We start from the raw sequence: 41,404 nt of genomic DNA, 5'->3' as shown, positions 1-41,404 counted from the left end.
CCAACAACGACGACCCGACACCGTTCGTATGGACCGCAACCGCCGAATCGATCCTGGCCAAGGTCACCCGAGCCCGCCACAAGCTCAACGAAGTAGTTAATCAATGACGAGACGGACCACTAGGACAGTGCGCGGTGCGCCTCGATCATCGACGGGCCGTACCAGGTGATCAGTCGGCCGCTGACGAGCCGGGTCGGTGTCGTGAACGCTTCGGGGCCGTCGTCGGCGGTGAAGACGTACGGCTCGTCGGGCAGGAGTATGACGTCCGCCCCGCTCGCGTCGATCTCGGCCGCTGCGGTCTTCGGGTAGCGGCCGTCGGCATTGGCATACACATTCTCGAGACCCAGACGGCGCAACAGATCTCCGGTGAAGGTCCGTGACCCGACCACCATCCACGGGTCGCGCCAGATCGGCACCGCGACGCGCGCCCGGACCGGCGGAATCCCGCCCGACCAGAGCGCACGGGCGTCGGCCAGCCAGGCCGGTCGGTCCCACTGCAGGACCTGGTCGAAGAGTTCGTCATACGCCTCGAATGCCGCTGGCACGGTTTCGATCTCGCTGACCCACACGTTCACCCCGGAGTCACGCAGCCGCCGCACGTCGAGCTCGCGATTCTCCTCCTTGATGGCGACGACCACGTCGGGCTCCAGGGACCGGATGACCGCCAGGTTGGGGTTCTTGGTGCCGCGCACCCGCGTCACGGCCAGGTCGGCCGGGTGCGTGCACCAGTCGGTCGCGCCGACCAGCGAGTCCGGGCGCGTTGCGGCCAGGGCCTCGGTGATCGAGGGCACCAGCGAGACGACGCGACGAGCAGGCATCAGGTCGATTCTTTCATTCGCCGTCTCGCTGCCGCGCAGGTCTCCCGGTGCCATGATGACGAGCATGGACGCGACGGCAACCACGGCATACCGGGCGGCGCGGGACTTCCTGCTGCAGCACCACGACGACTACGACCGGGCGGTCGAGGGATTCCGCTGGCCGGACCTGGGTGAGCGGTTCTGTTGGGCGGTCGACTGGTTCGACGCCGTCGCGGCCGGCAACGACCGCCCGGCGCTCGTCATCGTGGAGCAGGACGGCTCGCGGACCAGCCGCACCTTCCAGGAGATGTCCCGCCGCTCCGACCAGGTGGCGGACTGGCTGCGCGGGCTCGGTGTGGGCAAGGGCGACTCGGTGATCATCATGCTCAACAACCAGGTCGAGCTGTGGGAGACGATGCTCGGCGTCATGAAGCTCGGGGCAGTGGTGGTGCCGACCACGACCGCCGCGGGCCCGAGCGACCTGATCGACCGCATCGAACGTACGGCCGCCAAGGCCGTCGTGTGCAATCCGGCCGACACCGGGAAGTTCGACGAAGTGCCCGGCGACTACCTGCGGATCAGCGTCGGACCGACCGACGGATGGCAGGACTTCGGCGGTGCCTTCGACACCGCGTGGCAGCCGATCCCGCACCCGGGGACGAGTCCACAGGACCGGTTGTTGCTCTACTTCACCTCCGGCACGACCTCCCGGCCGAAGCTCGTCGAGCACACGCAGGTCTCCTACCCGGTCGGTCACCTCTCGACCATGTACTGGATCGGCTTGCGCCCCGGGGATGTTCACCTCAACGTGTCGTCGCCCGGCTGGGCCAAGCATGCCTGGTCCAACTTCTTCGCGCCGTGGATCGGGGAGGCGACGATCTTCCTCTACAACTACACGCGCTTCGACGCGCCGGCGATGCTGCAGCAGTTGCGCACCGAGGGCGTGACCAGTTTCTGCGCGCCCCCGACCGTATGGCGCATGCTCATCAACGCCGATCTCGGCACCAAGCCGACCGCGCTCCGTGAAGTCGTCGGGGCCGGAGAACCGTTGAACCCAGAGGTGATTCGGCAGATCGAGAAGTCCTGGGGGCTCACCATCCGGGACGGCTACGGGCAGACGGAGACGAGCGTGCAGATCGCGAACACGCCCGGCTGTGCGGTGAAACCCGGCTCGATGGGTCGTCCGCTGCCCGGTGTGCCGTCGGGGCTCGCCGACCCCCTGACCGGCGAGCTGCTGCCGGCCGACGCGGACGAGGGGGAGATCTGCCTCGATCTCGGCCAGCACCCGGTCGGTCTGATGACCGGCTATGTCGCGGATCCGGAGCGCAACGAGGAGGTCATGGCACACGGCGTCTACCACACCGGAGACGTCGCCTCCCGGGACGCGGACGGCTATTACACCTACATCGGCCGAACCGACGACGTCTTCAAGGCTTCGGACTATAAGATCAGCCCGTTCGAACTCGAGTCGGTGCTGATCGAGCACCCGGCGGTTGCCGAGGCCGCGATCGTGCCTGCACCCGACCCCGTCCGGCTCGCCGTGCCGAAGGCCTACGTCGCGCTGGCCCCCGGCTACCAGCCGGGGGAGCAGGTCGCGTTCGAGATTCTCCAGTACGCCCGCGAGCACCTTGCGCCATACCAACGGGTGCGGCGCGTCGAGTTCTACGAGCTGCCCAAGACGATCTCCGGCAAGATCCGTCGCGTCGAGTTGCGTGGCCGCGAGCAGGACCTCGCCGACCGGGCCGATCGCGCGGTGCCCGAGTGGCGCGACGACGACTTCCCGGAGTTGAAGGGCTAGCCCAAACCCCATTTCGGACGTGCCACGCGGAACTACTCCTTGGTAGGGAGTTGACCGGGTCCTCGACCGCGCGGATGATGACGACCCTCGAGGCGGAGGACCTGGTCGAGCAGGATCCGCTGTCCAAGAAGTTCCGACTGGGGCTCGGCCTGCTCAGCGTCGCCGGCTCGCTGCTGGCAAACCCCGATGTACGACGTGCCGCGCTCCCCGTGCTCAGCGCGCTCACCGTCCGCACGGGGGAGACGACCTCGCTCGTGCTCTGGGACGAGGGCGCGGCAGTCATCGTGGAGCAGGTGCCGTCCGCGAACCCGATCAAACACGTCGCCGAGCTGGGCACGCGTTACAGCCGGCTCGAGGACGCCTCCGTGCGGGTGCGTATTGCGGAGCTGCCCGAGAAGGAACGGGAGGCGTTCCTGTCCGGCATACCTCACGGCCTGTCGGCATACCGGAGATTGGCAGATGCGGACCACGACGGTGTCGCCGTCAACGACGNGGGTGCGTATTGCGGAGCTGCCCGAGAAGGAACGGGAGGCGTTCCTGTCCGGCATACCTCACGGCCTGTCGGCATACCGGAGATTGGCAGATGCGGACCACGACGGTGTCGCCGTCAACGACGGCGACAGCACCCCGGACGAGGTCGGCATCGCGGCCGCGGTGCACGACCACCGCGGGCGGCTGATCGCGGCGATCCTGCTTGCGGCGCCTCGCTTTCGGATCGACGCGGACCGGCTGGCCGCGTTGTGCGAGGACTGCCGAGCGGCGGCGAACGACCTCACGCGCGCGCTCGGTGGGACACCGGGCGAGCGTTCGGCATGAGCCCGCGGAGCGAGCGACCAAGGGGTCAGGCGACGGCGGGATGCGGCGTGTCGGGCCGCGTCGTTCACCGGCTGAGATCCGTCATCTCCTGGACACCTTACGGTCATGGTTGCCGTGCTAACGTCGTGCCTCGACTGCTGTTGCAGTTCCTCGTGGTGCGGCGCCCGACCCAAAACGTTGGGCGCCGAGTTTGTGAGCGGACGGTTCACCCATTGGGGGAAGCCTCGGCAGTCGCGTGGCCACGTAAGGTGCGCGGTCACACGGCAATGAAGAACAATAGATTGAGAGTTACCCCCAATGGCACAGGGAACCGTCAAGTGGTTCAACGCTGAAAAGGGCTTTGGTTTCATCGCCCAGGATGGCGGCGGTCCGGACGTTTTCGTCCACTTCACCGCGATCCAGTCTCAGGGTTACCGCAGCCTCGACGAAGCACAGCGCGTCGAGTTCGAGATCACCCAGGGTGACAAGGGCCCCCAGGCGGCCAATGTCGTTCCGGTCTGATCGACCCCTTGGTTTAGCACTACCCATGGCCGGGCACTGAGCCCCGCCAGCACGACGCCCCGGCGGCCCAGCAGCGCTTGCCGGGGCGTTTTGTCACCCCGGTGAGCGTATGGCGCCGCCGCGCGCGTACCGGCTACTGACCGCCCGGCCGCCGCGTCAGCTGTTCGCCAGCGTGGTGAGGAACTTCGCGGCGAGTGGCGCCGCCGTGTCGCCGCCGCTCTTGCCGGTGGCGACGTCCTCGACGAGCACACAGAACGCGGTGTCGCCCTGCCACCCGGTCAGCCAGCCGTTGACGCCGGTCTTGCCGCTCTCGGCGAACTCCGAGGTGCCGGTCTTGGCGTAGACCGGGCCGCCCGGAACGTGCTGCACCGCCTTCGCGGTGCCGCTCGTGACGGTCAGTCGCATCAGCTTCCGCAACTCGGTGACCGCGCCCTGGTCCAGCGGCTTCGCGGCCCGGGAGCTCTGCGGCGCAGGGTCGGTGACCAGCGCCGGCGGGATGAACGAACCACGCGCGACCGAGCTCGTCATGACCGCGATCGACAGCGGCGACGCTTGCACGCGGCCCTGCCCGAAGACGGAGACGGCTTTGTCGGTCGCACCGTTGGCTGTCGGGACGTTGCCGGCGAAGGTGCCGGTCACACCGACCTGATCGGCCCAGTTCGCGCCCAGGCCAAGGGTGTTGGCCGCTTGCTGCAGCTCGGTGTCGCTGAAGTCCGAGCTCGCCTTGACGAACGCCGTGTTGCACGACTTGGCGAAGTCCTCGCTGAAGTTCGGGTGCCCCGCGGTCTCACCCTCGAAGTTGCCGATCTCGTAGCCGTCGACATAGATCGACCTGGGGCACGGCACCACCGTGTCGGGGTTGAAGCCGTGGGTCAGCAACGCGTAGGTCGTGGCGATCTTCATCTGCGAGCCCGGGGCGTAGCGGCCGGTCAGTGCCCGGTCGATGCCGTAGGTCGGTGAGTTGGCGACCGCCGTGACGTTCCCGGTCTTGACGTCGATCGCGACGATGGCCGCCGGCTTGTCCTTCATCGTCTCCAGCGCCTTCTCGGCGGCGTTCTGCACGGCCGGGTCCAGCGTGGTGCGCAGGTCCTTGCCGTTGGTGGCCTTGCTGCCGAACAGCACGTCCGAGGAGTCGGACCGCGGTGTGATGCTGAAGCCGGGTGTCGGTCGCAGCGTCGCGTCATACTGCGCCTGCAAGCCGGACAGGCCGGCGTACTGGCCGGCCCGGTAGGTGCCCGGGTGCTGCTTGATCATCTCGGCGGTGACCTGGCCGACGCTGCCGAGCAGCGGCTGCCCGAAGGTGCGGGTTGCCGCGAGCGGTTGCTGGCGGGTGTTGACGATCACGCCCTGGAGGTTCTCGAGGTTGTTCTGGTAGATGATGTAGTCGTCCTGGCGGTAGGTGATCACCGGGATCAAGGCCTGCGAGTGAGCCTTCTTGGCCTTGTCGAGCTGGCGCACCAGTCCGGGGATGTTGAGAACATTCTGCAGCTGTCCGATCGACGTGTCGGTCGCCTTGGTCGGGTCGATGGAGATGTCGTAGACCTTCTGGTTGACCATGATCCCGCTGTCGTCGGCTCCGCGGATCTCGCCGCGCAGCCCCGGGGTCTGGTGCACCACGAACGCGTCGGATGCCTGGAGCTTGGGGTGCCACAGCGACTTGGTGGCGTCGACCCGGACCCCCCAGCTGTCGTTCGCGGCCTTGGCCAGCGAGATCGGGTCGTCCCAGCGGAACACCCGCTTGCCGGACAGTGTCCACGCCACGTGCAGGGTCGTGGTCGCCGTGCTGCCGTCACGGTTGAAGTCGCCGACCTGGACCGTGATCGGCCCTTTGCCGAGGGCTGCGGTCGCGGTGGCGAAGTTGTCCGCGGCCGCCGTCGGTGTCGTGCCGACATACGTCGCGTCGGCGAGGGTGCGCGCGGACCAGTCCCGGGCGAACGCGGTCGCGGCCGCCTTGGCGGCCGAGTCCTGCTTGCCGACCGCGGAGGCCTGCTGCCAGTACATGTAGCCGCCGACCCCACCGGCGATGACCAGGGCTCCCGCGGTGACTCCCAGCACGGTGCGTGAACTCATGACAGCATCCAACCCCATCGCGCCGACCAGGCTGTATGGCGGGAGCGCCGCGCGCGGCTCAGCAGGCGTCCGCCGTGTCGCTGATCGCGCTGGTGGTCGTGCTCGACGAGGACGAAGAGCTGCTGGACGAACCGCTCGGGGTGGTGCGCTTCTTCGGGGTCGGCGCCTTCGTGTTGTGCTTCTCGCTGATTGCCTGCTGGATCAGAGCGTGAATCTTGGCGAAGTCCGGGTTGCTGTTGCTCTGCGGGTTGGAGATGTCGACCGTGCGCATGTTGCCGTTCTTCATCCGGTTGGCCAACGTCGCGAACGCGGGCAAGTCGTCCTGGCTGATGTCGATCCGGATGTTCTGCGCAGCGACCTGCATGATCGACGGGAACTTCTGGACCATCTGGAACGGGTTCACCTGGGAGATGAGGTCGTTGATCATGCACCGCTGACGGCGCATCCGCTGGTCGTCGCCGCTGGCGACCCGGCTGCGGGAGTACCACAGCGCCTTGCGACCGTCGAGCTTTTGGTAACCGGGCTTGATGTAACCGGTGATCGAGCCCGGCTGGATCTGCCCGTTGCTCATGATCCGGCCGCCGATCGGGATGCCCAGTTTGGGGTCGGTGAGCGAATTGGGATCCGGCTTCACGTTGACCCACACACCGCCCATCGCGTCGACGAGTTGCTGGAAACCGGCCAGGTCGACGGTCGCGGTGTAGTCGATCTTCAGTCCGGTGATGCCACTGACGGCATCCCGGGTCGCGGTGAGCCCCGGGTTGGGGTCGTCCTTCGGGAACAGGTCCTTGTGCTCGTTGCCCGCCAGCCAGACACCCTCCATCAGGCCGGCCGCATTGTCGGTCTGGCCCGGAAGCCGGGTGAAGCCGTCGGGGTAGAGCTTGTGCATCGGGTCGCTCTTGGGGAACGGCGCGTGCCCCATGTTGCGCGGGACGCTCACCAGCACGCTGTCACCGGTCTTGGTGTTGACGCTGACGACGATCAGCGAGTCCGGACGTTGCAGGATGCGGTCGGCGCCGGCGTCGCTGCCGAAGAGCAGGATGTTGACCCGGGGCACATCCGCCCAGGGGTTGCTGCCCGAACCGGGGGTCGCGACGTTGGCGTTCGGCGTGTAGCGCTGGGTGAAGATGTGATTGAACGCGTTGCGGGTGATGACGACGTCGCGCGCGGCATAGGCGGCGGGCGCGGCGACGATCAGGCACATCAGGGTGGCGAAGATCCGGTGCAGCCAGCGCGTCTGCCCCGGCCAGCGGCCGCTGCTCGTGGTGAGCGCGGTGAGGACGATGCCGGCGATCCACAGCAGGCCGCCACCGATGGTGAAGACGAGCAACAGGACGAGGCCCTTGTGTGTCAGCAGCTGCGCGGCGCCATGGATGAGGCCGCCGCTGGAGACGATGATGCCGAGGCTGATCGCGCCGAGCAGAGCCAGGCCGATCATCGCCAGCCCGATCGTCCGTCGCTTGGTCCAGAGCAGGCCGAGACCCGGCAGCAGCACCGACAACGCGGTCAGGCCGAGGGCTCGGCGGACGTCGCGGGCCCTCGCAACGCGCCGGTCACGCCGGGTGCGCGACGTGGAACGCGCCTCGCCGTGCCGCCGGACCAGCTCGCGCCGGCTGGCGATGATGGTCTCGTCCGGGTCGTGCTCGGGCACGTTGCGGCCGCGCTCGGGCATGCGGCGGCCGCCGCTGGCACCCCGGACATTGCCCGTCATACGCTTATCCTTCGCTCAAGCCTGTTATCGCATCGTGACCTTCACGGACAGTCAATCGTGACGACTCGTCGGTGGGATCACAAATCGGCCCCGTCACCGTAGACGCCGAACCTTGATGTCCGGTTGCCGGGCGCCGGGGACCCGCTTTGAACTTCGGGCCGTCCCTTGGGTAGCCTTGCCACGCTTACCGCGAGGTGAGCACTGGAGGCGTCGCCTAGTCTGGTCTATGGCGCCCGCCTGCTAAGCGGGTTTGGGGATAAAACCCCATCGAGGGTTCAAATCCCTCCGCCTCCGCAAATTGGAACCCCCGGGAGCCCCGCGACCGGGGGTTCCTTCCGTCATGCGGCCGGAGTTGGCGAACACGTCGGTGCGAGGATGCGGTGGTGAGCGCAGCGAAGGCGACCGAGCCGGAGTCGGCGCGGGTCGTGCGCCGGATCCGGGACGAGATCCTCGACGGCGTGCGGACGCCGGGCAGCAAGCTGGTCGAGCGCGACATCGCCAACGAACTCGGGGTGAGCAGGGTGCCGGTGCGTGACGCGCTGAAGGTGCTCGAGACCGAAGGGCTGGTGACACTCCGGCCGCGCACCTGGGCCGTGGTGCGGGAGTTCACCGCGGACGACATCACCGATCTCATCGAACTCCGTTCTGCCGTCGAGCCGTTGACCTTCGAGCTGGTCGCCCGACGGCATACCGGCGATGGCCTCGCGCGGTTGCGTGCGGTCGTCGACGCGGAGCTGGACGCCGCAGGCGCGGGAGACGCGACCGCGGCGCGCCGGGCAGCGGCCGACTTCCACGAGGTCGCCACCGAGCTGAGCGGCAACCTGCTGCTCGTCGAGTGGATGCAGACGATGCGAAGCAGGATGCGCTGGCTGATGTCGCAGCACGACGACGTCCTCGGCGTCGCTCTCGAGCACCAGGAGTTGTATGACGCGGTCGCCGACCGGGACATCCCACGGGTGAGCCGCCTGGTCGCGCGGCACCTCGTGAACAACCGCCTTCCGGGTGCAGCGGACGTCGAGCCGACGGCAGCGGACCAGCCGTGACCGGCTACTCCGTGGGTCCGGCGTTCTGGGCATCGGCACGGGCCCGCCACTCGCGGTAGACCTCGACGGCGTCGGGGCGCTCGTCATACCGCATCGGGAGGCGGCGCTCCTGCCACGGCTTGGCGATCTCTTCGTAGAAGGTGCCCAGCTCGAAGTACTTGCGGTCGTCGACGTAGAACGGCGCATAGTCGTCGCGGGTGGTGAGGAAGACGACCTCGGCGGGCGAGCAGTAGTACAGCGATCCGAGGCACATGGGGCAGGGGTGCGCGAGCACGTAGATCGTCGCGTCGGTCAGCTGCTCAGTGCCGAGCGTGGTGCACGCCTTGCGGATGGCGAGGATCTCGGCGTGCGCGGTCGGGTCATGGGTTTGAGCCACCAGGTTGGGACTCTCGGCCAGCACCTCGCCGTCCTGGACGATCACCGTCGCGAACGGCCGGCCGCCCTCCGCCACGTTGCGGCGGGCGATGTCGATCGTGTGTTGTGCGAAATCCATTGAGGTTCCTTCCATTTGGTATGACGCGCCGTACACGGCGAGCGGTCACGGGATCAGCAGAACGGCAGCCTCGGCGGTCAGATCAGCACCTCGCCGTCCCGGGCGACGACCCGGCCGCCGGCGATCACGAGGGCTCGACGCGGCCCACGGACCAGCGCGTCGGGGACGTTCTCGGCGTCGACGAGCACCACATCGGCGCGTGAGCCGACTACCAGGTCATGGGCGGCGTGGTGCACGAACGGCGCGGCCGTGCGGCTCGCCAGTTCGACGGCGAGCGTCAGCTCCTGGTCGGTGTGCAAGCCGTGCAAGCGGGCGAATCCGAGGGCGACCTCGAGCAGGTCTCCGACGCCGAAGGGTGACCACAGGTCGCGGATGCCGTCGGTCCCCAGACCGATGCGCATGCCCCGCTCGAGCATGCGCTGCCAGGGCAGCGGCGCGGTCCCGGGTGGCGCGACCGTCGCCCAGGAGATGCCGGCCTCGCCCATGGCGTCGACCAGTTCGTCCTGCCGCGTGGCGGGAAGCTGGCCGAGCGCAAACCCATGGGACACAGTGACTTTGCCCTGCAGGCCGGCACGCACCGTGCGGTCGATGATCAGTTCGTACTGGAACGCACCGAGGTCGCCGCGGTCGTGCAGATGGATGTCGAGCTCCACGTCGCGACGCTCGGCGATCGCGAAGAGGCCGTCGAGCTGCCCGACCGGGTCGCGGTCGATGCCGGCCGGATCCAGCCCGCCGATGCAGGTGGCGCCGGCGGTGGCCGCCCGGTCCAGCAGCTCCAACACGCCGGGACGCCGCACGACGCCGTCCTGGGGGAAGGCCACAATCTCGACCTCGATCGCCCCGCCGAGCTGTTCGGCCGCCTCTCGTACGTGTTGGATGCCGCTGAGACCGACGCCGAGGTCGACGTCGACATGGCTGCGTGTGGCGGTCGTGCCGTGGCGCAGGAATTCCCGCAGCACGGCGAGCACGCCCTCGGTGCTCGGTATGCCGAGCCGGTCGCGCTCCGCCCGCTCGTGCGCGATGCGTCCGGCCGTCGTCGGGCTTCCGCCATACGACACCCAGGGCTTGCCCCACCAGCTCTTGTCGACGTGTGCGTGGGCGTTGATCAGACCGGGCAGCGCGAGCAGGCCGCGACCGTCCACCTCGAGCGCGGCGGGGCCGCCGTCTCCGGCGGCGACGATCTCGCTGATCCGGCCGTCGGTGACGAGCAGGTCGACCGACGCCCCTCCCCAGGGACGGACGTTGCGGAGTTTCAGATCAGCCACGACACAAATGGTATACCAAAATGGTGACGCGCCGAAGTCGCGCCCGCCGTTTCGAACGTCAGTCAGCGGCCGTGGGCGCCACCGGCGTCATACGCTCACCCGCGGATCGGACGGCTGCGGCGCCGAAGCGGGCCCGCGCGCACTCTGTCGGCGAGGCAGCCGGATCGAGAAGACCGTCTTGCCGGGACGGGACGTCACCTCGACCGTGCCGTGATGCGCGGCGACCACGGCCGAGACGATCGACAGACCGAGGCCGGTCGAGCCCTCGGTGCGGGTGCGTGCCACGTCGCCGCGCATGAAGCGCTCGAAGATGTGTGGCACGAGCGCAGGGGGTATGCCGGGACCGTCGTCCCGCACCTGCAGCAGCACCGTGTCGTCCTGCGGCTGCACGGACAGCACGACGTGCGTTCCGGCAGGGGTGTGCTTGCGCGCGTTGCCGAGCAGATTGATCAGGATCTGCCGGATGCGCGCCTCGTCGGCCTCGATCTCGACACCGTCCTCGGGCAGGTCGAGCGCCCAGTGGTGCTCCGGTCCGGCGGCGCGCGCGTCGCTGACCGTCTCGATCGCGATGATCGGCAGCTCGACCGGCCGGAAGTCCAGCTTGCGCCCCGCATCCAGCCGGGCGAGCAGCAGCAGGTCCTCGACCAGTGCTGTCATGCGGTCGGACTCGGACTCGATGCGGCCGAGAGCATGCCTCACGTCTCGTGGTACCGGCTGGGTCTCGCGACGGGAGAGCTCGGCATACCCGCGGATGGAGGCGAGCGGAGTGCGCAGCTCGTGGGAGGCGTCGGCGACGAACTGCCGCACCTGCATCTCGCTGGCCTGGCGCGCGGACAAGGCGTTGTCGACGTGGTCGAGCATGTCGTTGAGTGCGGCGCCGACCTGGCCGACTTCGGTGCGTTCGTCGGTGTCGCGCGGTTCGACCCGCTCGTGCATCACGACTTCCCCGGACGACAGCGGCAGTTTCGAGACGCGCGTGGCCGTCGCCGCCACGCGGCGTAGCGGCGCCAGATTGCGGCGGATGATGTATGCCGCTGCCACCCCCACCAGGACCACGCCGGCACCGCTGAGGAGAGCCACTGCGATCGCCGTCTTTGCGACGGTCGTCTGGTTGGGGCCGACGGGAAGGCCGATGATGGTGGTGACCGGAGTGTTTCCGACCAGCGTCGAGTCGCGTACCACTGTCGCGGTGTTCTGTACCGCGATCACTCGATAGGCACCGAGGGCACCGCCCAGATCGACCGGCTGAGGATGAGCACCGAGACCTGCATGATCGAGCTTGGCGACCTGCGCACCGGTCAGCTTCGTGGTGGATCGGTAGCCGGACACGGAGTTGTCGTACTGAACCGTGAGGCCGAGACCTCGTTCAGTGACGAGGAACGGCGCGAGCTGACCATTCGAGGACAGCACGGTCACTCGGAAGGACGCGCCCGCAACGGGTGGCGGTCCTCCGCCGAAGTCTCCGTCCACGCGAGCCGCGGACTGATAGAGCTGGTTGTCCACCTGTCCTTGCAGCGTGCGGTTGAGCTGCCACACCGTGAGCGCACCGACCGCGACGGTCACGGTGATGAAGAGCAGCAGCATCGAGGCGACCAGCTTGGTACGCAGCGTCCACCGGCTCGGTCGCCAGAGTGCATTCGCGGACATGAGATGCGCCGAAACCGCCGAGCCCCGCTCAGCTCGCCGGTTTGAGGACGTAGCCCGCACCCCGCATGGTGTGGATCATCGGCGCGCGACCCGCGTCGATCTTCTTGCGCAGGTAGGAGATGTAGAGCTCGACGACGTTGGCCTGACCACCGAAGTCGTAGTGCCACACCCGATCCAGGATCTGCGCCTTGGACAGCACCCGCTTGGGATTGCGCATCAGATAGCGCAGCAGCTCGAATTCCGTTGCAGTCAGGTTGATCTCGTCGTCGCCACGGAACACCTCGTGGCTGTCCTCGTCGAGCCGGAGGTCGCCGACGACCAGCATTGAGGAGTTGTCCTCACTCATCGCGACCGAGCGCCGCAGCAGTGCACGCACCCGTGCCACGACCTCCTCGAGCGAGAACGGTTTGGTGACGTAGTCGTCGCCGCCCGCCGTCAGGCCGGCGACCCGGTCCTCGACGGCGTCCCGCGCCGTGAGGAACAGCACCGGCAGCGTCGGGTCCTCGTCGCGCAGCCGGCGCAGCACCTCGAGGCCGTCGAAGTCGGGCAACATCATGTCGAGTACGACGGCGTCGGGCCGGAACTCCTTCGCGGTGCGAACCGCACCGGAGCCGGTGCCCGCGCTCTTGATCTCCCAGCCCTCGTAGCGCAGCGCCATCGCGAGCAGCTCGGTCAGATTGCTCTCGTCGTCCACGACGAGGACGCGGACGGGGGACCCGTCGGGCCGCCTCAGGCCAGATACAGAGCTCATGCAATCCACCTTGTCGCCGCTGACTGTGCGCGCACCCGGCCAAGTCTATGACCATCCTGTGCGGCATCTGTATGCCGAAACGGGTGGCTGCCGGCCGCACCGCCGGCTACTTCGTCGCGGTGACGCTGGGCGGATCACGCCGCTTCTCGGGGGCGCGGAGCCGGGCCGCGTCGCTCTCGGGAGAAGTGCTTCGTCAGTGCGGCCGGCGTCAGAGTCCCCAGCACTGCCGGGGACTCTGACCGCCATGGTCCCGTCCTGAGACATGGTTGGCCATCATGCCGCTGCCGCTGAGGTAGATATCGGCTTCACCATCGCCGATTTTGATCCGGAAGAACCTGGCATCGTCGGACTTGAGGTGTGGTTCCAGGAAGGCACGTATCTGCATCTCGGCTCGGCCACCATCGGTGACATCCTCCGACGAAACCTTGGAGATAGACGTCGAAAGACATGGACACATGATGGCGCCCGTGACAGCTGACCGAGGCCCATTCCAAGCGGCTGCCCCGTTGACGGATCGTCACGCGGAGCGGGATGGCGACCCGAACGCCAACGGAGAGGATGTGCCTATGAGACAGCCGACCCTCTTCCTAACCGTGGGGCTTCCCGCCACCGGCAAGACCACCGCTGCCCGGAGAATCGAAGTCGACCACTGTGCGCTTCGCCTGACGAAGGACGAGTGGATGAAGGCGCTATACGGAGACCAGAACCCGTCGGCAGCTTCCGATGTCATCGAGGGACGGCTCATCGATATCGGTTTGCGTGCGCTGGAACTAGACAGCAACGTGGTGCTCGACTTTGGCCTGTGGAGTCGCGACGAACGTTCCGCCCTGCGCCAGGCTGCAGCCGACCGCCGAGCACTGGTACACATGCAATTCTTCGATGTGCCCCTGCGGGAACAGCGGAGCCGCCTGGATCAACGACAGGCCGACGAGCCGCACACCACCTGGCCCATGACCGACCACGAGCTGGCCGAGTGGGCCCGCATCTTCGAGATCCCAACTCCGGGAGAAGTTGACGGCACCGAACCCATCGACGACCCACCCGCCGGGTACGACTCGTGGGACCAGTGGCGCATGGAACGCTGGCCCCCATCGATCGCCTGACCGCCACGGACTCACCATCTTGGTCTTCACGTTCCGATTCAGCATCGTGTTGTGGCACGCTTCGCGCGAGCATCGGCTATCGGCGAGGTGGACCAGCCCGGAGCGGCCAGCGGCGGGTCGTTCGGTCAGACGTCCGCCCTCGTCCGCCTAGTTCGCCGACCTCGATTCGATCGGCGCGGATGGGGTTGTCGCGCAGACGGTGCTTACGGCGCTGTCCTGGGGCTGGGTGTGTCTGAGGGTATAGCGGCACATCAGGGCGAGGGCCGCGACGGCGATCGGAATGAGCGCGTGGCTGGCGGCGGTGGGGGCAACGACCAGGGTGAGCGCGACCGTGGTGATCGCGCACCACCGTGCTGCTCCTCGCAGGAGTCGTACCCCGGCGGCGGCGGCGAGCAGGTAGACCGCGACGACCAGGGTGGAGGGCACGACAACGATCGTTTCGGTGTCCAACCCGAACGCGACCGCCACGGCGAGACCGGCGTAGGCGACGAGCGCGACGGCGAGCACACCGCCGACGGGGACCGAGGTGGTCGTGGTGATGCGCGCGGCCGGCCTGGGCAACCAGCCGGTGTCGGCAAGGATGTAGGCCAAGCGGGACACGCCGGCGATGAACGCGTTGGTGGTGCCCAGGCTGATAACCAGGGCGACGACCGCGGCAACAAGGCCGGCGTAGCCGCCGAAGGCATGTTGCAACACCAAGCTGATGGCGACGTGGTCCACGCGGTCCCTGCCGTAGGTCCCGGTGAGCACCACGGTCAGCGCGATGCCGAGGTAGAGCACGGTGACGATGGCAATGGTGGCGGCGACCGCGCGGGGCACGTCTCGGTCGGGATCGGTGAACTCGCCGACCAGGTGGGCGACGGCCTCCCAGCCGGCGAAGGCATAGAACAGCACTATGACGCCCGCCCCGATCGGGGCGAGTCCATGCGGGGCAAACGGGGTCAGCCGGCCCGCATTCATTTGAGGCGCGGCCACGACGATGGTGAGGACAAGCGCGGCGGCGACGCCGCCGGCCAAGGCCAGTTGCGCGCGTCCGCTGACCTTGGCGCCGATCAGGTTGGCCGCGACTGCCGTGGTGAGGATGACGGCGGCGACCGGATAGGCCCATACGGCGGGGAGGTGCAGCGCTTGGGCGAGATAGTAGCCCCCGGTGAGGGGAACGATGATCTGTCCGACCGACCCGGCCACGAAGTACAGCCACCCCGTGATTCCGCCCCACCAGGGCCCGAAAGCATGCCCCACGTAGGCAGCGACCCCGCCGGTCTCGGGCACCCGTCGAGCGAGCGCGGCGAACATACAGGCCAGCGGCACCCCCATGGCGCAGGCGAACGTCCACGACAGCAGGGACGCCGGCCCGGCCATCGAAGCGACCTGACCCGGCAGCACGAGCACACCGGCGCCCAGGATCGCGCCGACGTACAGGGCCACCCCGTGCCCCGGGCCGATGTGACGCTTCAGCTGTGCATGCTCTTGGTTGCTCACACCATCCAGCGTGAGGGTGTCACGCTGCGCAGGGGAGTAGCAGACTAGCCGCCGTGCGCAAGGAATCTGACACCCAGCAGAGGCACCGCGTCGTGCTGGTCGCTAGTCCGGGGGTGCCGCTGTTCGAGTTCGCGATCCCCACCGAGGTGTTCGGCACCGACCGCAGCGACCTCACCCCCGACTGGTACCACTTCGCCGTCGCCGGAGTCGACCAACCAGTCACCAGCCTCGCCCATGGCCTGAGCGTGCCCGCCGGGCAGGGACTGAACGCGCTTACCCACGCGGACACCGTGATCGTACCGGCCTGTGTCGAGGTCCACGAGCATGCACCGGACCGGCTGCTGACCGCGCTGCGTGCTGCCCACCAACGGGGCGCGCGGATCGCCTCCATCTGCTCCGGCGCGTTCGTGCTCGCCGAAGCCGGCCTCCTGGACCAGCGGCGCGCGACCACGCACTGGATGCACGCCGGCGAACTCGCCCGCCGCTACCCGACCATCGACGTCGACCCGACCGTGCTGTACGTCCACGACGAAGTGTGGACCTCCGCGGGCTCGGCCGCCGGCCTAGACATGTGCTTGGCACTGGTCCGGCAGGACCACGGCGCCGCCATCGCCAACGAGGTGGCGCGTCGCGTAGTCACCCCACCCCACCGAACCGGCGGACAGGCCCAATACATCCGGCCAGTCAGCAACGGCCGTGCCGCGCCACGTCTGAATGTGCAGGACTGGGCGCGTCGCACCCTCCCATCGGTCACCGTCGCCGCCATGGCCCGCTACTGCCAAGTCAGCCAACGCACGCTCAACCGGAACTTCCGGGCACAGACCGGCATACCACCCCAGCAATGGCTGCAACACGCCCGGCTCGAGGCCGCCGCCGAACTCCTCGAGACCACCGCCCTGACCACCGACACCATCGCCCGCCGCGTCGGACTCGGCAGCGCCAGCAACCTGCGAGCCCACTTCAACAGCACCTACGGAGTCTCTCCGGCCCACTACCGCCAAACCTTCAACACAGCCACAACCGCACGACCTGCCAAGACGGGCTGAACCGCGCCGCAAAAGCCATCGGCCTGCGAAGTGCCTCGCTTGTCAGTGCGGATAGCGGTCCGGGCGTCTGGTTCGTGTAGGACGGGTGCCGGTTGTCACGGCCGTAGAATCCGAGCATGTCGCGACCTTCGGAAGCCGGTCCGCCACGGCCGATCGCTCCGGGCGATGTGGTCGTCGCGTACTCGGAGGATCTGGGGGAATGGGCTGCCGCCCAGGTGACACATCTCGACGCACACTGGCGAAAGGCTGGTGTCGTCGACCTGAACTGGTCGGGATCGCAACCGCACTCGGTCGACGACATCGGCCCACTCGAACCATTACGCCTGACACATCACTCGTAGGCGGGGACACTCTCGCACTGCAACTTCACCTGGATCTTGCCACGCAGTTGCCAGATCATCGGACGGGCACCACTGGTCGTAGACGAACCGTCCAACTCCTATTCCTCGCGGTGGCGGATAGGTGAGCAACTCGCGCGTCAACGACGGTGGGAAGCCGGCGACCAGGACTCCGCCCGGCCAGGCGAACGAGCCATCACCGGTCCGGTACTGGACGCACTGGTCGAACCCGACCCCACAACTTGGTCTCTCAAGCTTGAGCACGTCGTCGCGCTCGACTGTGGCGAACTCGTCCGACTGTTCCCAAATCTGACCAGACTCGCCATGTCGGGGGATCTTGGCGCGGTGTCAGACGCGAACGCGATCAACGAGTTGACGCAGCTCAAGCATTTCTCGGTCGGCAACCTGTTCGGGATGACGAAAGAGGATGTGCCGGATCCGGCGCGACTGCCGAACATTGACACGCTGTACCTGCACAGCGTGCCTTCCGAGTACGCCTCGGCGGTCCGCAAGGCGTGGAGGCCCGAGATTTCAAATGGGACCGATCTCGAAGTAAGCGCTCCACGAAAGCCCGCCTGGGTCCAGGAGAACCGTGACAACCCGCTACGAGAATGGGACGGGCGAGAACACATCAGCGCCGCCCGATACAGGAAGTCTGTCGCGCAGTACCGTGCCGCCCGGGCGGCCGTCATCGCCGCCCTGGCTGACGGGACCCACGAAGGCATACTCGAAGCAATCGGCCGCGAGTTCGGGGACGCCTTCAACCGCATCGACGGATCCCGGAAGCCGTTCATCGAGACCGAGGAACGCGAGGAACTCTTCGCCGCGCTGAACGCGACAGTCGACTTTGCCGAGGCTCAACTTGGGCAGCGATTCCAGCGCGCCAGTGCTGAACTCACATCCGGGCTCGACGCGAGCCGCAACTGGTAGGTCACGTGAACTTGCCTCGCTGTGGCGATGGCCCGTAAGGGTTCCTTCTACGGGAACGCCCCTGGTCAACCACGTGGTGCGCGCCATACCGTCCCATAAGACCCGTCCGACAATATGCCCGGTCAAGGAGCGTTGTCTGAGACACCCTTCGAGAGGGAATTCGAGCAATGCTGGACGCGCATTGCGCTCGGTCTTGGCTGCATCTCGACTGCCGGCTACTTCGTCGCGGTGACGCTGCGCAGACCACGCCGCATCTCGGGAGCGCGGAGCCGCGCCGCGTCGCTCTCGGTGTCGGTGTCCAGCTCCTGCGACGCACGTTCGGCGGCGACCCGCTCCCGGTAGGACTCGACTTCCTTGCGCTTGGTCTCCTCGTCCCAGCCGAGCACCCCGGCCATGATGTCGGCGGTCTCCTGGGCCGCGTCGGCGCCGCGGTGCTTGGTCTCGATCGACATCCGCGTGCGCCGCGCGAGCACGTCGTCCAGGTGCAGGGCACCCTCGTGGGTGACGGCGTACTTCAACTCCACCCGCAGGTAGGTCTCGGCCGACTTCACCGGCTCGAGCAGCGAGGCGTCCTCCGCCGTCAGCGCCAGGACCTCGTCCAGCTTGGAGCCGTAGCGGCCGAGCAGGTGCTCGATCCGCCACGGCGGCAGCCCGGTCTGCTCGGACAGTTCGCGCGTCAGGTTGACCATGGCGGCGTAGCCGTCGGCACCGAGGAGCGGCACGTGCTCGGTGACGGACTCCTTGATCTCACCGAGATCCTTGCCGGCGATGTCGATCGCGTCCTTGGCCATCACCCGGTAGGTGGTGTACTTCCCACCCGCGATCGACACCAGGCCCGGTTGCGGCCGGGCCACCGCGTGCTCGCGCGACAGCTGGCTGGTGTCCTCGCTCTCGCCGGCGAGCAGTGGTCTGAGCCCGGCATACACACCGAGGATGTCGTCCTTGGTGATCGGTGTTGCCAGCACCGAATTCGCATGCTCCAGAAGGTATTCGATGTCAGAGGCGGTCGCCGCGGGATGCGCGAGGTCCAGCTCCCAGTCGGTGTCGGTCGTGCCGATGAGCCACTGTTGACCCCACGGTATGACGAACAGCACCGACTTCTCGGTCCGCAGGATCAGCCCGACCTCGCCGGCGATCCGGTCACGGGGAACCAAAATGTGCACGCCCTTGGACGCCCGGACCCGGAAGCGGCCGCGCCCGCCGCTCATCTTCTGCACGTCGTCGGTCCACACGCCGGTCGCGTTGACCACGACCTTGGCGCGGACCTTGATCCGCTCGTCGGTCTCGACGTCCCGCACGATCGCCCCGACCACCCGGTCGGCCTCGCGGACGATCTCGACGACCTCGGTGGAGCTGCGCACCACGGCGCCGTAGTGCGCCGCGGTCCGCGCGACCGTCATCGTATGGCGGGCGTCGTCCGCCTGCGCGTCGTAGTAGCGCACCGCACCGACCAGCGCGTCCGGCTTCAGGCTCGGGAAGAGCTTGAGCGCGCCCCCGCGGGTCAAGTGCTTCTGGCGCGGCACCGAACGAGCACCGCCCATCTGGTCGTACATCGCCAAACCCGTTGCCACATAAGGGCGCTCCCAGCCACGGTGGGACAGCGGGTAGAGGAACGACACCGGGTGGACGAGGTGCGGCGCGATCGTCGTGAGCATCAGCTCGCGCTCGCGCAGAGCCTCGGCGACCAGGCTGAAGTTCATCTGCTCCAGGTAGCGCAGCCCGCCGTGGAAGAGCTTGCTGCTGCGCGACGACGTGCCGCTGGCGAAGTCACGTGCCTCCACCAGGGCGGTGCGCAGACCGCGGGTGGCGGCGTCGAGGGCGGCTCCGGAGCCGGTCACTCCACCCCCGATCACCAGGACGTCGAACTCGCGCTCCTGCAGGTCTTTCCACGCCTGGGTGTGTTCCTCCGGGCCGAGCCGACCGCTGTTCGGCTGCATCACCATGACAGTTCCTCCTCCGCGCCGGCCGCGGAGAGGCCGGTGGGTTCCACCTTACGTATCTGATTCGAGCGGGTGCGGGTGCTGCCGGCGAACCGGCAGCACCCGCAGTGGGACTCAGTCCACGTCCACCCAGTCGAGCGTGCGCTGCACGGCCTTCTGCCAGCCGGCGTACCCGTTCGCGCGTTGCTCATCGGTCCACTCCGGCTCCCACCGCCGCTCCTCGTTCCAGTTGGCACGCAGCTCGTCGGTGTTGCTCCAGAAGCCGGTCGCCAGGCCTGCTGCGTATGCCGCCCCGAGTGCGGTCGTCTCGGCGACGACCGGCCGCGAGACGGGCACCCCGAGGATGTCCGCCTGCAACTGCATGCACAGGCTGTTGGCGGTGACGCCGCCGTCGACCTTGAGCACGTCCAGGGTCACGCCGGAATCCTTCTCCATCGCGTCAGCGACGTCTTTGCTCTGGTAGCAAATGGATTCCAGGGTCGCCCGGGCGAGGTGGGCGTTGGTGTTGAAGCGCGACATACCGACGATCGCGCCGCGGGCGTCCGAACGCCAGTAGGGCGCGAAGAGCCCGGAGAACGCCGGCACGAAGTACATCCCACCGGTGTCCGCGACCTGCCGCGCCAGCTGCTCGGTCTCGGCCGCACCGGAGATGATGCCCAACTGGTCGCGCAGCCACTGGACGGCGCTGCCGGTCACCGCGATCGAACCTTCCAGCGCGAACACCGCGGGGGAGTCGCCGAACTTGTAGCACGGCGTCGTCAGCAGCCCGCTCTTGCTGCGGACGATCTCCTCACCGGTGTTCATCAGTAGGAAGTTGCCGGTGCCGTAGGTGTTCTTCGCCTCGCCGGGGGAGAAGCACACCTGGCCCACGGTGGCCGCCTGCTGGTCGCCGAGGTCACCGCACAGCGGCACCTCGCCGCCGATCGGCCCCTGCTTCTGGGTGGTGCCGTAGAAGTCGGGGTCGGAGCTGGGCCGGATGGTCGGCAGCATGGAGCGCGGTATGCCGAAGAACGACAACAGTTCGTCGTCCCAGTCGAGGGTCTCGAGGTTCATCAGCATGGTGCGGCTGGCGTTGGTCACGTCGGTGACGTGGACGCCGCCGTCCGTGCCGCCGGTGAGGTTCCACAGGACCCAGCTGTCGGTGTTGCCGAAGATCGCGTCACCGCTCTCCGCGGCCTGACGCAGACCGTCGACGTTGTCCAGCATCCACTGGATCTTCCCGGCCGAGAAGTAGGTTGCCGGCGGGATGCCGGCCTTCTGCCGGATCACGTCGCCCTTGCCGTCCCGCTCCAGCGCGGAGGCGATCCGGTCGGTGCGGGTGTCCTGCCACACGATGGCGTTGTAATACGGGCGCCCGGTCTTCTTGTTCCACACGACCGTGGTCTCGCGCTGGTTGGTGATGCCGATCGAATCCAGATCGGAGGCTTGCAGATTGGCGTTCGCCAGGGCGCTCCCCATGACGGTCCGGGTCCGGTCGATGATCTCCAGCGGGCTGTGCTCCACCCAACCCGCCTGCGGCATGATCTGCTCGTGCTCGAGCTGCCGCTTGGCGATCTCGTTGCCGCCGTGATCGAAGATCATGAAACGGGTGCTGGTCGTGCCCTGGTCGAGGGCGCCTACGAAGTCGGCCATGGTTTCTCCTACGGTTCCTTGCTGCTGTGTGTTCGAGGGGTATGACGACGAGCGGTCGACCTAGTAGTCGTCCTCGTCGTCGACCGGTGGCACCTGCTCCGGCGCCTCCTCCGGTGCGTTCACCACGGCGCGGGCGTCCAGCACCTTGCCGATGAAGACGTCATACAGCACGACACCGATGACGCCGCCGATCAGCGGGCCGACGATCGGAACCCACATGTAGCCACTGAACGCTCCCTTCACGGTGCCGGGTACGGCCAGTTCGCCGAAGCCGGCCGCCCAGGCGAGCAGGCGCGGCCCGAGGTCACGAGCGGGGTTGATCGCATACCCGGCGTTGGCGCCGAAGCTCATGCCGATGGCGGCGACGATGAAACCGATGACGACCGGGGCCAGGTTGGCCTTGACGATCGTGTTGCGCACGTCCACGACCGCCGCGATGCAGAGCAACAGCAGTGCGGTGCCGATGATCTGGTCGAGCAGCGGCCCCCACATCGAGCCGTGGAACACCGGTGACGGGAAGGTCGCGAAGATCGAGAACGTCGCGTTGGTGTGCCCGTTGACGAGCGCGGCACCTGCCTTACCGGCCGCGTGGTCGTAGGCGCTGATCGAGTCGTGGTAGTTCCACCAGACGATCGCGGCGCCGACGAACGCGCCGACGATCTGGCTGATCGAGTACGGAATCACCTTGCGCCACGGGAAACCGCGGCGCACCGCGAACGCAAGCGTGACGGCCGGGTTCAGGTGCGCGCCGGTGACACCACCGGCGATGTAGACCCCGAAGCACACGGCGAACGCCCAGCCCCAGGTGATCAGCAGCCAGTCGCCGGAGGCCAGGAAGATGGTCGTCGCGCTCTCGGCACGACCGGAGCCGGGGAGCGCGGCGACCGCCATCGCGACGACGCCGTCGCCGAAGAGGATCAGCACGCAGGTGCCGAGGAACTCGGCCGCGCACTCACCCCACAGGCCGCCCAGTCGCTTGAGCCCCCACCCTTCCTTCAGCGGTGCCGTCACGGCACTCATGACGCGGCCCTCGTTCCTCGGGCGGCGTCCTTCGCACTGTGCTTGTTCGGTCGCTCGCTGCGCTCGCTCATGACGTCCCTCCGGGAGTCTCCGAACGTGGTTGCTTCATGAGGAAAGTCCCTTCCATCCCGACGTGAGCCAGCTCACGTGTGATCGGTGCAGACTCAACGTAGGGATGTCCGGTTCCGCTGTTTACGTGGTCGTTTGACATTGTCGAAAGCTAAGCTCCGGAGGTATGCCGGGCAGCGTGCAGTCTGTGGAACGCGCCGCAGGGATCCTGCGGCTGCTCGCGGCGCACAACGGCCAGCAGCTGGGGGCGTTGTCCAGCGCGCTGGGGCTGTCCAAGAGCACCGTGCACGGGATCCTCCGGACGCTGGTCGAACTCGGCTTCGTCGAACAGGACCCCGCGAACGCCGACTACCGCCTGGTTGCCGGCAACGTGTTGAGCGCGGGGCCGAAACCGATGGACATCAACGAAATGCGGGCGCGCGCCACCAACTGGGTCGACGCGCTCGCCGCCCGCACCGGTTTGTCCGCGCGGCTCGTCGTGCTGCGGGAGCCGTCCCGTCCGGACCGGATCGTCGGGACGACCGCGCACCATGTCTTCAGCGCCTCGCACGCGCCGCAGCGGCTGGAGATCGGCGAGCCGGTCAACCTCGCCGCGACGGCGGAGGGGAAGGTGCTGCTCGCCTTCAGCCCGGCGGGCGGCTCGGCACTCGACCGCTTGCAGCCGGAGGCTGCGACGGCACGCACCGTCACCCGAAAAGACTTTCTGCGCAAAGAGATCGACGCAACACGGGTGCGCGGACACGCGATCGACGACCGTGAGTCGACCGTCGACGGTGCGGGCGTCGCCGTGCCGGTGCGCAGCCACGGAGGCGTCGTGGTGGCGGCACTCGGCGTGCGCGGCATCGTCCGGCAGGTGCTGACCGGCGCTGCCGCCCGCACCGACGTGCTGCGTGCGTTGAGCGATGCGGCCCGCGGCACCAGTCACGCGCTCATGGCGGAACGCTGGTGAGACTCACGTCCGCGGTCCGCGAGTCCCGGTTGCCGCAGTCGGCGGAGGCAGCCGGATGACCCGCTACGTGCTGAGCATCGACCAGGGCACCACCTCGACCCGCGCCATGGTGTTCGACCAGCACGGCCGGTTGGCCGGTATGGGTCAGCGCGAGCACCAGCAGATCTATCCGCGGCCGGGCTGGGTCGAGCACGACGCCGCGCAGATCTGGCGCAACACCCGTCGCGTCATACCGCAGGCGCTCGCGGACCTCGGCATCTCCGTGGCGGATGTTGCCGCTGTCGGTGTCGCCAGCCAGCGGGAGACGTTCGTGCTGTGGGAGCGCGCGACGGGCAAGCCGGTGTGCCCGGCGATCGTCTGGCAGGACACGCGCACGCAGCCGATCGTCGACCGGTTGCTGGCCGACCCCGGCGCCGACTTCTTCCGCAGCCGGGCGGGCATCCCGCCCGCGTCATACTTCACCGCCCCCCGGCTGGTCTGGCTGATGGAGACCCACCCCGAGTTGCGTCGCCGCGCCCGCGACGGCGACCTGTTGATGGGCACCATGGAGACCTGGCTGATCTGGAACCTCACCGGCGGCCCGGAGGGCGGCATCCACGTCACGGACGTCACCAACGCGAGCCGGACGCTGCTGATGAATCTCGAGACCCTGCAGTGGGATCCGGAGTTGCTGGCGTTCTTCGACGTGCCGCACGCGATCCTGCCCACGATCGTCCCGTCGTCGAAGGTGGTCGGCACGGCCGTCGGCGGACTGGCGGGCGTGCCGGTCGCGGCCGCGGTCGGCGACCAGCAGGGCGCGCTCTTCGGGCAGACCTGTTTCGAGGCCGGTGAGGTGAAGTGCACCTATGGCACGGGCGCGTTCCTGCTGATGAACACCGGTGCCGACATCGTGTCGTCGACCCACGGGATGCTGTCGACGGTGGCCTACCTGCTGGCCGACGGGTCGAGGGCCTACGCGCTGGAGGGGTCGATCGCCGTGGCGGGTGGCCTCGTGCAGTGGGTCCGCGACGGGCTCGGGCTGGTCAGCACGGCGCCGCAGATCGAGACACTCGCCCGCAGCGTGGACGACAGCGGCGGCTGCGTGGTGGTGCCCGCATTCACCGGGCTCTTCTCGCCGTACTGGTCGTCCGGTGCCCGTGGCCTCATCTCCGGGCTGACCAGTTTCGTGACCGCCGGGCACCTCGCCCGGGCGGTGCTCGAGTCGTGCGCCTGGCAGACCAGCGATGTCGTCGAGGCCATGACCGCGGACGCCGGGGTGCCGCTGAAGTCGCTGCGCGTCGACGGCGGTATGACGTCCAACCACCTGATGATGCAGATGGTCGCGGACGTGCTCGACGTCTCCGTGGTGCGACCCACGACCAGTGAGACCGTGAGCCTCGGCGCCGCCTATCTGGCCGGCCTCGCCGTGGGCTACTGGTCCGATGTGAAGGTGCTGCGCCGCAACTGGCACCGTGCCGGCCAGTGGGATCCGCGGCTCAGCACGGAACGGCGCGAGACGCAGCGCGCCGCCTGGCGGGCGGCGATCTCCCGCACCCTGGACGACCGGTCCTGGCCGCCGGCGGGTGTCACCAGCTGACGGTGAAGGAGCCCTTGTCGTTGATCGCGCTCACGGCATACGCCGTGCCGGGGAAGCTCCACCCGCTCGTCTCGAACTGCGCGTCCGCCTTCCAGCCCTGCGCCGGGAGGGTCGCGCGCCAGAACGCGTCGATGTCCGTGGACAGGTAGGTGAGCCGGATCGTCAGCGACCGGTCCGCCCGGGAGGTGACTTCCCACTTCGTGCCGTCCGGCATCGGCAGCATCCGGGTGCCGTTGCCCGTGTCGGCGAGCGGCACGGGTCCGGTGTATTCACCGTCGCCGAGCACGCCGCTCTGCGGCAGACCCGGCGGCATCGTCGGGGGAAGCTGCGGCGTCGTCGTGGTCGAGCTGCTGGAACTGGACGGCACGCCGTGCCCGGTTGCGGTCCTCGGCGTGTTCGTGCTCGGTGCGGTCGTGGTCGGGGTGAGCTGTCGGGAGGGGGAGCTCAGCTGCCCGGACGGGCGAGCCACGTGCTGTGACGCCTTGCTCGCGGTGCTGGTCACCGCGCGCGCGGGCGTCGGCCCGATGCCGATCGTCGTGGTTGCCGAGCTGGCCGTCGCCGGACGCAGCGCGTTGGTCGGCTGGTGCCGGTCCGACGGATGAATGGCGAGCGTGACCACGCCGGCCACGGCTGCCGCAGCTGCCAGCATGCCCGCACCGGTGAAGATCCTCCGGGTCCGGCTCGGCCCGGAGGGCGACTGCAGCAGCGCGGCGACGGAATGCTCCCGGTCCAGGTCGAGGTCGTGCTGCTCGATCTGCTCGGCCCGGGCGGCGAACGCCTCGCGCAGGCGGCGCTCCAGGTCGTCGTGGTTGTCCGGCTCACTCATCGGGGGCGCCTCCTTCCTCCTGCATGATGCGGGCGAGGGCGGCCATCGCCCGGCTCGCTTGTGATTTCACGGTCCCCTTGCTGATCCCGAGCGCGGTGGCGATCTCCGCCTCGGAGAGCTCGGACCAGTAGCGCAGCACGAGCACCTCGCGCTGCCGCGGTGGCAGCTGGTCGACCGCACGCAGGACCTGCCGATGCTCCTCGGCCAGCAGCACGTCGCTGTCGGCCGGTGGCGCGATCTCCGGTTCGGCCACCTTCAGGTGCGCGCGCACGGTGCGCCGCCGGCGCAGCATCGAACGGGACTGGTTGACGACCGCTTGCCGCAGGTAGCCGACGGCCGCACCGGAGTCACGCAGCGCGGCCCGGTTGCGATGCATGCCGAGGAACGCTTCCTGCACCACGTCCTCGGCGCTCGCCAGGTCGTCGACGAGCAACCGGGCGAGCCGGACCATCTGCAGGTGATGGGTGCGGTAGAGCTCGGCCAGGTCGACCGAGTCTCCGCCGGTCATCGCGTCGCGCGGAAGCACAGATCCACGGTCACGGACCCGACCTCCCACGCGATACGGCCTCTCGGCATACATCGCCGGTGCGCTCACTGTCATGACGTCCCGGCCCCTCGCTCAGACCTTAACCAGTGATCGTTCCGATCGGTAACGCCGAGCGGGGACGGGGCGGTCGCCCCTCGTCCTGCCGTCACGGCGTCGCACCTCATGCTGGGAAGACGCACGGCGGGCGCGGAGGTTGCGCGCGAACAGCTGGTATGACGGGGCTCACGCCACCCGCAGGAACGCGTCCGCCCGGTCCCGGGTGCTGCGGATCAGCTCGGCGTTGCGCTCGTCGGAGCCGAGGGCCAGATCGGTCGCCTCCTGCATGGACGCGCCATACCTCCGCCGGCGGGCGATCAGCCAGTCGACCCGCAGCTGGTCCGGCGTGTCGACATACCAGATCGTGTCGAGCAGCCCGCTGAGCTCCGACCACGGCTCCTCCGGGGTCAACAGGTAGTTGCCCTCCGTGATCACCAGCCGGGTCTCGGGTGCGACCTCGATCGACCCGGCGACCGGGTCCTCCAGCAGACGCTCGAACGTCGGCGCCCAGACCGACCGGTCACGTTCCTTGCGGATCCGTTCGATCAGCGCGACGTAACCCGCGGCGTCGAAGGTGTGCGGCGCGCCCTTGTCAGCGGCCCAGCCCCGCGCGTCGAGCACCGCCTGGGCGAGGTGAAAGCCGTCCATCGGCACGACCACGGTCGGTATGCCGTGCGCCGTGCACCGGCGCGCCAGCGTCTTCGCGGCCGTCGACTTGCCCGCCCCCGGTGCTCCGGTGATCCCGACGATCGCCCGGTCCGTGCCGGCGGCGAGTTTCGCCAGCGCCCGCACTGCCTGGGTGAGATCGAGTTCTCGGATGGTGGTCACGTCAGGACTGTGCGGCATTCCGTGGCAATAAACAAGCGGTGCTACCGTTTTGGACTGACGCTCAGGCGAGCGTCCAGGTGCGAGCAGGGGAAGCCGGTGTGACTCCGGCGCTGACCCGCAGCCGTGAACGACCCAGGTCGTGAGCCGGAATACCTGCGCCACCCGTCACCGGAACCGACTGCCGCGGACTGCAGTCGCGGGCGATCTCGTGTCGCGCGTGGACCCCCGCGGCGCGAAAGGACGCACCGATCATGCCCGCCGCCTCCCGCCGCCTGCTGCGCTCGGCCGCTGCCGTTGCGCTCGCGACCTCGGCGACGAGCCTCGCGTATGCCGGGTCCGCTGCACCCGCACGAGCCGCCTCGGCACACAACGGCTACTGCACGAGCAGCGCCGGGGTGACGGTGGTGGTCGACTTCGGGCCGCTCGGCGGCGGTGTTGCGATCCGGTGCTCGCCGGTCGGCAGCGGCGCGACGGGTCTGCAGGCGTTGCAGGCGGCCGGGATCCCGATCCAGGGCACACAGCGTTATGGGCTGGCGTTCGTCTGCCGGCTCTACGGCCAGCCGTCCGCAACCACGACGCTGCCGAACGGTTATCACGAGCAGTGCGTCAACACGCCCCCGGCGAACGCCTACTGGAGCTACTCGAAGGCCGCGAACGGCGGATCGTGGTCGGTCAGCAGCGAGGGTGTCTCCTCCAGCCACGTCATTCCGGGTGGTTTCGAGGGCTGGTCGTTCAACGAGGGCAGCAACTCGGTGCCGCGCGCCACACCGACTCGACCGGTCACCGCCCCCCGGCCCACGAGCACGACGACCGCGCCGGCGCCGCCTCGTCATACGACCACGACCGCGCCCGCGCCGACCCATCCGACGAGGACCCGCCGGCCGACCCGCGCCGCGCGTCCGTCGTCCACCGCACCCGCGAGGACGTCGAGCACGCGCCCGACGAGCCATCACCCGGCGAAGAAGACGCACCGCACGACCGCTTCGGCATCGTCCACCTCCTCGAGTTCGTCGACCTCCAGCGGCGCGGCAGTCGCGGCGGGCGAACCGCCGGTCGCCAACAGCGACAAGCTCATCAAGCAAGCCAGCACGTCGTCGGGCGTCAACGCCACGACAGTCGTGGGCGGCGGCGTGCTCGCCGCGCTGGCGATCGGCGGGGCCGTGGTGTCGGTCATTCGACGGCGCCACCTCGGGTGAACCGGCTGCCGGCTCCCGTCCACCCGGTCGCCTGGTGGTTGTGGGCGATCGGTCTGGCGGTGGCGGCCTCGTTCACCACCAACCCGTTGCTGCTGCTCTTGCTGGTCGGCGTGTCGTGCTTCGTCGTCGTGCTGCGGCGCGGCAACGCACCGTGGGCGCGCTCGTTGCGGGTGTATCTCCTCCTCGGAGCGTTCATCGTCGTGGTGCGCGTGCTGTTCCGGTGCTTCCTTGGCGCGGGCGGTGGCGGTCCGGTGCTGCTCGACCTCCCTCGAATCCCGTTGCCACAGTGGGCTGCTGGCGTCACCCTGCTCGGCCCCGTCCATCTGTCGGATCTGCTCGACGGGCTGTATGACGGGCTGCATCTCGCGGCCATGGTCGTCTGTGTCGGTGCGGCCAACTCGCTGGCCAACCCGAAGCGGCTGCTCAAGGTGGTGCCGATCAGCCTCTACGACATCGGCACCGTCGTGGTCGTCTCGGTCTCGGTCTTCCCGCAGCTGGCCGAGAGCATCGGTCGGGTGCACCGCGCACAACGGTTGCGGCCGGCCCGCGGGGGTCGGTGGCACCTCGTGCGGCGGATGATCGTGCCCGTGCTCGCCGATGCGCTCGACCGGTCCCTGCTGCTGGCTGCGGCCATGGACTCGCGCGGTTACGGCCGCCGCGGACCGGCGCCGGTGCGGACACGTCGCGTGGTTGCGCTGATGACGGTGGTCGGGCTCATCGCACTGTGCATCGGCGTCTTCGGGGTGCTCGACGAGCGCGCACCAGGCGTTGTCCGGTGGCCGGCGTTCGGTGTCGGGTTCGCGTTGGCGACGGCCGGGCTGGCCGTCTCCTCCCGAGAGCGCACCGTCACGCGCTATCGGGTCGAGCCCTTCGACCGCACCGCGTACGGAGTGGCCGCCAGTGGACTGGCAGCCGGCGTGCTGATGGTGCTCGCGACGCGCATCGCTCCGGCGCACCTGAGCGTCGTCACGTCGCCGGCGCAGTGGCCGGTCGTGGACCTGCTGCCGCTGGTGGCGGCCGTGATCGGGCTGCTCGCGGCGGTGGTGTCGCCGCCGGGCGTCATACGGCACGAGGAGGTGGCGGCGTGATCGAGGTGCGTGACGTGACGGTGCGGTATGACGATTCCGGCGCACCGGCGCTGGCGGACGTGAATCTCTGTGTCGACGAAGGGGAGTTGTCACTCGTCGTCGGACGCACCGGCTCCGGCAAGTCCACCCTGCTCGGCGCGATCAACGGGCTCGTGCCGCACTTCACCGGGGGACGGCTCTCGGGCCGGGTGATCGTCGACGGTCTGGACACGCGCGATCATCCGCCGCGCGAGATGGCCGACGTCGTGGGCCGCGTCGGGCAGGACCCGGTCGCCGGGTTCGTCGCCGACACGGTGGAGGACGAACTCGCCTACGGAATGGAGCAATTGGGCGTCCCGCCGGCGACGATGCGCAAGCGCGTGGAGGAGACGCTCGATCTGCTGGGGATCGCCGGACTGCGCGGACGCTCGCTCCCGACGCTGTCCGGCGGCCAGCAGCAGCGGGTGGCGATCGGTGCCGCGCTGGTCACGTCCCCGGCGGTGCTCGTCCTCGACGAACCGACCTCGGCGCTCGACCCGGGCGCCGCCGAGGAGGTGCTCGCCGCGATCACCCGGCTCGTACACGACCTCGGCACCACGGTCGTCATGGCCGAGCATCGGCTGGAAAGAGCTGTCCAATATGCCGATTCGGTGGTCGTGCTGCCCGGTGATGGCATCGTGCGCAGCGGTGACCCGGCCGCGATGATGACCGACTCGCCGGTCGCGCCGCCAGTGGTGGAGCTGGGACGACTGTGCTCCTGGACGCCGTTGCCGCTGTCGGTCCGCGACGCACGCCGGGCGGCGCGGCCGTTGCGCGCGGAGCTGGGTGCGCCGGTCGTCCGCAGCCGGCCGGCCGGGGACGCCGTGCTGACGGCGCGTGGCGTGACCGTGCGGTATGCCGAGCGGGTCGCCGTGCGGGAGGTCGATCTGGACCTGCAGGCGGGGACCGTCACCGCGCTGATGGGCCGCAACGGCTCGGGGAAGTCGTCGCTGCTGTGGGCGCTGCAGGGCAGCGGTCCGCGGGCGTCCGGGACGGTGCTGGTGGACGGAGTCGAAACCGCTGGTGCACGGGAGGATCCGGCTCGGGTCTTCGGGCGCCGGCGACGTCGGCGTGACGACCTCGATGCCCGACCCGTCGGTCTGGTGCCGCAAACCGCGTCGGACCTGCTGTATCTGGAGACGGTGGCCGCGGAGTGTGCGACGGCGGGCCCGGCCGCTCGCGCGCTGCTGGACCGGCTGGCGCCCGGGATCCCGGACGAGCAGAATCCGCGGGATCTGTCCGAGGGGCAACGCCTTTCGCTGGTCCTGGCGATTCAGCTGGCGGCTGGTCCGCGGGTTCTACTGCTCGACGAGCCGACGCGGGGCCTGGACTACCGGGCGAAGTCGCGGCTGGCAGAGCAACTGGACCTGCTCGCCCGGGACGGGCACGCGGTGCTGGTGGCGACGCACGACGTGGAGTTCGTGGCAGGTCTGGCCGACCGGGTCGTGGTGCTCGCCGACGGGGACGTGATCGCCGACGGCCCGACAGCGGAGGTCGTCGCCTCCTCGCCGATCTTTGCGCCGCAGGTGGCGAAAGTCCTTGCCCCTGCGCCGTTCCTGACCGTCGATGACGTTGCGCGCGTGGTGGGGGTGCGATCGTGCGGCAGCTGACCGACGACGTGGCGCCGGGACGCCCGGCCGACCTGGTGACCCGCCTCAGCGGAACGGCGGTGCCGCTGGGGGTGCGCTCGACGATCGTGCTGACGCTTGTGACGGTCGCCGGACTGGCGATGTTCTGCTGGCCGTTGCTGACGCATCACGGGCCGTCGAGCACGGGTCACGTCACCGACGCGCCGATCGTCTTCGCGGTCACGTTGCCGTTGCTGGTATTGGTGGTGCTCGCCGAATTCGCCGACGGCGGCATGGATTCCAAGGCGCTCGCGATGTTGGGCGTGCTGTCCGCGGTGGATGCCGCGCTGCGACCGGCCGGTGCGGGCACTGGCGGCATCGAGACGGTCTTCTTCCTGCTGATCCTCGCGGGCCGGGTGTTCGGGCCGGGTTTCGGCTTCGTCCTGGGTTGCACGTCCCTCTTCGCGTCGGCATTGCTGACGGCGGGGGTCGGCCCTTGGTTGCCGTTCCAGATGCTCTGCTCGGCGTGGATCGGGATGGGTGCCGGGTTGTTGCCGCGCCGGCTCCGCGGTGTGCCCGAGGTCGTCATGCTGATCGGGTACGGCGTGCTCGCGGCATACCTCTTCGGGGCGCTGATGAACCTCTACGGCTGGCCGTTCCTCGCCGGCACCGACCTGCCAGGACACGCGAATCTGGCGTTCGTGCAGGGAGATTCGCTGTGGTCCAACCTGCACCGGTTCCTCGTCTACACGCTGGTGACGTCGACCGGTGGGTGGGACACGGGCCGGGCGATCACCAACGCGATCGCCATCGCCCTGCTCGGCCGGCCGGTGCTGCTGCTGTTGCGCCGCGCCGCACGGCGTGCGTCATACGACGACAGAGGAACGCTTGACTAACTTGGGGGCCGGGCTCGGCGTCCCGGCGAAGTATCGGAGGAGCGCAGCGGCGTGGGGTGAGGTTACATTTCCTCGTGGGTGTTCGGGTCGCCGCCGAAGAGCCGCCCGTCCGGCCTGCCGAGATCGGTGATCGCGTCCATTTCGGCGTCGGTGAGCTCGAAGTCGAAGAGTTTGAGGTTGTCCTCCTGGCGCTGCGGCGTCGCCGTCTTGGGCAGCGGCAGCGACCCGAGCTGGTAGTGCCAGCGCAGGATCACTTGGCCCGGGGTGACGTCGTGGGCGGCGGCCGCTTCGGCGATAGGCGGCTCGTCGAAAGGTGCCTGACGCTTGCCGAGCGGGCTCCACGCCTCGGTGCGAATCCCCAGATCTTCATTGATCTTCCGCATCTCGACCTGGGGGAAGTAGGGGTGCAGTTCGATCTGGTTGACGGCCGGCGTGACGCCGGTGGCGTCGATGATCCGGTGCAAGTGGTCCTCGGTGAAGTTGGAGACGCCGATGGTGGTGACGAGGCCTTCCTCCTGGGCCGTCACCAGCGCCCGCCAGGCGTCGACGTACTTGTCGACGCTGGGGTTCGGCCAGTGGATCAGGTGCACGTCGATGTGGTCCAGCTGCAGCGTTTCCAGAGACTCGCGGATCGAGGCGAGCGCGTCGTCATACGCGTGGTACCGACCAGGAATCTTGGACTGGATCCGCACCTCGTCGCGGTCGACGCCGGACCGGCGCAGCGCGTCCCCCACCTCGAACTCGTTCTCGTAGTTGACTGCCGTATCGAGCAATCGGTAACCGGTGTCGAGCGCGCTCTTGATCGCTGTCGTGCCCTCCTCGCCCCGAAGCGGGTAGGTGCCGAAGCCGATCGCCGGCACGGTCGTGCCGTCGTTGAGGGTGTATGTCGGGATGCTCATCGACCCCACGCTACGCGTCGAGGTTGCCGGTCGCGAGGTCGGTGAAAGCGGCTCGTGCCACGTCCGTCGGGAAGGCGCCCGCCGCGCCTTCCGGTGTGGTGTTGGTCAGTGCGACGACGACGGTGCGCGTCGCCGGATCGATCGACCAGGTGTGCCCATAAGCACCGCCCCAATGCACTGCGTCGATCGGCAGGCCGTAGAGCGGCGCGGTGTCGGGAGACGCGACCGCCCAGCCACGTCCGAAGGAGTCCCGGATCGTCGGGGTGAGCTGTCGGCCGACGCGGCCGGCATACATCTTGGTGACAGTCCGCGAGGTGAGGATCGGCCCGCCGCCGAGCGCGATCGTCTCGAGGAAGCGCAGCACGTCACCGGCGGTCGCGGCCGCGCCGGCACCACCGGACGGCCACTGGGTCCGGTCGAAGATACGCTCGGGGGAGTAGCGAACCACGTTGATCTCGTTCGGGATCGGCTCATCGGTGATAGGGATGAGCCCGTCGCTGTATGCCGTTGCAACGCGGGCTCGCTCGCCAACGGAGAAACCGAAGCTGTGCAGCTGGAGCGGCCGGCAGATCACCTCGTCGACCGCCTTCGGCAGCGTCGTGCTGCAGACGGCTTCGATGAGGCCGCCCAGCACGTCATACGCGATCGAGTAGCGGAATTCCGTGCCGGGCGCCGACCGCAGAGTGGTGCGGGCGATGCGGCGCAGGTTCTCCTGCAGCGTGAAATCGGTGCGGTCCAGCCCGTCCGAGATTTCGAGCCGGTCGTAGTCGCTGCCGGGCGGCTCGGCCATCCGATAGCTCAGGCCGGCGGTGTGTGTCAGCAGGTGGTCGACGGTGATGTCCGGCGTCGATGCATCCGCGAGCGATGGCCGGAAGCGGTTGAGCCAGTGATGGATCGGCGTCGTCAGGTCCAAATCACCGGTTTCGACGAGATGCATGGTGGTCGCTGCGATGACCGGTTTGGTGACCGACGCGAGCCGGAAGACGGTCTGCGGATCCATCCTTGCGCTGGACGCGATGTCGGCCATACCTGCCGCCTGCGCGTGCACCAGTTGTCCATCGCGGCTGACCAGCACCACCGCGCCCGCGATGCGCTGCCGGGCGACGGCGTCGTCTACCGCGCGGCTGACTCCGGGAAGCGTCATACAGGGAGCCTAGGGGTGTGGACGATGTCAGGTTTTCTTGACGTCTCACTACGTGTCAGGTTTACTTGACGGCATGAACGACGACGTGAACTTCACTGATGCAGCCGCGAGCCCCAATCCCGCGCAGGGTCTGGCCGCGGTTCGTGCGCTCCGAACCCTCGCGGATCGGCTGGAGGAAGTGCAGGTGCGCAACGCGCGGGAGCGCGGCTGGAGTTGGCAGGCGATCGCGGATGTCCTGCAGGTGAGTCGTCAGGCCGTTCATCAGAAGCATTCGCGGTGAAAACCACTGCTGCAGAACAGACGTGAAGGAGAGACACGGCATGTTGCGACACCTGGATTCCGAAGTGCGGATAGCGATGATGCACGCGATGGAGGAACGCAAGGAGCTCGAGCACGAGCTGCTCGGCCCCGACCATCTGCTGCTCGGTCTGCTGTCCAATGTTCGAGGGGCGGCCTACAAGCTGCTCAATGAGCACGGCATCAGCTACGAGTGGGCTCGGCGCGTAGTCGTCGAGAAACACGACGACACACCCCCTGACGAGCGAGAGCGCGGCCCTGTCGGCGCGGCCGACAATCTCCACGAGGACCGGAAGGCATTGAAGGCCATCGGCATCGACCTGGACGAGGTCCGCGATGCTGTGCGCGAGACGTTCGGTGAGGACATCACCGACGGCTGGGGCGAGCGTCGCGGACGCGAAGGAGGCCGGGGTCGGGAGCGCGGTGGGCACGGCTCGCACGGCCATGGTCCCCGGCGGCACGGCGGCCCCGGCAAGGCAGAGTCTGACAGTGGACCGTTCGGTGGTGAAGGTTTCGGAGGCTTCGGCCCCTTCGGGCCGGGCGGGTTCGGCCCTGGCGCGTTCGGCCCGGCCGGTCGGGGTCGTCGTGGTCCCCGAAGCCGGCGCTGGAACAGCGTCACGCCGAGCATGCATAGCGTGCTGCACGAAATGCGCGGTGCGATGCGGGAAATGCATGGCGCTGGCCCGTGCGACGAGCCTGGGTCGCTGGCGGGTGCGCTGCTGCTCGCTTTGGTCGACAGCAAGGATCCGGCTGTGGAAGCTGTGATCGAGGCAGCCGATGATCCCGAAGCGCTGCGTGCGGCGGTCGATGCACTGGCCGGCCGCGCGCCGGTCGAGCGTCGCCCCTGAGCGCCGCCCTGAGTAGCCCGAGGCGATGGCCGAGGCTGAATGGAGACCCGTCGGTTGGTTGCGTTTCCTTGAGCTGCAGCGTTATTCGCCGGGGGTGGTGATGTAGGTACGGCCGGTGGGGCTGGTCCAGGTGCAGATGCCGTCGGGTGTCATGGTGACCGACCAGCCGTTTTCCTGCTTGGTGCGGTGATGGTGGCGGCACAGACAATGAAGGTTGGCCGCAGCGGTAGGCCCGCCAGGCCAGGCAGTGAGGTGGTCGAGGTCGCACCACCGGGCCGGCCGGGGAAGCGGCAATGCACGTCCCGAGTCCGGACGTAGCGCGCGAGCCGGGCGCTGGGCCGGTACTGCGTCTCGCACGTTTCGAGGGTGATGCCGGTTGTGGCGTCGACCAGTGCACGGGTGATCGTCATCCCGAACGATCGCGACATTGCTTCGATGGCGGCGGCCGGAATGACGCCGACGCCGGGCACGATCCCATCCCCGAGACGCGCTGCGGTTGATCGGGACGGCGCGGGCGAGTCGGTTCGCCCGCCAACATGAAACGGCGCGAATGATCCGGCGCTAACATGTGAACGTCGGGTGGTGCGTGCTCGGGTGGCCGGTTGAAGGGTGCGTATTCGTCGTCGAGTTCCCAGTCGGCGTAGTCGTCCGGGTGCGGCGGGTAGAGGCGGTTGAGCAGGTCGTTGAATTCCCGGTCGACGTGTTCCTGGGACCTCCGCGTCACTATCGTCGCTTCGGCGGTGGCGGCGGCTGTCGGGCGACCGTGGGGGTAGACGGGGAGGCCGGTGATCGGGTGCGCGAACGCTGCCGGCCAGAATGCCGAACCGGCCTGGCCGTGCGCGGCACCAGCGGTCGTGGCCTCGGCGCCGACCTGGACGGGAACCTCGATGACCAGGCTGGTGGTCACCGTGGCGTTGGCCAGGGCCAGGTCGGCCAGGGCGTCGGCGCGGCATTCGGCCAACGTCTTGTCCGTGGTGGTGTCGGCGTGCAGGTCCCGCGCCAGTTGGTCGACGGCGGCCATGAGTTTCGCCGCGACGGTCGAGTCCAGGATCGCGTGCAGGTGGGTGAGGCCGGGTTCGTCGTCGGGATGCGCGAACACTCCGACGCGGTCCCGGCGTCGCCGGGTCGCCGCCTTGCCAGCGGACACCGGGTCCAGGGTGCGCAGGACCCGGTCGGTGCGCTGCCGGACCTGCTGAGCGGACTGCCTGGCCAGCAACTCCACGGCGGCGTCTTCGGCGGCAGCCGCCTCCGGGCTGCTGTCCGCGGGATCGGTGGCGCCGAGGAGCGCAGTCTCCACCTGGCGGGCCAGATCGAGGGTGACCGCGTTCCCCTCGCCGTCACTGTCGTGGATCACCCGCCCGAGAGCCCGGTGGATGGTGGCGAGTTTGGCGGGGTCGAGTTCGCCGGTGCCGACCCAGCCGAACAACCGCGGCGTGCGGGTCAGGCAGTCGACGGATTCACTGATCCGCGCCAACGCGTGCCCGGTGGCCCAGTCCAGAGCCGGTCCGACCTCGCAGCCGATGAACTCGTCCTGGTGCGCGCCGATAGCGTGCCGCACCTCCCGGGTCCGGTGCCCATCCCGCGACGTGGAGTCAGTCACCAGGATCTCTTCGATGGCGGCGGCTTGCGCCAGCCGGGCCGACTGCACCGCCCACGCCACGTTCAACACCCGTTGCGCGGCCACCGCGTGCTCCAGCAGGTCGGCCTTGGTCAGCGTGATGGAGTCGATCCGGGTGTCCTCGAACGCCGCGGCCACCAACTGAAAGGCGGCGGTGAGTTTGTCGCCGGCAGACTGCGGTGCATCCTCGTCCGGTGACCGGTCTGCTGGTGCCTGCTCCATTACCAAATAATACACTCGTTCGAATCTCCTGTCCAGAGGATTATGCGTTGAAACTGCGGATATCCATTCTGTTTCAGGTAGGTGACGGCGGTGGTCATGTCTTCAAAATATGTACCGTACTTCTATACGCTCATGCGCTACACCTCGACGCGCCCGCTCGTCCTCGCGGGCTACTCGGGCCGGCGCTCGGCCACCGCGACGTTGGCACACCGTTGCTCGGCCGGCCACTAGGGGTTGGGTGCCCATTTCTTGCAGATGCTGGCGCAGTCGGAACACCTCGGCCAACGTCCTTGGTCCGCTGCGCGCGCGGGTCTAACCTGCCAAGAGCCCGTCGGGGAGCAGCGCCCGAGGAAAGCATTGCCGATGCAGAGGAAACCGTTCGATGTTAGGACTGCCGGACTCCGTGACCACCTGCCTGTTCGATCTCGACGGAGTGCTGACCGACACGGCGAGCGTCCACCGCAAGGCGTGGAAGCAGATGTTCGACGCCTATCTGGAAGCCAAGGACGGCAACGGCTTTCGGCCGTTCACCGACGACGACTACAACCAGTATGTCGACGGAAAGCCGCGCCAGGACGGCGTGCGCGATTTTCTCGCGTCACGTGGGATCGTGCTGCCCGAGGGATCTTCGGACGCCCTGCCGGCCGCTGAAACGGTCTGGGGGCTCGGCAATCGCAAGAACGACCTCGTGCAGGCGGAGATCCAGCGGAACGGCGTCGAGGTCTACGAGGGCAGCCGCCGCTACCTCGAGCTCGCGCAAGAGAAGGGACTGCACCGGATCGTCGTGTCGTCCAGCGCCAACACCGAGATGGTCCTCGACGTCACTGGCCTGGCGAAGTATATCGAGGGCCGCATCGACGGAGTCACGTTGCGCAATCAGCACATTCCGGGCAAGCCGGCACCCGACTCGTTCCTCGCCGGCGCGCAGCTCGCCGGCGCCACCCCGGCACAGGCGGCCGTCTTCGAGGACGCGGTGTCCGGTGTGGCAGCCGGTCGTGCCGGGGACTTCGGCTATGTCATCGGTGTCGATCGGGTGGGTCACGCAGACGCCTTGCGGCAGAACGGTGCCGACGTGGTCGTGCGTGATCTGGCCGAGCTGATCGACAAGGAGAAGTGACCGATGGTCAGCGCCAAGAGCGAATTCACCGTTGAGCCGTGGCGGGTCCGTGAGCTGGGCGTGCACCCGGGCAACCTGGCACAGTCGGAGTCGGTCTTCGCGTTGTCCAACGGCCACATCGGGGTTCGCGGTAACTACGACGAGTCCACCCCGAACGGCCTGCTCGGGACCTACCTCAACTCTTTCTACGAGGAGCGTCCGCTGCCGTATGCCGAGGCCGGCTACGGCTATCCCGAAGAAGGCCAGACGATCGTCAATGTCACGGACGGCAAGATCATTCGGCTGCTCGTGGACGATCAGCCGCTCGACATGCGCTATGGCGTCGTCCGACATCAGGAGCGCACACTCGACATGCGCGAAGGGCTGTTGCACCGCGATCTGATCTGGGAGACGACTGCCGGCACGCAGGTGCGGATCCGCTCGACCCGACTCGTGTCGTTCACCCAGCGCGCGATCCTCGCGATCCGCTATTCGGTCGAGGCCATCAACAAGCCGGTGCGAATCGTCATGCAGTCCGAAATGGTTGCCAATGAACGTCTTTCGATGGCATCGAAGGACCCTCGCGTAGCCGCGGCGTTGAAGGACCCGCTGCGTCCCGAGGAGCACTCGAACAGCGGCAACCGTTCACTGCTGATCCACCGCACCCGCCGCAGCAAGCTCCGGATGGCGGTGGCGTGCGATCACGTCATCCACGGCGAGGAGGGTTTCCACACCCATACCTACGTGCAGCCGGACTGGACGCGCACCACCGTCGGCACCGAGCTGGAGCCCGGCGAGTCGGTCGGACTGACGAAATTTGTCGCCTACGGCTGGAGTTCACAACGCACGCTGCCCGCGCTGCGGGATCAGGTCGACGCCGCGCTGTCCGCGGTGATGCACACCGGGTGGGACAACCTGGTGGCCGAACAGAAGAGCTACCTCGACGAGTTCTGGGACGGCGCGGACGTCGAGGTCGACGGCGATCCGGCGATCCAGCAAGCCGTGCGGTTCGGACTGTGGCACGTGCTGCAGGCGGGCGCACGAGCGGAGGGGCGCGCCATACCGGCCAAGGGCCTCACCGGGCCTGGTTATGACGGGCACGCGTTCTGGGACAGCGAGATGTATGTCCTTCCCGTCCTGACGGCCACCGCGCCACAGGCTGCACGCGACGCGCTGAGCTGGCGCCTGTCGATCGCGGACCTGGCCGAAGAACGCGCAAAGACGTTGAAGCTCAAGGGCGTCACGTTCCCGTGGCGCACGATTCGCGGGCAGGAGTGCTCGGCATACTGGCCGGCCGGCACGGCTGCCTTCCACGTCAACTCGGCCGTCGCGGTGGCCGCCGCGCGTTACGTCTTCTGGACCCAGGACGGCGAGTTCGACGAGCAGATCGCGCTCCCGCTGCTCGTGCGGACCGCCCGGCTCTGGGCCGGACTCGGCTATCACGGCGACGACGGCCGCTTCCACATCGACGGAGTGACCGGGCCGGACGAATACAGCGCGATCGTCGACGACAATATCTACACCAACCTGATGGCCGCTCGGAACATGCGCTACGCCGCGGAGGCGGCGGAGCGCTGGCCGAAGGCAGCCAAGGAACTCAACGTCACCGACGCCGAGCGAGCGGACTGGTGGGCGGCGGTGGAGTCGATCGCGGTGCCCTACGACAGTGAGAAGGACGTCCATATGCAGGACGCCGACTTCACCCGGCACCGGATGTGGGACTTCGAGCAGACGCTCAACGACGACGGCTATCCACTGTTGCTGCACTACCCGTATGTCGACATCTATCCGCGCCAGGTCGTGAAGCAAGCCGACCTCATCCTGGCGATGCATTGGTGTGGCGACGAATTCACCCAGGAGCAGAAGGCGCGCGCGTTCGAATACTACGAAGCCGTGACGTGTCGCGACTCCTCGCTGTCGGCCTGCACCCAGGCCGTCATTGCGGCAGAGGTCGGGCAGGTGGCACTGGCCCACGACTACGCAACCGAAGCCGCGCTCATGGATCTGCGCAACCTCGAGCACAACACCGGTGACGGGGTGCACGTGGCTTCTCTCGCCGGCGGCTGGCTGGCGCTGGTCTGCGGCTTCGGCGGAATGCGCGACCATCACGGCCAGCTGAGCTTCGCTCCGGCCCTACCGGACGCGATTCAGCGGTTGGCGTTCACCATCCGGTGGCAGCAGTGCAAGATCCGGGTCGAAATCACTCACGACCGGACGATCTACCAGCTCGAGGACGGCCCCGACGCGCATGTCGCGATCAAGCACTACGGCCGCACATTCACGCTCCGGTCGGGCAAGCCGGCGTCGAAAGCCACCAAGACCCCCACGCCGCTCACGCCTCGACCGGTGCAACCCGCCGGCCGGGAGCCGATCCCTGCGGGGTCGGCAGGCTGAGCTTCACCGCCGGCGAGGTGGCAGACTGGGCGCAACGGCCGGAGTGCACTGGTCATTGCTCCGGTTCGATGAGCGACGGGAGCCGAAGCAATGACAGCACAAGGTGATTCAAAGCCGGCAATGCGAGTCGAACACGACTCGATGGGTGACGTCGAGGTGCCGGCCGACGCCAAATGGCGCGCGCAGACGCAGCGTGCCGTCGAGAACTTCCCGATCTCGGGCAAGCACATCGAGCGCGAGCTGATCAGCGCCTTGGCGTCCATCAAAGGCTGCTCAGCCACCGTTCGAGGAGAGCGCGGCATGCTCGACCCGGACATGGCCGAGGCGATCCGAGTGGCTGCCGCGGAGGTCGCTCGTGGTTTCTGGGACGACGAATTCCCGATCGACGTCTTCCAGACCGGATCCGGGACGTCGTCCAACATGAACGCCAACGAGGTCATCGCAACCCTCGCCCAGGATTCGCTGGGGCGGCCGGTGCACCCCAACGACGACGTCAACGACCCGTTCTCCTCCAACGACCAGTTCCCGGCCGCCATACACATCGCGGCCACCTCCGCCGTGGTGCACGAACTCGTCCCGGCGCTGCGACACCTCGCGGAGTCGCTGGAGCGCAAATCCACCGAGTTCGCCGATGTTGTCAAATCGGGCCGAACGCACCTGATGGATGCGACACCGGTGACCCTCGGCCAGGAATTCGGTGGCTACGCCGCGCAGGTGCGCCTCGGGGTGGCCCGGCTGGAGAGCGTGCTGCCGCGGGTCGGGTCGCTGCCGCTGGGCGGAACCGCGGTGGGCACCGGCATCAATGCGCCGGAAGGCCTTGCGGGGGAGGTCATCTCGCGCCTCGCGAAGGAGCTCGACCTGCCGCTGACCGAGGCCGCCGACCACTTCGAGGCGCAGGGGGCGCGT

The 41,404-nt window shown here is 68.4% G+C and carries 36 protein-coding genes, 1 tRNA gene, 1 pseudogene and 1 riboswitch (1 of these 39 cut by a window edge); of the genes and pseudogenes, 21 read left to right on the top strand and 17 right to left on the bottom strand.

Features of this window, described 5'->3' with window-relative positions; genetic code table 11:
• Positions 1-119: 119 nt before the first annotated feature.
• Positions 120-872 (bottom strand): helical backbone metal receptor, encoded by a 753-nt coding sequence (locus ACN8HC_RS09180; RefSeq protein ID WP_490074523.1) that lies wholly within the window; start codon positions 870-872, stop codon positions 120-122.
• Between the two features lies 1 nt (position 873).
• Between ACN8HC_RS09180 and ACN8HC_RS09175 the strand changes: the two genes are divergently transcribed.
• The 4 genes and pseudogenes from ACN8HC_RS09175 (at position 874) to ACN8HC_RS09160 (ending at position 3,912) form a co-directional block, all read left to right on the top strand.
• Complete coding sequence (locus ACN8HC_RS09175) at positions 874-2,595, top strand: AMP-binding protein (RefSeq protein ID WP_490074522.1); 1,722 nt, start codon at positions 874-876, stop codon at positions 2,593-2,595.
• 74 nt (positions 2,596-2,669) lie between these two features.
• Positions 2,670-3,002, top strand: a pseudogene (locus ACN8HC_RS09170) (IclR family transcriptional regulator domain-containing protein); the annotation flags it as partial.
• An 88-nt stretch (positions 3,003-3,090) separates the two neighbouring features.
• Complete coding sequence (locus ACN8HC_RS09165) at positions 3,091-3,411, top strand: IclR family transcriptional regulator domain-containing protein (RefSeq protein WP_490074521.1); 321 nt, start codon at positions 3,091-3,093, stop codon at positions 3,409-3,411.
• 297 nt (positions 3,412-3,708) lie between these two features.
• Complete coding sequence (locus ACN8HC_RS09160; protein WP_123272091.1) at positions 3,709-3,912, top strand: cold-shock protein; 204 nt, start codon at positions 3,709-3,711, stop codon at positions 3,910-3,912.
• A gap of 156 nt (positions 3,913-4,068) precedes the next feature.
• Here ACN8HC_RS09160 and ACN8HC_RS09155 read toward each other — a convergent pair whose 3' ends face one another.
• Positions 4,069-5,982, bottom strand: coding sequence for a penicillin-binding transpeptidase domain-containing protein (locus ACN8HC_RS09155; protein WP_490074520.1), 1,914 nt, complete (start codon positions 5,980-5,982; stop codon positions 4,069-4,071).
• Between the two features lie 58 nt (positions 5,983-6,040).
• Positions 6,041-7,693 (bottom strand): LCP family protein, encoded by a 1,653-nt coding sequence (locus tag ACN8HC_RS09150; protein ID WP_490074519.1) that lies wholly within the window; start codon positions 7,691-7,693, stop codon positions 6,041-6,043.
• A 203-nt stretch (positions 7,694-7,896) separates the two neighbouring features.
• Between ACN8HC_RS09150 and ACN8HC_RS09145 the strand changes: the two genes are divergently transcribed.
• Both ACN8HC_RS09145 and ACN8HC_RS09140 read left to right on the top strand, forming a co-directional pair.
• A tRNA-Ser gene (locus ACN8HC_RS09145) sits at positions 7,897-7,987 on the top strand.
• Between the two features lie 89 nt (positions 7,988-8,076).
• On the top strand, positions 8,077-8,736 hold the full coding sequence (locus ACN8HC_RS09140) for a GntR family transcriptional regulator (protein ID WP_490074518.1): 660 nt from the start codon (positions 8,077-8,079) through the stop codon (positions 8,734-8,736).
• A 4-nt stretch (positions 8,737-8,740) separates the two neighbouring features.
• Here ACN8HC_RS09140 and ACN8HC_RS09135 read toward each other — a convergent pair whose 3' ends face one another.
• From ACN8HC_RS09135 to ACN8HC_RS09120, 4 genes are all read right to left on the bottom strand, one after another.
• A complete protein-coding gene (locus ACN8HC_RS09135) occupies positions 8,741-9,229 on the bottom strand; it encodes a nucleoside deaminase (protein WP_490074517.1) in 489 nt (162 codons plus the stop codon).
• 77 nt (positions 9,230-9,306) lie between these two features.
• Positions 9,307-10,494, bottom strand: coding sequence for an amidohydrolase (locus tag ACN8HC_RS09130; protein ID WP_490074516.1), 1,188 nt, complete (start codon positions 10,492-10,494; stop codon positions 9,307-9,309).
• 87 nt (positions 10,495-10,581) lie between these two features.
• Complete coding sequence (locus tag ACN8HC_RS09125) at positions 10,582-12,141, bottom strand: sensor histidine kinase (RefSeq protein ID WP_490074515.1); 1,560 nt, start codon at positions 12,139-12,141, stop codon at positions 10,582-10,584.
• Positions 12,142-12,169: 28 nt separating this feature from the next.
• A complete protein-coding gene (locus tag ACN8HC_RS09120) occupies positions 12,170-12,892 on the bottom strand; it encodes a response regulator transcription factor (protein ID WP_490074514.1) in 723 nt (240 codons plus the stop codon).
• Positions 12,893-13,154: 262 nt separating this feature from the next.
• Here ACN8HC_RS09120 and ACN8HC_RS09115 point away from each other — a divergent pair, with 262 nt between their 5' ends.
• A complete protein-coding gene (locus ACN8HC_RS09115) occupies positions 13,155-13,370 on the top strand; it encodes a hypothetical protein (RefSeq protein WP_490074513.1) in 216 nt (71 codons plus the stop codon).
• 88 nt (positions 13,371-13,458) lie between these two features.
• Positions 13,459-13,995 carry an ATP-binding protein gene (locus ACN8HC_RS09110; RefSeq protein WP_490074512.1) on the top strand — a complete coding sequence of 179 codons (537 nt, stop codon included), beginning with the start codon at positions 13,459-13,461 and terminating at the stop codon, positions 13,993-13,995.
• 147 nt (positions 13,996-14,142) lie between these two features.
• Here ACN8HC_RS09110 and ACN8HC_RS09105 read toward each other — a convergent pair whose 3' ends face one another.
• Positions 14,143-15,477, bottom strand: a complete 1,335-nt coding sequence (locus ACN8HC_RS09105; RefSeq protein ID WP_490074511.1) for an APC family permease — start codon at positions 15,475-15,477, stop codon at positions 14,143-14,145.
• Positions 15,478-15,530: 53 nt separating this feature from the next.
• Here ACN8HC_RS09105 and ACN8HC_RS09100 point away from each other — a divergent pair, with 53 nt between their 5' ends.
• Together ACN8HC_RS09100 and ACN8HC_RS09095 are read left to right on the top strand one after the other, a co-directional pair.
• Positions 15,531-16,523 (top strand): GlxA family transcriptional regulator, encoded by a 993-nt coding sequence (locus ACN8HC_RS09100; RefSeq protein ID WP_490074510.1) that lies wholly within the window; start codon positions 15,531-15,533, stop codon positions 16,521-16,523.
• A 683-nt stretch (positions 16,524-17,206) separates the two neighbouring features.
• On the top strand, positions 17,207-17,791 hold the full coding sequence (locus ACN8HC_RS09095; RefSeq protein ID WP_490074509.1) for a hypothetical protein: 585 nt from the start codon (positions 17,207-17,209) through the stop codon (positions 17,789-17,791).
• A gap of 215 nt (positions 17,792-18,006) precedes the next feature.
• Here ACN8HC_RS09095 and ACN8HC_RS09090 read toward each other — a convergent pair whose 3' ends face one another.
• From ACN8HC_RS09090 to ACN8HC_RS09080, 3 genes are all read right to left on the bottom strand, one after another.
• Positions 18,007-19,734, bottom strand: a complete 1,728-nt coding sequence (locus ACN8HC_RS09090; protein WP_490074508.1) for a glycerol-3-phosphate dehydrogenase/oxidase — start codon at positions 19,732-19,734, stop codon at positions 18,007-18,009.
• Between the two features lie 111 nt (positions 19,735-19,845).
• Complete coding sequence (gene glpK, locus ACN8HC_RS09085; RefSeq protein ID WP_490074507.1) at positions 19,846-21,363, bottom strand: glycerol kinase GlpK; 1,518 nt, start codon at positions 21,361-21,363, stop codon at positions 19,846-19,848.
• Positions 21,364-21,423: 60 nt separating this feature from the next.
• Positions 21,424-22,383 carry an MIP/aquaporin family protein gene (locus ACN8HC_RS09080; protein ID WP_490074506.1) on the bottom strand — a complete coding sequence of 320 codons (960 nt, stop codon included), beginning with the start codon at positions 22,381-22,383 and terminating at the stop codon, positions 21,424-21,426.
• A gap of 235 nt (positions 22,384-22,618) precedes the next feature.
• On the opposite strand from ACN8HC_RS09080, the gene ACN8HC_RS09075 reads away from it, so the two are divergent.
• The gene (locus ACN8HC_RS09075; RefSeq protein WP_490074505.1) at positions 22,619-23,401 is read left to right on the top strand and encodes an IclR family transcriptional regulator; all 783 of its coding nucleotides are present in this window, start codon (positions 22,619-22,621) and stop codon (positions 23,399-23,401) included.
• Between the two features lie 55 nt (positions 23,402-23,456).
• Positions 23,457-24,977: a glycerol kinase GlpK gene (glpK, locus tag ACN8HC_RS09070; protein ID WP_490074504.1), complete on the top strand. Its 1,521-nt coding sequence runs from the start codon at positions 23,457-23,459 to the stop codon at positions 24,975-24,977.
• Here glpK (ACN8HC_RS09070) and ACN8HC_RS09065 read toward each other — a convergent pair.
• The 3 genes from ACN8HC_RS09065 to ACN8HC_RS09055 all read right to left on the bottom strand — a co-directional run bounded on the left by ACN8HC_RS09065 (position 24,967) and on the right by ACN8HC_RS09055 (position 27,214).
• Entirely contained in the window at positions 24,967-25,803 is an 837-nt protein-coding gene (locus ACN8HC_RS09065) for a hypothetical protein (protein WP_490074503.1), read from the bottom strand. The two genes, glpK (ACN8HC_RS09070) and ACN8HC_RS09065, sit on opposite strands and share 11 nt — an antisense overlap.
• Complete coding sequence (locus tag ACN8HC_RS09060) at positions 25,796-26,329, bottom strand: RNA polymerase sigma factor (protein WP_490074502.1); 534 nt, start codon at positions 26,327-26,329, stop codon at positions 25,796-25,798. The genes ACN8HC_RS09065 and ACN8HC_RS09060 overlap by 8 nt, the downstream gene beginning before the upstream one ends.
• Positions 26,330-26,572: 243 nt before the next feature.
• On the bottom strand, positions 26,573-27,214 hold the full coding sequence (locus ACN8HC_RS09055) for a nucleoside/nucleotide kinase family protein (RefSeq protein ID WP_490074501.1): 642 nt from the start codon (positions 27,212-27,214) through the stop codon (positions 26,573-26,575).
• A gap of 27 nt (positions 27,215-27,241) precedes the next feature.
• A riboswitch (cobalamin riboswitch) is annotated at positions 27,242-27,389 on the top strand.
• Positions 27,390-27,465: 76 nt separating this feature from the next.
• Between ACN8HC_RS09055 and ACN8HC_RS09050 the strand changes: the two genes are divergently transcribed.
• From ACN8HC_RS09050 to ACN8HC_RS09035, 4 genes are read left to right on the top strand one after another with little or no spacing between them, the layout of a single operon-like run.
• Positions 27,466-28,410 carry a hypothetical protein gene (locus ACN8HC_RS09050; RefSeq protein WP_490074500.1) on the top strand — a complete coding sequence of 315 codons (945 nt, stop codon included), beginning with the start codon at positions 27,466-27,468 and terminating at the stop codon, positions 28,408-28,410.
• Positions 28,407-29,498, top strand: coding sequence for an energy-coupling factor transporter transmembrane component T (locus ACN8HC_RS09045; RefSeq protein ID WP_490074499.1), 1,092 nt, complete (start codon positions 28,407-28,409; stop codon positions 29,496-29,498). Before ACN8HC_RS09050 ends, ACN8HC_RS09045 begins: the two co-directional genes overlap by 4 nt.
• Positions 29,495-31,126, top strand: coding sequence for an ABC transporter ATP-binding protein (locus ACN8HC_RS09040; protein ID WP_490074498.1), 1,632 nt, complete (start codon positions 29,495-29,497; stop codon positions 31,124-31,126). Before ACN8HC_RS09045 ends, ACN8HC_RS09040 begins: the two co-directional genes overlap by 4 nt.
• Positions 31,114-31,980, top strand: coding sequence for an ECF transporter S component (locus ACN8HC_RS09035; protein WP_490074497.1), 867 nt, complete (start codon positions 31,114-31,116; stop codon positions 31,978-31,980). The genes ACN8HC_RS09040 and ACN8HC_RS09035 overlap by 13 nt, the downstream gene beginning before the upstream one ends.
• A 62-nt stretch (positions 31,981-32,042) precedes the next feature.
• Here ACN8HC_RS09035 and ACN8HC_RS09030 read toward each other — a convergent pair whose 3' ends face one another.
• Together ACN8HC_RS09030 and ACN8HC_RS09025 are read right to left on the bottom strand one after the other, a co-directional pair.
• A complete protein-coding gene (locus ACN8HC_RS09030; RefSeq protein ID WP_490074496.1) occupies positions 32,043-32,879 on the bottom strand; it encodes an aldo/keto reductase in 837 nt (278 codons plus the stop codon).
• Between the two features lie 10 nt (positions 32,880-32,889).
• A complete protein-coding gene (locus ACN8HC_RS09025) occupies positions 32,890-34,023 on the bottom strand; it encodes a serine hydrolase domain-containing protein (RefSeq protein ID WP_490074495.1) in 1,134 nt (377 codons plus the stop codon).
• A gap of 73 nt (positions 34,024-34,096) precedes the next feature.
• Here ACN8HC_RS09025 and ACN8HC_RS09020 point away from each other — a divergent pair, with 73 nt between their 5' ends.
• Both ACN8HC_RS09020 and ACN8HC_RS09015 read left to right on the top strand, forming a co-directional pair.
• Positions 34,097-34,303 (top strand): RNA polymerase sigma factor sigma-70 region 4 domain-containing protein, encoded by a 207-nt coding sequence (locus tag ACN8HC_RS09020; RefSeq protein WP_490074494.1) that lies wholly within the window; start codon positions 34,097-34,099, stop codon positions 34,301-34,303.
• Between the two features lie 40 nt (positions 34,304-34,343).
• Entirely contained in the window at positions 34,344-35,168 is an 825-nt protein-coding gene (locus tag ACN8HC_RS09015; protein WP_490074493.1) for a Clp protease N-terminal domain-containing protein, read from the top strand.
• Between the two features lie 406 nt (positions 35,169-35,574).
• Here ACN8HC_RS09015 and ACN8HC_RS09010 read toward each other — a convergent pair whose 3' ends face one another.
• A complete protein-coding gene (locus ACN8HC_RS09010; RefSeq protein WP_490074492.1) occupies positions 35,575-37,008 on the bottom strand; it encodes a hypothetical protein in 1,434 nt (477 codons plus the stop codon).
• A 382-nt stretch (positions 37,009-37,390) separates the two neighbouring features.
• Here ACN8HC_RS09010 and ACN8HC_RS09005 point away from each other — a divergent pair, with 382 nt between their 5' ends.
• The 3 genes from ACN8HC_RS09005 to ACN8HC_RS08995 all read left to right on the top strand — a co-directional run.
• Positions 37,391-38,125: a beta-phosphoglucomutase family hydrolase gene (locus tag ACN8HC_RS09005; RefSeq protein ID WP_490074491.1), complete on the top strand. Its 735-nt coding sequence runs from the start codon at positions 37,391-37,393 to the stop codon at positions 38,123-38,125.
• A 3-nt stretch (positions 38,126-38,128) separates the two neighbouring features.
• Positions 38,129-40,498 carry a glycoside hydrolase family 65 protein gene (locus ACN8HC_RS09000; protein WP_490074490.1) on the top strand — a complete coding sequence of 790 codons (2,370 nt, stop codon included), beginning with the start codon at positions 38,129-38,131 and terminating at the stop codon, positions 40,496-40,498.
• 120 nt (positions 40,499-40,618) lie between these two features.
• A protein-coding gene (locus tag ACN8HC_RS08995; protein ID WP_490074489.1) for a class II fumarate hydratase crosses the window boundary here: on the top strand, positions 40,619-41,404 show its 5' portion. 594 nt of this gene lie beyond the right edge of the window; the window shows 786 of its 1,380 coding nt (coding positions 1-786); it begins with the start codon at positions 40,619-40,621; the stop codon falls past the right edge of the window.

The sequence above is a fragment of the Flexivirga sp. YIM B11880 genome (genome assembly GCF_058148645.1).
The sequence above is the reverse complement of the archived record's forward strand: the minus strand, read 5'-3'. Positions and strand labels throughout refer to the sequence as shown.

Bases quoted from the DNA above. Each gene is read 5' to 3' on its own strand.
- ACN8HC_RS09180 (WP_490074523.1), bottom strand. From the start codon at position 872: ATGGCACCGGGAGACCTGCGCGGCAGCGAGACGGCGAATGAAAGAATC.
- ACN8HC_RS09175 (WP_490074522.1), top strand. From the start codon at position 874: ATGACGAGCATGGACGCGACGGCAACCACGGCATACCGGGCGGCGCGG.
- ACN8HC_RS09160 (WP_123272091.1), top strand. From the start codon at position 3,709: ATGGCACAGGGAACCGTCAAGTGGTTCAACGCTGAAAAGGGCTTTGGT.
- ACN8HC_RS09155 (WP_490074520.1), bottom strand. From the start codon at position 5,982: ATGAGTTCACGCACCGTGCTGGGAGTCACCGCGGGAGCCCTGGTCATC.
- ACN8HC_RS09150 (WP_490074519.1), bottom strand. From the start codon at position 7,693: ATGACGGGCAATGTCCGGGGTGCCAGCGGCGGCCGCCGCATGCCCGAG.
- ACN8HC_RS09135 (WP_490074517.1), bottom strand. From the start codon at position 9,229: ATGGATTTCGCACAACACACGATCGACATCGCCCGCCGCAACGTGGCG.
- ACN8HC_RS09125 (WP_490074515.1), bottom strand. From the start codon at position 12,141: ATGTCCGCGAATGCACTCTGGCGACCGAGCCGGTGGACGCTGCGTACC.
- ACN8HC_RS09120 (WP_490074514.1), bottom strand. From the start codon at position 12,892: ATGAGCTCTGTATCTGGCCTGAGGCGGCCCGACGGGTCCCCCGTCCGC.
- ACN8HC_RS09115 (WP_490074513.1), top strand. From the start codon at position 13,155: ATGGTTGGCCATCATGCCGCTGCCGCTGAGGTAGATATCGGCTTCACC.
- ACN8HC_RS09110 (WP_490074512.1), top strand. From the start codon at position 13,459: ATGAGACAGCCGACCCTCTTCCTAACCGTGGGGCTTCCCGCCACCGGC.
- ACN8HC_RS09090 (WP_490074508.1), bottom strand. From the start codon at position 19,734: ATGGTGATGCAGCCGAACAGCGGTCGGCTCGGCCCGGAGGAACACACC.
- glpK (WP_490074507.1), bottom strand. From the start codon at position 21,363: ATGGCCGACTTCGTAGGCGCCCTCGACCAGGGCACGACCAGCACCCGT.
- ACN8HC_RS09080 (WP_490074506.1), bottom strand. From the start codon at position 22,383: ATGAGTGCCGTGACGGCACCGCTGAAGGAAGGGTGGGGGCTCAAGCGA.
- ACN8HC_RS09075 (WP_490074505.1), top strand. From the start codon at position 22,619: ATGCCGGGCAGCGTGCAGTCTGTGGAACGCGCCGCAGGGATCCTGCGG.
- glpK (WP_490074504.1), top strand. From the start codon at position 23,457: ATGACCCGCTACGTGCTGAGCATCGACCAGGGCACCACCTCGACCCGC.
- ACN8HC_RS09065 (WP_490074503.1), bottom strand. From the start codon at position 25,803: ATGAGTGAGCCGGACAACCACGACGACCTGGAGCGCCGCCTGCGCGAG.
- ACN8HC_RS09050 (WP_490074500.1), top strand. From the start codon at position 27,466: ATGCCCGCCGCCTCCCGCCGCCTGCTGCGCTCGGCCGCTGCCGTTGCG.
- ACN8HC_RS09030 (WP_490074496.1), bottom strand. From the start codon at position 32,879: ATGAGCATCCCGACATACACCCTCAACGACGGCACGACCGTGCCGGCG.
- ACN8HC_RS09025 (WP_490074495.1), bottom strand. From the start codon at position 34,023: ATGACGCTTCCCGGAGTCAGCCGCGCGGTAGACGACGCCGTCGCCCGG.
- ACN8HC_RS09020 (WP_490074494.1), top strand. From the start codon at position 34,097: ATGAACGACGACGTGAACTTCACTGATGCAGCCGCGAGCCCCAATCCC.
- ACN8HC_RS09015 (WP_490074493.1), top strand. From the start codon at position 34,344: ATGTTGCGACACCTGGATTCCGAAGTGCGGATAGCGATGATGCACGCG.
- ACN8HC_RS09010 (WP_490074492.1), bottom strand. From the start codon at position 37,008: ATGGAGCAGGCACCAGCAGACCGGTCACCGGACGAGGATGCACCGCAG.
- ACN8HC_RS09005 (WP_490074491.1), top strand. From the start codon at position 37,391: ATGTTAGGACTGCCGGACTCCGTGACCACCTGCCTGTTCGATCTCGAC.
- ACN8HC_RS09000 (WP_490074490.1), top strand. From the start codon at position 38,129: ATGGTCAGCGCCAAGAGCGAATTCACCGTTGAGCCGTGGCGGGTCCGT.